The organism is Sporosarcina sp. P19, from assembly GCF_002743165.1.
In the GTDB taxonomy this organism is placed as follows: domain Bacteria; phylum Bacillota; class Bacilli; order Bacillales_A; family Planococcaceae; genus Sporosarcina; species Sporosarcina ureae.
Genome location: NZ_PDYR01000001.1, coordinates 115,343 through 173,013, shown reverse-complemented (window position 1 = coordinate 173,013; position 57,671 = coordinate 115,343). Strand labels below are relative to the sequence as shown.

Below are 57,671 nucleotides of genomic sequence, written 5' to 3'. Positions count from 1 at the left end.
TGAAGCGGTACAAAAAGGAAACTTGTTCTATCAACGAGCGCGAGAATCTGAAAAAAGATTAGCTGAACGAACTCTCACTAACTGGCGACAACATCCCGCTCACTATGCACTATGGTACTTCAATCCATATGCACCCTGCCCCCCTACTTGGTATGGTCAGCCATTTACCGGGCAATATAAAAACCACTGTTTCTATGAACCGCAACCCGGAACGTGCGATAGTGTGTATATGGGTTGAAATACAAAAAGCACTCGATTCCTCATATGACAGGAGATCGAGTGCTTTTATTGATTTCACTAGGTATTATACAGCTAGCCTCATACATTTTTATACATCAAACACTACACTATGCATAGGCTTCGCCGTTTTCATTTACTTCAAAAAACTTACCGAAAATTCTGTCGAAGATTAGTGTATTATGATAATCTTATAGATGTGTACTATACGCACCCATTATACTGTAGGAGGAATTTTTATGATATTCGGTACGCTGAAAGATCGAAAAGTTGGAGAGTATAGAGTAATTGCTACACCGCTAGAAGTCGGTACAATAAAAGCCGATGGTCACAAGGTATTGGTTGAACGGGATGCAGGAATCATGGCTGGATTCAGTAATGAGGAATATGTAAAGCAAGGTGCTGAAATTGTTGAAACAGCAGAAGAAATCTATGAAAGATCTGATGTGTTAGCAAAAGTTAAAGAAATAGAAGAGTCAGAGTATGACTTATTGAGAGAGAATCAAATCATTTATACATGCATCCATCCCGCAGCACACGAGCAACAAGTGCAAGCTATTTTAGACAGTAAGTGTATTGCGTTTACCGCAGAAGATTCACATCGTTACGGATCCGTTAACTGTGAAGCAGCGGGCAAACAAGGTGCTTTAATGGGTTTGCAGTCTATGATGACTATCAACGGCGGAAAAGGCAAATTCGTTAGTGGACTTGCAGGTGCTCCTGGTATGAAGGTTTTAATTCTCGGAGGAGGACTAGTTGGTAAATCTGCTTTACAAGTTCTTCATTCATTAGGTGCATGGTGTACAGTTATGGATATAAATTTCAAAACATTGCGTGAAATTGGTCAATTGTATAATGAAACCGTAAATACTCAACTCTCTACTAAGCAAAACATCGCCAATTTACTTCCTGAAATCGATATGGTGATTAACTGTGTCAAATGGCCAAAAGGAAATACAGATTATTTAATTGACCGCGAAATGCTTCACTTAATGGAGAAAGGTTCAGTCATCGTCGATATTAGTAACGATACAGATGGTGCAATCGAATCTTTCCGTGAAACGACTCATGAAGATCCTACGTATATCGAAAGTGGTATCGTACACTACTGCGTCAGCAATATACCAGGAGCTATCGCAAGTTCTACTTCCACGGCTTATGCAGCTTCAGTATTAGGTCATTTACGATCCATTTTAAATTCAGGCGTTCAAGAAGCTTGTATCAAAGACGGCTACTTAAGACGTAGTCTCACAGCTTATAAAGGTTTCCTAACACATGAGGAAACAAGCGCGGTGCAAAATCGCCCATGGATTAAACCTGAAGTCGTTTTACATATTGAAAGTGAAAAACTCGATCCCGCACCTCCTGCTACTTCATCCAGATCAACTAACTTTATTAAAATTTAATAGAAAATGGGGTATGCATAGATGACGCTCTACACATTATTAGTTGACTTAACATTTGCCAGTATACTTATATTCATAAGTATGTTTTTACGTTCTAGAGTGAAGTTTTTGCAGCGTAATTTCATTCCCGCAAGTTTATTAGCAGGATTTTTAGGTCTAGCACTTGGACCAGGATTTCTAAATCTCTTGCCTTTCTCAGGTGATATTGGATCATATGCAGGCGTCATTATTATATTTGTCTTTGCCTCAATAGGAATCAACGGGTTTTCTTTCTCGACAGGCAATATGAAGAAAGATTTAAATCGAATGGGTGCTTATGCGTCATATAAAATCCTAGTCATGTGTATTCTGATTGCGGTTCCTGTCATATTCTCCATATTATTCATCTCCAGCTGGATGCCTGATATCAATTACGGTTTCGGACTGTTGCTAGCTGCAGGATTCTACGGCGGCCATGGTACAGCAGCTGCTGTAGGGACTACATTTGAAAATTTAGGTTTTGCCGCAGCTACAGATTTAGGAATGACAGCGGCTACAATTGGAATCTTAGCAGGAATTTTCGGCGGATTGCTTTTCATTAAAATTGCTACAAAAAAAGGATATACTCATTATGTAAAGGACTTTTCAAAGATTTCAGAAGATATGAGATCAGGTTTAGTGAAGTCTACTAACCGAACTTCAATGGGTGACGACACCATTTCACCTGTCGCATTGGATCCGTTAGCATTTCATCTTGCTTTGATCCTCATTCCATCCGGCTTAGGCTATTTACTAAATGATTTTATTGCTCGCACTTGGGGACTCGACTTCCCTACCTTTACCATCGCATTTATTGTAGCGTTGATTATGTATATAGTATTAGGTAGAGGTAAAAAAGGAGTTTATAAATACGTAGATGAAAGAGTGATAGGTCGACTAGGTAGCTCAGCGACCGATTATCTTGTATTTTTCGGAGTTGCATCGATCAAACTACCTGTTATCGTGGAGTACGCCTTACCACTCGGTCTCTTAATGGTCTCAGGTATCCTGATTGTCACATTGTTACTATGGTTAGCCGGACCTGCAATGAACTATGAAAGTTGGTTCGAACGTTCCATATTTATTTATGGCTATGCGACAGGTGTTTTTGCAATTGGCTTAACTTTATTGCGCATTATCGACCCTGAAAATAAATCGAAGACATTAACAGATACAGCGATTGTCGGTCCACTCAACACGCCAATTGAGCTATTCGCCTGGTCTGCAGGGCCTGCTATGCTTTTGGGTGGACAGCATTGGACCTTCGCAGGTATTTATATCGCAATTTCGATCGTCTGTATAATCGTATCGTTCAAATTTAAATGGTGGTATTGGAAAGTGCCACTTAATACACGACCAGAAGCTTCTACACATGTTAACGAGTAAATTAAATGCGTACGTTTCGGAATAACAGCTCAATATGAAGATTCACTACTCCTTTTTAACTGTAATATCCGACTAAGCACGCCCTCATATTCATTTGAATTTTCTGTATAAAAATGATACACTTTACCTATCAGAACTATTACACACAAAGAGTAACTACCTACACTTAATCCAAGCTGAGGTGGTTACTTTTTTCTATTACATATATTATGGGATAAAACTGGAGGTACGATAAGTGCAAATTATTACATCTCACGTCAATACCGACTTTGACGCACTTGCTTCGATGATCGCAGCCAAAAAACTGTATCCAGACGCACAGCTAATTATTTCAGATAAGCTGGAAAGCCGCGTACAACGTTTTTTAAATATTTATCGAGACGTCTTCGACTTTGTTCCGAGCGCTCATGTGGACTGGGAACAAGTCACGGAAATGATTATCGTCGACGTTGCATCTTTATCTAGAATAGGCAAACTTCCTGACGATTTCGATGCATCTAAGCGAAAAATTATCGTCTATGATCATCACCAAAAAAGTGAAAACGATGTGCAGTATGATGAAGGCCTCGTGGAATTAACTGGCGCTGCAGTTACGCTACTTATTGAGGAAATACGTAAACAGAATATAGCTATCTCCAGTTTTGAAGCGTCATTATTTGGACTTGGTCTGTATACAGACACAGGGAATTTTACATATGCAAATACGACCGTGCGGGATATGAAGGCAGCTGCCTATTTACTTGAACAGGGAATGAGCCTAGAAATGGTCGGTAGTTTCGCGGAGGAGACGTTAACATCCGAACAGCAAGATTTATTGGATCAGCTGCTTACACATACAGAAATTCATGAAGTCGACGGTCTGGAAATTGCGATAAGTACGCATGAGTTGGATCATTTTGTGAACGGCCTTGCCTTGATTACAACAAAGGTCTTAGGGGTTAAAGGAACGGATGCGGTGATAACCGTCGTGAAAATGAAGAATTCCGTGTTCATAGTGGGTCGGGCAAACTCAGAACGCATCACATTGCAACCCATTCTAAAAAAACTTGGTGGTGGCGGTCATCAACACGCCGGTTCCGCTACGGTGAAAAAAGGAGATAAAGAAGCGATTCTTGAAGACATCAATAGCAGTTTGGAAACAATACTGCGGCCAGCGATTACCGCAAAAGAGTTGATGACCTCTCCCGTTAAAACACTGACACCCGATACAACGATCGAAGAAGCGGGGCGTCGCATGTATCGCTACGGACACTCGGGCTACCCGGTTGTCGAAAATAAAAAACTAGTCGGCATTATTACTAGACGAGATCTCGATAAAGGGAATCATCATGGACTCGGACATGCGCCTGTAAAAGCGTATATGACGACTAAAATGTATACCATTGAGCCTGATACATCACTCGAAGAAATCCAAGAGCTTGTCATTAAACACAATATCGGTCGCTTGCCTGTCATCGAAGACGGAGAAATCGTTGGCATTGTGACTCGATCGAATATTATCCAAGTTCTCTATAGCGATATGATGGGGGATAAAAAAACAGAAGACACTCCACCTTCCAATGAGATCATTAATAAAATGCAAAAGCAACTGCCAGGAGAAGCTCTCCAGTTGTTGAAAGAAATTGGAGAAACAGCCAGCCGCATCGACATGCCTGTCTATTTAATTGGCGGGATTGTCCGGGATATTTTATTGGACAAGCCGAATTTTGACATCGATATTGTGGCAGAAGGTAATGGAATCGAATTGGCGAATAGCTTGATGGAAACACATGGTGGCGACGTCTTGGAGCATGAAAGCTTTGGCACAGCGACATGGAATACGCCATCCGGTCTGTCGATCGATCTCGTGTCGTCTCGACTCGAATATTACGAACAGCCGGCCGCTTTACCCGAGATTGAGACATCCGTTCTTGAGGATGATTTGCAGCGACGTGATTTCACGATCAACGCCATGGCCATCCGTCTCAATGCCGAAGCGTTCGGTGAATTGATTGATCCGTTTGGTGGACAGAATGATCTACGCGAGAAGAAAATCAAAATACTTCATAATATTAGTTTTGTCGAAGACCCTACTCGGATCTTCCGAGCGGTACGCTTTGAACAACGTTTCTTATTTTCGATGGATGAACAGACGGAAAAATTGGCACTCGAGTCTATCGATAAAGTGATCCATTTATCTCCACAACGCATAAACGAAGAGATGATTCGTTTGTTTACGGAAGGCAGTCCGCAAGAAGTCATCCGACGCCTGTTCGAACTGAATGTTTGGCAACAGTTCGGTGTACATGAAAAAGAGTTGAATGCATCGGTTGCTACGGCTGAACATCTAGAACAGATTTACAACGAACAGGTGCGTAAGATTACGAATTTACAAATCGCTGAAAAACCTAGCTGGTTCAATTACTTTTTACTACCCTTCTATTGTAATTATAGCTTGTATGCCGCAGAAAAATTTACGTTGCGAAAAAACAGAAAAAAGTTATTGGAAGAAATCATGGCGTTGCAACGACATGAACAGTGGAATGAATTCACACAAATTGGCGACTATCATCTATTTTTACACGACTACTCCGATGAAGCTATTTTGTTTATCCTAGTGGCTGATCAAGTGCCACATCAGGAATCCGTTATGGAGTATTTATATCATCGCAACAAACTACAAAACTATTTGAATGGCGGCGATTTAGTCAAAGCGGGACTCAAGCCAGGTCCAACTTTCTCTAAAATCTTGCTACACTTGGAAGTGAGTCAACTTAATGGAGATGTTTCTTCAAAAGAGGAAGCCGATCAGTGGTTGGAAAAACATTTGTGTAATCTATAACTATTCAACTATGGAAAAAGCATTCTTGCGCTCCAGAGAGCAAGAATGCTTTTTAAATACAAGGATATACTATCAGAAAGGTTTCTAGTTCTACATAAGATTAATCACCTAGTTTTTGTTGTTTACCAGGTGCAATATGGAGATCTGAACATTTACCAGCTTTCAGAATAAAGCTGTTAGAATAGCTCGGAAAGTTTGTTTCTAATGTTCGTGCTTCAGTTATGATAGCATCCAAATCTAGATTCGTATGGATTCCCATTTCTTCAAAGCCGTGAACTATATCTTCCGTTGCAATATTCCCACTTGCATTTGGTGCATAAGGACATCCACCTAACCCAGCTAATGCACTGTCAAAATCGACAATTCCTTCTTGGTAACCGGCTACCGCATTCGCAAATGCCATACCTCTTGTATTGTGTAAATGAAGTGAAAATTTGAAGTGTGGAAATTTCTCCTTTAAGCCATGGATGATACGTTTAATACTTTCAGGATTCGCCATACCTGTTGTATCTGCCAATGAAATTTCAGTAATACCATATTGTTCATATCGATCGCATATTTCAATATGACGGTCAATCGGAACATCCCCTTCATAAGGACATCCAAATGCTACTGATATTGAACCACTCACATGTACAGTCGTTCCTTGCGACCTGTCAACGAGCAGATGAAAGTCTCGCATTGCATCAAACGTTTTCGCATTGGCATTATGCAAGCTGTGTGCGTCTGTCGCGGAAAGCATAAGTTTTGCCTTATCCACTTTTGCTTCAATTGCTCTATCCAATCCTCTCAGATTAGGCACTAATGCACGCAATAATACACCTTCAGGACGATCGATTCCACGCAATACTTCATCTGCATCTTTCATTTGTGGTACGGCTTTTGGATGTACAAATGATGTTACCTCTACTTGTGGAAATCCTAAATTAATAATGCGATTAAGAATTTTTATTTTTTCTTCTGTAGGTATGAATTGAGAAATGCTTTGGAAACCATCTCGCGGACTAACTTCAGTAATCCTTACTTCTTTAATGTCGCCCATTAATAGATCGCTCCTTAAATAATCTTTTTGTTCTTCAAATCCTCAATTTCTTCTTCCGTTAAACCTATGATTTCTATTAGTACTTCTTCATTGTTCGCGCCCAAGTCAGGACCAATATTTCGAATAGAACCTGGTGTTTCAGAAAACTTCGGAACAATACCTGGCATTTTCATTTTCCCTAGCCTCGGGTGCTCCACTTCTACAATGTTTTCTCTAGCCTTAAATTGTTGGTCGTTAAAAATATCTTCAATACTATTGATAGGACTAATTGGAACACCAAAATCATCCAAGTGCTTTTGCAGTTCGTCTCGATTTTTCGTCTTTACCCAATCCGCCACAATCCCATTCGTTAGTTCAAAATGCTGTAGACGAACGGCATTTGTATGAAAACGCTCATCTGTTAGCATATCTTTTCGATCCATTGCTTCTGCAAGACGGTCAAATGTACGGTCAGAACTAGTTACTAGAACAACCCAATGACCATCTTTCGTTTGAAAAGTGCCGGCTGGACTTGAATGTCCACTTAGACCTGGGGAACGTTCTTTTATGATACCGTTTTGGTCATAATCCGTTACTAGGAATTCCATCATTCTAAAAACAGTCTCATATAAGCCCATATCTACATACTGTCCAACCCCATCCTCTGTCGCATCACGGTGATATAGCGCCGTAGTAGTAGCAAACGCTACATGAATACCTGTGATGTAATCAACCAATGAAAATGAAGGACTAATCGGCGGACGATCAGTAAAACCATGTAAATATGTAAACCCACTAAATGCAGTAGCAGGAGTACCAAAACCAGCTTTATGTGAGTAAGGTCCTGTTTGTCCATAACCTGTAACACGAATCATAATTAAGTTATCATTCACTTTTTTCAGGTCTTCATATCCTACATTCCAGTTTTCAAGTGTTCCTGGTCGGAAATTTTCTATGACAACATCAGATTTAGCAACCAACTGCTTCAAAATGTTCTGACCTGCTTCATCGTGCAAATCTAAAGTTAATGACTTTTTATTTCTTGCCATCGTTGGCCAACGTAAAGGTTCATCACCCTTAAACGGTCCCATCCCTCGAAGCGTATCACCTTTACCCGGCATTTCAATTTTTATCACTTCCGCACCAAAGTCACCTAGCAATGTTGCTCCATAAGGCGCTGCAATCATTGTGGAAAGATCCAATATACGAATACCATCCAATGGACCCTTTTTTTCTGTTTGATTCTTCATTGCACATACCTCCATTTTTATACTTCTTTCTTTCTCCAGTCCAATCGATCCAACTCAAATAGACTTGTTGTTTCGGTATACCACTTGCCACCCAGACGCCCTACAGCTTGCAAATCCTTCATAGAGATTCTGTCATCATCAATCAATTCGTCCTCCACTGTAATATATTCTACTTTTCCTATTACTAAGCTATGTGGAGATGATCCGATTTCAATTACTTGGTCCAGCGTGCACTCTAAATGAATGGGAGACTCTTTGATAGATGGAGGCTTAACAAAATGAGATCGAATAGGTGTTAACTTAGCACTTTGCATTTCATCGATTTCAGGCTCGTAATCTGGTGAAGTTTCATTCATTTGCTTAACAGTCTTTTCAGTTACTAAATTAATCACAAATTCCTTTGTGTTTTCAATATTGACGATTGTATCTTTCTTCTCGCCTTTTCTTCTTTCAACTGCAAAAATTACTAAAGGAGGCTCTATCGAGACACCAGTGAAAAAGCTGAATGGAGCCGCGTTTACAATTCCTTGGGTGTCTATAGTAGTTACCCATGCAATAGGTCTAGGTACGATACAGCTTGTTAATAGGCGGTATTTGTCACTTTCATTTAACTTACTCATCTCATATAGCATGGACAAACTCCCCCCGTCTGCATAGTTCCTACATTTTTTATTTGTTAAAATTATGTTAGATATAAAGATAATTTAGTAGGTCGTCCATATTGTCTTTATTTTCTATATCAGTAATCCAGTCAATAATTTCATCCTGTCTGGGAGACGAGATGAACGGGCTTGTATTACTTTTAAATTTATCAATAATATCCTGTCTAGTCATCTGGCTTCCTGGCGCGCCATTTGCATTGTCAAGTCGTTGTCTTAACGATTCTCCAGAGTGCAAAGTTACCAATATTTCAACTGGCATAATTGAAGGATAATCCCTGTCAAATTCGTCTGATTGAACTACTTGTATCTTTTTAGCTGTTTCTTTAATTGCTAGTTCATCTAGAATATTTTCATTAAAAACTGTTTGATCAGTCTTTTTTTTATGCAGCCATATTGATAATGCATAGGGGATACTGAATTTTGCGGACAAAGTGTTACCACATTCCCTACTATCAAGAGTAGAAGCTCTCGTGTAGGTAGTGACAGTAACGCTTTTTATATCTGATGGTTGTATATCATGTTCTTTTACAATCATTTTAAAAGCATCCAATGGTGCATGTACATAACGACAAAATGCATGCGTTTTAAAATAATTACGATTGATATCCCAATCAGAATTACTAGAACTATTAAAAGAGGCAAGGTCGAAATCTCTACCAATAACTTGACTGAACACATATTCCATATTATGCTTTGGCGCATAATAGCCTGCTTTCAATAGTGAAGCGACTTTTATACCAGATTCAATTGATTGCCCAACGTAGACATTACGGATGAATGCTCCCTCAATTGCAGCATTCCACATGGTCGGCATTGCAAATGAAGCACTGATATTTAAACCATCCAACATTTCTCTTACCGAAACGTCATCCATAAATAAAATACTCGCTGCAGATCCGGCAACCCCCCAAGTCCCATGTGCATGCGCGTCTGACAATAACGTGGTTGCTCTGCCAAAGCGCGAACATACTTCATAGGATCTTATGAGATTATAGACAAAATCCCTTCCTGAGTATTCCTTTTTTGTTTGTACATACGTAAGCATTGCTGGAACGATATGAGCTGCTGGATGACCTTTACTAAACTGATTACCTTCATCAAGCTCCACAGCGACCGTCGCTACACCATGAATGAAAGCAGCCGAATTTAAATTAACTGTCTTTTTCGTACCAATAATTTGATATGTACCTGGATTCATTGGTTCAACTTCGTCCAGAAGCCGCTCTGTACTTGAATCGTAGACACCTATAATCATTGCACCTATTGTATCGATTAGTACTTTTTTTGCGGATTCCATTGTTGTCTGATCTATATCTTCAAAAGAGTAGTCAGTCACCCTTTGGATAAACATTTCCATAGAATCTCTCCTGAAAAATTATTTAGAGTATGAATAGCCTAGATTTTTAGATATATCTTTTGCAGAATTTATCAGTAAGTTAATGAGGAAACTTTCGCGCTCTTCGGATAAACGCTGGATAGGTCCTGCTAATGTAATGCTACCGATAGTCTCGCCATATACATCAAACAAAGGAGCGGCTATAGCAAAACTCCCTGGTACCCTTTCACCTTTTGTAAAAGTATAACCATGTTCCCGAATTCGTATGAGGTCCTCCCTTAACTTCTTCTGTGGTTTTCCCAGTTCCTTTTCAATTCGAAGTACTTTCTCTTCCATCTCATTATCGGGAAGATTCGCCAAAAGGATTTTTCCTGAAGCACCTAAATGAATAGGATGTCGATCCCCAACTCTGACAAAGTTTCGTACAGCTAACGTACTGTCGATTTTTTCTATACACACTCTACTTAAATCATCAATAATATTTAGCTCAATTGTTTCAGACGATTCTTTCGCCAACTCTTTCATGAAAGGCAATGCAACTGAACGAAAATCTAATTGGCAATTAAAGATACTTCCAAGTCGAAAGAATTCAGCACCTAATGAATAACGGTGATTCTCTGGGTTTTTAGTGATAAATCCACCATTTTCTAACGTATTCAAGATTCTAAAAATCGTACTTTTAGGAATATTGAGGGCTTCTTCTATTTCACTTATAGCTAAACTGGTCCGTTCCATCGTAAACAAGGAAAGGATTTCAAACATTTTATGAAAAGATTTAATCACAGTCACTTTGCCTCCTTACTATTTAATACAGGAAATATATTTACTTAGTAATCCCTAAATAGGATGCCTTCAAGTTCTCATCATTTAATAGATCATTCGCATTTCCTTCTATAACAATCTCACCATTCTCAATCACGTATCCACGATCAGCAAGTCGTAGCGCTTGATTAACATTTTGCTCGACCAACAATATAGTAACGCCGTTTTCTTTTACTTCAGAAATAATATCAAATACTTGTTTTGTGAGCAATGGGGATAACCCTATGGAAGGTTCATCTAAGATCAACAACTTTGGTTCAGCCATTAATGCTCTACCTATGGCTACCATTTGCTGCTGACCACCACTCATTGTACCCACGACTTGTGACTTACGATCTTTTAAGATAGGAAACAATTCATAACAATAATCCAAATTTCTCGTAAGATGTTTTCGCGCATTTGGAATGAATGCACCTAATTCCAAATTTTCTTGCACTGTCATGTCTGTAAATAGTTTTCGGTCTTCAGGTACTTGCACAAGACCACTTTTTACAATTTGTTCAGGTGTCGAATTATGGATAGGTTTCCCGTCAAAGTATATTTCTCCTGACCAAATTGGAAGTATTCCTGAAATAGCCCGCAGGGTAGTTGTTTTCCCAGCGCCATTGGTACCAAGTATACTTACAACTTCACCTTTTTTTACTTCGAAAGAGATGTCACGTAAAATTTTTATATTTCCATAACCCGCCTGTAGGTTTTTTACTTCTATCATACGATTTCCTCCCCAAGGTAAGCTTCTATTACTTTTGGATCCTTCGTCACTTCTTCAGGTTTTCCCTCGGCAATTTTCTCTCCGAGATGCATAACCACTACACGATCTGATAATGCCATAACCGCTGACATCAAGTGTTCAATAAAGAATACTGTAATTCCTTGATTACGAATATCTTTTATTAACTCAATAAATTCATTCACTTCAGATGGATTGAGTCCTGACATAACCTCGTCTAAGAACAGCAACTTTGGCTTTGTCGCAAGTGCCCGTGCCACTTCTACCTTCTTCTGTTCAGCAAAAGTTAAATCTTTCATGACCGTATCTGCTTTATGGGCCATTCCCATATATTCGAGCTGCTTCATAGCTATTTTTTCAGCATCATCGTATTTATGCACTGTATTGAAAGCACCAACGATTACATTTTCTAGTAATGTTAGGTTCCCAAAAGGTTGTACAACCTGGAACGTACGAGCTATCCCTTGTTTACATATATACTCGGGTTTCATTCCGCAAATATCGCCTGTTTCAAACTCAATAATCCCATCTTCAGGTCTATGAAATCCGCAGATTGAGTGAAACAAAGTCGTTTTCCCAGCACCATTTGGACCTATCAAACCAAGTATCTCACCTTCATTCAATGTAAGATCAATATTATTTACTGCAACAAGACCCGAGAATTTTTTGGTTACTTTCTCTAGTTTTAAAAGGACCATATTACGTACCTCTTTTCACTTTTCTTTTTTTGACGCGATCTTGGTACCATCCAACAATTCCTCCTGGCAAGTAGAGAATGACTACAACTAAAATAACTCCATAAGCCATCAAATGAGCTCCTGCAAACCCCCCAAAGAAATGCGCTGTCAATTCTCCCAATGGCACTATAACCAAAGCTCCAATGAAAGGACCGAACACGGTTCCCATTCCACCAATAATTGCGGGTAATAAAATATCTACGGAGACATCATTCCCAAACGTTGTAGATGGTTCGATATATAAGAAATACTGTGCATAAAACGTGCCACCAATAGCTGTAATCGCAGAACTCAAAGCAATTGCTGTCATTTTATTTTTGAATGTATTCACGCCTAATGACTGGGCTGCTTCTTCATTTTCCCTAATAGCGACCAAGTTATAACCCAGTCTGGATTTGCTTATCAAATATACAATTAAGGTAGCTAATATGGTGAATACTAAAATTGTATAGTAGTAACCTGTTCTTGAAGCAAATTGGAACATAAGTGGATCTGGATTGATTGTGATCAAGACACCTAAAGTTTTATTAAAAAACTCTGTGTTTTGAACAAAAATACGTAACATTTCCGCAAAAGCTAATGTTCCTAAAGCAAAATAAGCTCCACGCAGTTTGTATCGGAAAGATAAGAAACCGATGAATAATCCTATAATACAAGCAATAGCTGCTCCTATTAGCATACCAATCCAAGGTGTTATTGCATATTTTGTTAATAAAATTGATGAGGTATAAGCACCTGTTCCAAAAAACGCCGCATGTCCAAATGAGAATTGACCTGAATATCCGCTTAGTATATTCCACGCCTGACTTACAAGTGAATAGTACAAAATAAGTATAGCAATATGCATAATATACTGACTTTCTATAAATAAAGGAAAAACAAGTAATAGGATGAGCGCGGATGCTATAATAATCATGGACTTTTTCATTTAGATTTCCCCCCAAATATCCCATTTGGCCTAAATAGCAATACTAGAATGAAAATCAAATACGTCATTAATTCTTTTAGACTTCCTGGTAAAACAGCTCCGCCAAGCGATTCGGCTACTCCAATTACGAGTCCTCCTATCAATGCACCCAATACATTACCAAGTCCACCTAAAACAACTACAACAAAAGCTTTGAGTATGAAGGCGCTTCCTACATCAGGTGATGTATAGAAAAATGGAGTCATCAATGTACCGGCAATTGCAGCTAAAGCTGATCCTAAGCCAAACGCTATATAATTAATTCTCTTTGTATTAATCCCAATGAGTGCAGCGCCTTGTCTGTTAATAGATGTTGCTCGGATTGCTTTACCTAAAAATGTATGTTTCAAGAACCAAAATAGTAAAGCTGTCAAACCTATTGCAAATAAGAAAGCAATTAGTTTCCCTGTTCCAATATTAATAGATAATAATGAGATTGTCTTTGGCATTCCTTCAACAGTTACACTTCTAAAATCCGGTTTAAATAGAATCAATGCGAAGTTTTCGATAAATAACATAATACCTAATGTAACTAACAACTGGTTATGTTCAGGTGCATCCATCATTTTAGAAAGAATAGTTTTTTGTATAGCTACTCCAACTACAAATAATACAATTGCACTTATTGGAATTGATAAATATGGGTTAAGCCCAGCTATTGCATATAACCAGTATGTAACATACATTCCTAACATCATTAATGCACCTTGTGCAAAGTTAATTATTTTCATTACTCCAAATATAATGGTAAGTCCGATTGCAACTAGACTATAAATACCACCCATCAGTAAGCCATCAATTAGTGACTGAATAAACAATCCACCTGACATTTGTTTTCCTCCTCTTCAAGAAATGTGGAACAAGAGTAGACTCTACTCTTGTTCCTCCATTATCAATTTGCAGGATATACGACTTCTTGTTCTGCAAACTCTTCCGGATATACTACTTTTGATTCATGACCATCTATTTGATTCAATACAGCACGTGCACCAATATTTTGGCCCTTTTCATCAAACTGGATAGCTTCTTGAGGAAGTATATGCTCTTCATAATTTGTTTCTTTTAACGCTTCCATTACTTTTTCACGATCATTTGTACCCGCGCGCTCAATTGCGTCTATTAGAACTTTTGCTGCCATGTAAGAATAAGCTGCATTTGGTCCTAAGTTTTTATTGTATTTTTCTTTGTAAGCTTCTTTTACTTTAGCTGCAGTTTCACTTTTAGGATTAATTGTATAGTTTACGTCCATAATATTCTGGTTTTCAGCTTTCTCATCTGTAATAAAACCAGCGTTACTAAATGCGCCATTTGCTACTCCAATAATTGCTTTTGGAACAAATTTTGTACTTTGTATTCCTTCTACGAGCATTGCACCATCCCTAAGATATGTCGTAGTAATAACTACATCAGGCTTAAGAGAGCTAATCTTATTAATGGTAGAAGAAAGATCTGCACTAGAAGCCGAGTGCGGTAAATCTCCAAGGATTTTCAACCCATAATCGTCTGCGTTTTCTTTGATTGCTTTGGAAATACTTGAACCGAAAACACTATCCTCGTAAACTAGAACAGCTGTTTCAAGAGGTTTATCAGTTTTTTTATTTAAATCCTCGAAGTATTTCAAAAAGTCCTTCGAGAAAGATGTTGCAGCCGGTTGTAACCGGAATGTGTATTTAAAACCGCGCTCTGTAATATCATCTGCTGAACCGATATCCACTATAAACGGAATACCATTACGTTCTGCTTCTTGAGTAGCAGGAAGTGCAACACCACTTGAATATGTTCCAATAATTCCAGCTACTTTTGCTGTGTTGAGTTTCTGTACTTCTGATACTCCTTTTTCAGGCAAACCTTCGTGATCACTTTCCACTAGCTCGATTTTCGCACCATCCATCGATTCGATACCACCAGCTTCATTTGCTTCTTCTACTGCTAGTTTGACTCCATCTAACATTTCCTGACCTTCTAATGCTAAACCACCACTTAATGGATGAAGTGAACCGATTTTCACAACATTTTTCCCTTCATTCCCGCCACCTGCAGTACCACTTTCTTCTCCACAAGCTGCAACAAAAACTAATGATACTGCCATACTTAAAGCTAATAATGTCTTCTTCATTTTGCATCCCCCCTATTTTAACTACATGTTGTTAAATTGATCTTCTAACGTACTTTCCTCTACCACTTTCCATTGTAGGGACACCATCTTTGACGATGACTTCCCCACGACTGATTGTGTATACAGGCCATCCTATTAAATCCATTCCTTCATAGACATTGTAATCGGATAAGGAATGTAATTGATCCATTGTTACAGTTTTACGTTTCTTTAGATCTACAATAGCAAAATCTGCATCTGCACCAACTTCAATTCTGCCTTTATACTCCAAGTTATATGACTCAGCCAGCTGCAACGAAGTAATATCCGCGATGCGCTCCAATGGAATATCACGCTTCTCATATCCTTCTGTCAACATGACCTGAAGAAGTGTGCCCATACTCGGGAACCCAAATTGCGTTTCCCAAACGCCACCTTTGTCACCTAATTTATCTTTTAAATAGTTCGGCACATGGTCTGTTCCTATGGCGTTAATAGTCCCATTGCGAATACCTTCCCATAAACGATTCGAGTCATTTTCCGTATGCACAGGTGGTCCTACTTTAGCTTTCATTCCTATTTCATGATCTTCATTAAATACCAGATAATGCGGACAAGTTTCTACTTTCACTCCCTTCTCATGTAACCATGGTGTCTTTTCGAGAACTTCCATACTTTCAGCAGAACTCAAATGAACTATAAATAGATTTCCGCCCACTACATGATTAATATAGAGAGTACTCAAAAGTGATTCTGCTTCAGCATATCCTGGACTCGTTTTTGACCAAGTTACTAGTCCATCATCTTCACCCGAATCTTTTAATTCTTGGGTCAGCTTTCGATTGACATCCATATTTTCACAGTGTACTGAAAGCATTAGTTTAGAAGAGATTGACTTGAACTTTTCCAAAATTCTTTTTAAATCATAGCTGGATAGATTAATTCCATCTTCAATACTAAATTTACCGTTTAATTGACGCTCATAATTGCGGAAGAACTTAAAAGACGTTAACCCATACGTTTCTACTAATTCTTCTAGCTCATCTAGATGTTGCTCTTTCAAAATCCCAAGACTGTAAGTGAAATCAATATAACTATTTTTCTCGCCGATTTCTTTTACTTTCGGGAAATACTCTAAATAGCTCACTGGCTGTCGGTCATAATTCACTACCGTCGTAACACCACCAACTGCATGTTGTTTAGTATCTTTAAAATCAAATTCAGTTGAGTTATAGATACCTAAATGTTGATGAGCATCAATTAACCCTGGGAAGATATGTAATCCTTGTACATCTATATTTTCTCTTGCTTCCATTGATTGACGTAATTCATATATTCCCACTATTTTCCCGTCGCGAATCCCGATATTTACTTCTTTCAAACCTTGTCTCGGAACAACTGCAGTTCCGTTCTTAATTAACAAATCCAGCATATATATCCTCCTTTACACTTGATAATTAGAGCGATTTCATATAATCCATAATTTTATCTACTTTCTCTACATCACAATACTTCATCCATAAATCTAAGAGACCGGCTTTATGCGATAATTCTATTCTGTCAAATACTGCATCTTCTACAACTGCTACATTAAAGTTATGTGTCACTGCATCAACTGCAGTCGCTCTTACACAGCCACTTGTTGAACCACCTACAATGATTAATGTATCCACGTCCATCTTTATAAGATAGCTGATCAACGGCGTACCAAAGAAAGCGCTTGCATAACTCTTATCTACAACCAAGTCATCCTCGTCTGGCGCTATTTCCATCACAATATCTGATGCTGGATTACCATCTAAATATTTTGTATTATCTCTTTTTGTTTTTGTAGCAAATGAGTCAAATTTAGTTGTTTTCTTTTGGACGTTCCTTGTATATAGAACCGGGATTCCATTTTCTTTTGCAACTTCTTTTAGCTTCTTAATTTTTCGAATCCCTTCCCATGCCAAGCTACCACCACCACTTGGCCATTCTGTCAATTGATCTTGAATAGGCAAATCTGCACCAATATAATTGTGCTGTGCGTCAATAATTACTAATAGTGGCTTCTTTCCTAATCCTCTACTTTTTCCGTATCCACCTTTTTTAATTACTATTCTATCTGTTTCAGTAAGTGCATCTTCCCAAATTCGTGTCATGTTTACTCCATCCCTTTCTTTTGTATCATATGTACTGCATGGTCTCCTGCAATTCTTCCGAATCCGAGTGCCGCAAGAAGTCCGTTTCCTGACATATAGCCGTATGCATGTCTTCCTGAAACTCCTACCGCTGTTCCACCACCAGCATATAGATTTTCTATGACATTGCCTTGCACATTCACTACTTGTGCATGTTCATTAACATTCAGACCGCCTTGAGTATGGAATAGCGCCGGACTTACTTTAATCCCAAATAACTTACCTTTTAATTGTTTAGGAAAGTCTGTTCTTCCAAATTGATCTGGGCTACCTTGCTCGTTTTCTTGAAAAGCATTACATGTTTGTTTTAAGCCTTTTACATTAATACCTAACTTAACTGCCAAATCTTCAATACTATCTGATGACTTGAATGCATCTATTTCATCTAGTTTTTTAAAGTCTTCAATTGTTAAGAGATTCTGATAGATATATTGGTCAATGATGATGTAGCCACTTTGTACTTCTTGTTTTACTACTTCTAAAGCAAATTCGGAATAACCTTGCGCTTCATTTCCAAACCGTTCACCGTCTTGATTGACCATAAAGCCGCCAGACATGATCGTTCCCCATGTTACTAATAAGCCGGTAGCCTCATTTACAGCCGCATGCCCTTGATAGGCAGTCATATTGGAAATGCCTGCTCCAATCTCCAGCGCCATTTCAATTCCTTCCCCGGTATTAGCTTCATAACCAAAATATAATGCATCCGAAATTTCAGGTATAAACTTCTTAACCATTGAAGTATTGCCGCCGAATCCATTAGTTGCCAAAATAACCTTTTTCGCTTTGATACGTTGAATACCATCTGTAGTTTGTACATCTATACCAATCACTTCACCTTTATCACCAAGTATTAACTTTTCCACTTGAGATTTCAGCATTAAATAAATATTATCTTTATCATTTGCCGCTTTTTTTAGTTTTTTCATCAGTTCCAAACCTGACCTAGTTGGTGGTGCATGCATCCTTAAATTTCGTTGACCCGGATATTTAAATTCTGTTACAAGGCTGAACTGCATATCCAGGTTATCGTTCATCCACTCTACCAATGGTCCAGACACTTTACTTAGCGCCAGTGTCAATTCTGGATTGCTTTCCTGATGATTCTTTTTTAATATATCGTCCGCCATTTCCTCTGGCGTTTCTTGAATCCCTATCTCTCTTTGAAATCTTGTACCAGCAGCCGGAATCATTCCTGCGCTGGCGGCTGTATTTCCTAGAATAAAGTCTGTCTTTTCAAAAACCGCTACCTGAAGACCTCTTTCTGCTACTGTCAATGCAGCTACTAGTCCGCATCCTCCAGCTCCCGCAATAGCAACATCAACTTCTGCATCCCACATAATCTTAACCTCATTTCTCATCCTGAAGTAGTTCGGTGAAATAGTTTTATAAACGCATTAAAATCATTAATTTTTTCCAAACTATAGATAGAATCAATAATTTGTTGCGTACGTTCAATTCCTAATAGAGGTAAGACATTTCTTTTGAATTTTTCCAACACTTTCCGTTCAAGATTTTCTTCATCGGGATCTCCAGTTGCTCTTTTCAGAACAATACTTCTCGATTCTTGATCCCAAAACTCTATGTTCATCGCAGTATATCTTTCAGTAGGAAGTAATGCTGTTAGGTCTTCATCCTCCACTACATATACTTTCCGCATTAGATCTTTGATTTGTAGTTTCTTACTGGTTTCATCTATTAAAGGGTTCTGTTTAATTGATAGCTCACTTGCTACAGAGAAAGGAATGGAAAACTTACCTTCAAAATCGTATTGCACTTCTTGTGCTTTTAGCTTAGCTGCCGACTTATAGGTTTTGATGTCGATACGTTTAATATCATCCAATGACGTATTTCCTACTAAACTGAGTGCCGCGTCTATTGAAGAATGACAGAATCTACAATATGGATAAAACTTAAAATAGGTTTTCTCTAAGTAATAGAAGTTTCCCAAATCCTTATCAAGGAAAGCACTTACAAAACCGTCAGCGAGAACTTCTTCAAACAATATCTTAGGTGTAAGATTAGTAGCGCTGAAACCAGCTGTGACCAAGCCCGGCAATAAAACCGTATGTAAATTATTTAGACCGACAATCACATTACGAACTTGGTGCCCTTCCGAAACCGACTGCCATAAGGTTGGCATACTAAGACTAGTACTTAACATAGCCGCTCGAATATACTCTTCGGTATTTTTCCATCCTAATAACTTTCCAACACTGAAACCGTTTGCAAAAATGCCCCAATTACCGTGTGGATGAATGGACTCTTTCTGTTTTACAGCCGCACCCATCCTCGCGCCTATTTCATAATTTACTATAAAAGATTCTAAAAACTCTTTACCAGACCTGTTGTTTTGAGAAGTCAGCGCAAGTAAACCTGAAAAAAAATGACAAGCTGGATGGCCTTTAGCGAATTGATTACCTTCGTCCAACTCTTCAGCTACCAATGCAATACCGTTCAACAGGGCTGCAGTTTTATAGTCTGTAACCTTATCGGTTCCAATCACATATCCTTTTTCAGCGGAAATCGGTGACTGAAAACTTGCAAATGTATTTGAAGCTTTTGACGGTTCAGACTCTCGCGCATTGTTATTACCGGCTACAATCACACCAAGTGAATCTAGGATGATCAGCTTTGCTTTCAAGTTCACATCTTTAGGAATATCATCGAGAGAAAATGAAAAGGCATACTTAGCTACTGTCTGTAAATATTTTAATTCAAACACCTCCTAATTCACAATGTGGAACGCGTTTTAAATATAGTGACATCTTAGCATCTTTTATTTTATAAAGTCAATACAAAGTTCTGACAATTATAAAAATGGTAAAACTATCATATATAAAAATATTTAATCATCTTTTCCAAGTGCTTAATAAATTCTAGTACACATACATAGACTTATAAATTTATTGTTTTTTTAAAAAACATGGGATTTAAATGGGTGTACTTAAAAGTTTAGTGGCAGTTAGCTTACACATATCTAATATAAGATTTATTCACGTTATTCTTTGGTCATTCTCGCTCTTATAAGAAATATATTTCTAAAGATAATTTAATATCTTATTATCAATAAAAATTATTTGACAATTCATACTCCTTTTTATTAGTATATATGTATAAACGAGTTTTTAGAACACGTTCCACAATGTGGAACGAATGAAAGGCGATACATTTTTTAATGTTAAAGTATTAAATTATGATAATACTTACTACTAGAAGGGCGAGGGATTAATTATGGGGAAAACTATTATTCAAAAAATCATTTCCAATCATTCTAAGCAAGAACCAATTGTAGGGGATATAGCTATCGTCGATGTCGATCTAGTGATGGCTACTGACACTACAGGTCCACTAACGATTAAGGCATTTGAAAATATGGGTGGAACCAAAGTATGGGATAATGAAAAGATGGTACTGGTTATCGATCATGCATCCCCTGCTCCAAATGAAGGAATTGCTGTTCTACATGACCTGATTCGCGATTTCGCAGAAAAACAGAACGTGAAACTTTATGATGTCGGTGATGGGATTTGTCATCAGCTGATTATTGATAATCACCACGTAAAGCCAGGACATCTTGTTTTAGGCGCGGATTCACACACATGCACATATGGAGCTGTCGGTGCATTTGCTACCGGCGTTGGTTCTACTGATTTAGCTGGTGCGATGCTGACAGGGCAGACATGGCTTAAAGTTCCAGAAACAATCAAAATTATTCTAAATGGAAAATTACCGGATGGTGTAGTTGCAAAGGATTTAATCCTACATATTGTAGGTAAAATCGGAATTCAAGGTGCAACATATCAAGCGATTGAATTTACAGGCGAAGCAATTGAAATGATGAGCCTAGACAGCCGATTAACAATGTCCAATATGGTCATTGAAATGGGAGCAAAAGCAGGATTTGTCGACTTGAAAGGATTAGAACTTCCATACGAATTTGAAGCAGTCACCCCAGACGTAGATGCGGTGTACTCTCAAGTTTTAGAATTTGATGTTTCACAACTGGAACCACAAATTGCAGTGCCACATTCACCGGATAACGTTAAAGGAATTTCTGAGTTATTGGATATACCGATTCAACAAGCATTTATTGGAAGCTGTACAAATGGAAGACTAGAAGACTTACAGGCAGCCGCTGAAATTTTGAAAGACAAAAAAGTACATCCAAAAGTTCGATTAATCATTGCACCCGCTTCAAGACAAGTGTTCCAAGAAGCACTCGCAGACGGTACAGTAGAAACACTTTCTGCAGCAGGGGCAACATTCCTACCTTCAGGATGCGGACCATGCGTAGGTACGCACCAGGGAATTCCGGGAAATGCTGAAAATGTAGCTTCTTCTACAAACCGTAACTTCCAAGGTAGAATGGGGAATAGGAATTCAAATGTTTATTTAGGATCTCCTGCCTTCGTCGCAATGGCAGCTTTAAATGGAAAAATCGTAAATCCTGCAGCAACTAACTAAGGAGGTATTCATTATTATGAATTTAAAAGGAATAGCACATGTATACGGTGATAATATTGATACAGATCGAATCATTCCTGGCAAATATACGAAAACATTAGATATGCAAAAACTCGCTGATCATGTATTAGAGGATGTAGATCCTGAATTCCACAAAATTGTTCAAGAAGGAGATATTCTAGTTGCCGGAGAAAATTTTGGATGTGGCTCATCTCGCGAACAAGCACCATTGGCCTTGAAGACGGCTGGTATTTCCGTCGTAATTGCTGAATCTTTCGCAAGAATCTTCTTCCGGAACGCTATAAATATCGGCCTGCCTTTAGTTGAACTAAAAGATTTCCAAATTAATAAAGGGGATATGATTGAAGTCAATGTTCAAGAAGGCACCGTGAAAAATCATGCGAATAATAAATCTTATCAGGGTGCAAAAATGCCAGAAGTAATGGTAAATATTCTTAATGAGTCAAGTCTCGTGGAATATTTAAAGAAACATAAATCTTATTCTTAAATGAGATGACCTTTAGAGGGGGAACGTTGTAATTGATTACAGAACGAGATATGCAATTTATCAATGAAGCAGAAAAAGTTGCTGTACATGCTACTTGTAATCTTCTTCACGTTGGCTGTGTCATTGTGAAAGACGGCGCTATTATTTCTTCAGGCTGGAATGCGACGATTCCAGAGTATAAACCTTGTAGCGAGGCTGGGCACATCATGTCTGAGGATGGCCGTTGTATGAGGCAAATTCACGCTGAGACGAATGCAGTATTGAATGTTTCTAATAAGGATGATTTAAAAGGTGCTATTGCTTATGTGACATTGGAACCTTGTGATAACTGCACTAAGATCTTTAATCAATCAGGAATATCGAAAGTATTATTTAAAAGTCGTTTCAAAAATCCTTTTAATACGTATTTTATAAAACCTATGGAATGGATTTGTTTAGAAGACTTAGAAAGCTGATTTGATTGACTAAAAACGATATCTTGATAAGTTCCCCCAAGAACTTGGGGATATCTTTATATCTATTATTACACTCGACACCAACTGTCTTTACTTCTCTTTTCTCTACGTCATCAACACAACAAGATCGCCACTACATACTTACTAAGTATTATGCCGTCATCTCCATGTAAAAGTATTGCAGAAATACACAACCGAAACATATTAAATCTACCGATTGTATAGTCCTGTTTATTCTTCAACTACGCCTTTGAAACTAGCTCTATACAGATTCATAAATTAAGGGGGAATATATACTCCCTCTTAATTTAATACGAAACAAATGCAAACAGCAAAATGGTAAGAATGATACACAATCCATCGTCTATGAACATCATCTCACTATTCACAATAGAAAATATAATTCTTTCAGACTGCATAATCCCCAATAAAAAACACCTAGAAAGTTAAAGGGTCACTTTAACCTTCTAGATGTTCCCCATTTAATATCGGATTGCTTTACTTCGAATCCGCTCTAAATCCTGCTTTATCATAACCGTATTTATCATAACCATTTCTATTGTAGCCTAACTTATTAAAGCCTTTTCGGTCATAGCGGTCTTCATCATAGCCCGACTTATCATACCCTTCATCATCTTGGTTCGTTCCATTTCGGTGGATACCTTGAGGAGTAAAGCCATTGCAGTCGAACCCTTTTGTATCATACTTCGTACCATTCGCATGCTTGCCATCCCGATTAAAACCATATCGATCATAGCCGAATCGGTTGTAGCCTTCTTTATTAAAACCATTTTTATCATAACCTTGCAAATTAAAACCTTTTTTATCATAACCTTGGCGATTTCGGCCATTCTTTCCGAAACCTTCTCGATCGACCCCTGCTTTATTAAAACCATCGCGATTATAGCCTTCACGATCCAAGCCATGTTTATTAAAACCTTGTGCATCATAGCCTTCCGAATCATAGCCAAGCGAATTTAAGCCTGATGCATCGTATCCTGCTCGGTCAAAGCCATCTCGATTGTAACCGTGCTGATCATAACCCGCTGCATCATACGTCTTCTCGCTAATATGTGCACCATCGCGTGTAAAGCCTTCACGATTGTATCCTCTTTTATTGAAACCTTGTGCATCAAAGCCTGCTTGATCAAAGCCGTGATCATCGAACGGACTGTTATTTAGATGAACGCCTTGAAAATCAAAGCCTTTTCCATCATACATCGTGCCGTTCATATGCTTGCGATCACGATTGAATCCTCTTTCGTCATAGCCGAATTTATTATAGCCCTGGCGATTAAAACCATTCTTATCGTAACCTAGCTTATTAAATCCATCCGTTCCATAACCTTGGGCACTCACACCGTATTTATTAAAACCATACTTGTCATAACCTTGCTTGTTGAAACCCGCACGGTTAAAACCATGGATATCATAACCGTCTCTGTTATAGCCATTCTTGTGAAAGCCCTGTCGATTGAAACCATCCGCTTTATAACCTTCTCTGTCATAGCCTTGGACGTTATAACCGCTTTTATTATACCCGTCTGCGTCATAACCATAACGATCATAACCCGTTCGATCAAAGCCGGCTTTATTATAGCCCGTGGCCCTAAATCCTTCTTTGTCATACCCTTGATTATTATAGCCATTTTTGTCAAAGCCCTGTGCATCAAAGCCATACTTATCAAAACCACTGGCATTAAATCCTTGTTCATTAAACCCATGACGGTCATAACCAAACTTATTAAAGCCTCGTCTGTCAAAACCTTCGCTATTATAAATCGTCGTATCTCGTTCTACGTTTTTATCTCTTAACGGATCACCATAGTTCATGTCGTACCTCCGCACAATATGTTATCGAATTCACTCTCTCTATGCATCATACTACAAAAAGAGGGTAAACTCACCAAGTTTTGCAAGGGCTGCAGATGAAGTATGATGAATTGAACGAAACTGGAGCACTTCTATCCGATCACGGACTGAATATTTGGCGTGACGGTAGGTTTACTCTTTAAACATATGCTTCTTATGCCATTTCAAATACGGCTTGTTCTTCTCCGTTCGATTCACTCTCATCTTGCTGTGCAATCCATACTTCTCGTAATCCCCTTCAGGAATTCTATATGAAATATGTATCTTGCCTGTTCCGTCAAACGCAATGAAGCCGTTATGATAGAGCGCATCATGATTGCGACAGAGAAGTATGCCGTTGTTTGGATCGATGCGTTCGTTGTTCGTGCAATCTTTCCATGGTTTAGCGTAGCTAGCTTGCAATAATTCCGGTAACTCGATATCGCATAGCGCGCACTGATCATTCCATAGTTGCATGAGCTCGTTGCGGAAACGCTGATGGCCCATTCGCACTTTTGTTTTCGTTTCCGATTCGGTTTCAGCAAGTACTGGAATGAGGAAATCATGCTCCGTCTTCTGAACAGTGCCCATAACAAACTCCAATTGTTCCTCATCGATTTCGTAAATATTCAAATCCGCAATCAACTCTACTAATTTAATAGTTAGTTCTTCATTGCACGGGAAGAGATAGCCTTGATTTCCATTACCGTTCTCTTGAAACGCAGAATACTTAATCGGCAATAATGGTAGTAGTTCATCTAAACAATCCACAATCGTTAACGGTTGATCGAGTTCGTGATACTCCACTTCCACTAAGTACCCTTTGGCATTCTCACTGTCTGACAACGGAATTATCGATGGCTTTCGTTCCTCACGGTAACTTGACTTCGCCACACTAATTGCGACAATGTCCCCTTTTACATAATGAAAGATGCGATCACCTTCGCATACTTCTTTCATCCGTTCCCAAAAATGATGAACATTGCCTATACTGTCTTGCTGTAATGACCAAAGCACACCCAATTCTTTCTCTTCATCGTATGTACGTCCTTGCATCACGATATAACTTTGCATCGTGCTTCACTCCTTTGCGAACTTACACGCTTCTTCTCTCTTGATTATACCGAAACTAACTATCTTTCAACAGTCGATTGATAAATTGCATGTCGTTATCTTTACTTCACGTTAAGACAGTGACTAACAGACTACACAATTCTAAGACTTTCACGCTAGGAAAACTTGTACTCAGTGCAGTTCGTTCATAACGCCTTACATCCCTTACTCCTATGACAGGCAACTTAATGGAACAGCAATAGCTGTTTATGCAACTAAGCCCCCTCTACATGCAGGTCACTACAAAAGCCATTGTTCGATTTCCAACCCCATGATACGATTCAGCCATGAACAATGAATAGAGGTGATGACCATACGGCTGAAAATTGAAGAATCCAATGAATTTCAGGAAATTGAAATCACCATTAGATGTCCTGAAGTGGATGAGCGCTTATCCCGTCTCATACGTCAGATCAATCAGATGATGTATAGCTTTACAGTTACAAAAGATGACGCTGTGTATTCTATACAATCCAGTGATGTTCTATATATCGAGACAGTAGACAATGCATCCTTTTTATACACACAGGATAACGTCTATGAAAGCGAACTGCGGCTTTATGAATTTGAGAATCAATTGAAAGATACGCGATTTCTGCGGATCAGTAAACATATGATGGTGAATACATCCAAAATTGTAAGTGTTCGTGCGTTATTGAATGGGCGATTTGAAGCAATTTTAGAAAATGGTGAAATGGTAATCGTGAATCGTCATTACGCAAAAATATTTCGAAAGCATTTCCTAGGATGAGGTGAAGCAGTTGAAAAATCTTTTACTCTATATAAGCGGGGCTTGCTTCGCATTTACATTCAGCACGATCGTCTATTCTCTATTCCGGTTTCTTGGAATCTATCCTCCACTGACAGAACACATGACTCTTTCCATGCTAGTCATTTCTATCATTATTACGATTCTTATTTTTCTTTCACATCAATTACCAATAGAGAATCCGATATGGGTGTATGTGCTTGAAGCTAGCTGTGTCATGACTGTGATGATCGTAGCTGGTGCGTTTTTCGACTTATATCCTTTCGGGCTGTATAACGTAGTGACGGCTGTACTGGTGGGGTTTATTGCGTATGGATCTGTTATTGTACTGATTTATTTACACAATAAAGCAGACGAGTTAAAAATAAATCACACGATCTTGCAGAGGAGGAATCAAGATGCAAACGATTATTGAAGTGGAGAATGTGAGTAAATCGTTCGGTCATGTGAATGCTGTTGACGATATGAGTTTCTATGTAACGAAAGGAAGTCTATTTTCATTTCTTGGAACAAACGGCGCCGGTAAATCGACAGTGATATCTATTATTTTAACCGCACTCCAACCAGACAGCGGCTCCGTCACGGTCAACGGATTTACGGTTGGTAAAGAGGATGAAGTAATTCGGAAAGAGATCGGAGTCGTATTCCAAGAAAGCTTGCTAGACCCGCTGTTGTCTGTGCAAGAGAACTTGGAAATACGTGCACAATTATATGGAATGACAACGCAGGAACGGCTAGCAGCCATACAGCGCTGCGCTGAAATTGTAGATATTCATTCCATCTTAAAGCGACGATACGGCAAATTATCTGGCGGCCAGAAGCGAAGAGTCGATATCGCTCGTGCCCTTCTCCATCAACCCAAGATTTTGCTGCTCGATGAACCGACAACAGGACTCGATCCACAAAGTCGTCAGCAAATCTGGAAAATGATCGGACACTTACAAAAAGAGCATGGCATGACCGTTTTTCTGACGACACATTATATAGAAGAGGCCGCCAATTCGGATTTCGTTATCGTCATAAAAGAAGGCCGGATCATTGCCAAAGGAACTCCAGTAGAGTTAAAACAGCAATACTCTGCAGACCGCTTATTTATTACGACGACCGATCACACTGCATTGCGCACACATTTTCAACATGATCAAGTGGAGTTTCAAGAAGAAACGGGTGGATACACAATCGACTTACCGAGTACGATAGCAGCCATTCCTATACTTACTAAATACCAATCGTTTATTTCGTCTTTTGAAGTACGAAAATCTAGCTTGGATGATGTCTTTATCCGTATTCATGATCGAAAGGACGTGTAAATCATGCTGACTTTTGCCAAAAGAAATTTACTGCTCTATTTTCGAGATAAGTCTGCAGTGTTTTTCTCATTGCTAGCTGTCTTCATCTTGATTGCACTCTATGTATTCTTTCTTGGCGATTTGATCGCGGATGGGGTGCCGGACTTTCCAGCGAAGCATTGGCTCCTGTTGTCTTGGATTATCGCGGGTGTAGTCACGGTGACGAGCGTGACTACAACATTAGGAGCATTCAGTGTCATGGTAAATGATCAAGCAACCAATGCCTATAAAGATTTCCGTGTTACGCCCACCAAACAATCCCAACTACTAGGTGGCTATATAATCAGTTCACTCTCCATAGGATTTCTCATGTGCATCATGACCCTTCTCGTAGCAAACGCAATGCTTTTCGCCACTGGTGAGCCTTTACTTTCATTCACACAACTCATTCAATCGGTAGGCGTACTATTTCTAGCGGTTTTGACTGCTGGTTCAATGATTTCTCTACTCGTCATTTTCTTTAAAACCTCTAATGCATTTGCCGCTGCTAGTACATTAATTGGCACATTAATCGGTTTCCTTACCGGCATCTACATTCCAATCGGCACTTTACCTGCCTATTTACAAAGCATGATACAAATTTTCCCGATCTCTCATATCGCCGCTTTGCTTCGCCAAATTCTCATGGACGCTCCAATGACTGAGGCATTCGCTCAAGCACCCGTCGAAATGAAAGAAAGCTTTCAGTTGAACATGGGAGTAGTTTTCAAAGTAAATGGTTGGCAAATCTCTCCTTTAATCAGTGTGATGTATCTACTACTTACCACTATCATTTTCTTTATGCTTTCAGCTAGTGTAATGAAATACGCTAGAAGATAGTGTTCAACTAGTAAAAGAGACGAGGTACAAAAACAATTCGAAATATTTATGCTATGATATGCATAACCAATACCACTCTACTAAAAGAGGTGATTGAATGGATTTCATTGCTTGGACAATTATTGCTTGTGAACTAGGCTTTTGGGTCGTCATTCTTGCCGGTCTCATTACACGATATGTTTTCAACAAAAAACGGCTCGGCTTATTTTTCCTAGCATTAACACCAGTCATCGATTTACTATTGCTAGTCGTCACGGCTACCGATCTTTATAACGGAGCTGTTGCCACACAAGTTCATGCCATTGCGGCGATTTATCTCGGTGTATCCATCGCATTCGGAAAAAGTATGATTCGCTGGGCGGACGAACGCTTCCTTTACTACATCAAGAAGCAAGGCACAAAACCTGCGAAGAAAACTGGATATGTGCATGCGCGCCATTCCGTGAAAGGTGCGCTGCAACATGTACTAGCATTTATCATCGGTGGCGGATTCTTGTTTGCTATGATTTACCTAATTGGAGATGCCAATAAAACAGAAGCGCTATCACAAATGCTGAAGTTATGGGCGCTCATCGTTGGCCTTGATATGGTCGTTTCACTCTCCTACTTCATTTGGCCAAGGGCTGAAAAAGTGAATCGGCATAGGTAACATGCTGTTCTTATGGAGATACGGGTTCGGTAGATGGAATGGATTTTAAAAATGCATGGCATCTGGGGACGCAATTCGTACATGAGTGGATGTCCCTATTTTGTTTTTGAATTAACGCTAAAGAAAACTATCAATAGTTGTCTTTAAATGGTTAGGCAAATAATCAACAACGCATAGATTTATTTCCCCCTGCTAATTACGTTATTAAATGTTTGTTCCTTGATGAATGGAATGGTTCATAGAATAGAGTTTTGAAATAATAAAAAACGTCGATGTGAAAAGGAGTTTTATGCTAAAGTAAATTATAAGAGGTTGGCTTATTAAGCAAACGGACCATTTAACAGAACAATACCGTTTAAGAAAATTGACTCGCTAAGTTAAAGTTTGCTAGTGAAACTTATCACTTAAAGTAACGTAAGTAGGTTTGCTTAATTTAAATTGCTCATTACAGGTAATAACAAAAAAACAGACAGAAAAATATCTGTCTGTTTTTATTTTAAAATGAGTATGATTCACCGTCATCTGGCACTAAAACATTAGATGGGATCCCTTTTTCATTAATAAAGCTTTTTAATTCTTCTCTTGATAATGTCCAATGATTGACAGCTTCCATATGAACCGAAATAATTCTTGCGTCCGGAGCAGCCTTATAGACTTCATAGACATCATCTTTCCCCATTACTAAAGAACCGCCTATTAAGAATTGATTATCTCCAGCATTTACGACAATAATTTCAGGCTTATGTGTGTTAATTACTTCCTGAACGGCATCATACCAAACCGTATCTCCAGCAAGATATAATGTTTTCTCCGATGAGTGTTTAAAAACAACTCCACATACGTAACCAGCAGCTTTTAAGATTTCGCCTCTTCCGTGTTCGCCTTTTGTTTTAGTCAATTGGACATCCTCAAAAACGGTATCCTCTTGCAAAACCTCGACATTATAGAAACCAGCATTGCGTATTTCTGTTGCATCTTCTTCATTTTGGGAGAATAATTTAATGTCCTTTGGCAATGCTTCTACAGCTGCTATATCCCAGTGGTCAGGATGCAGATGAGTGACGATCACTGCGTCAATATCTTGGATAATAGTCTCAACGGATGTTGGCAAGCTTACCAAAGGATTCTTCTGATCTTGTCTTGGTGCATCAGGTAAGCCTACCTCAGGTCCAAAAGCAGGCAAAGTTCCTTTTTCCGCTAACATTGGGTCTATTAAGAACTTTTTACCTGCGTACTGAACAACGAGTGTAGCATTGCGAATAAGTTGTATATTCATATTTAATTAACTCCTTTTTTGAGATTTTCTTTGAACAATCTATAGTCTATACTAGACCCATAGACGGATACATGGATAAAATAAAGTCTTTTGGCCGATTCACTTTATTAATGAAAGGAGTTAAATAAATGTTAGATAATACGGATATAAAAATCCTAGAAGAACTCTCCAAGAACAGTCGAATTACAATGAAAGAATTGGGTGAGAGAGTACATTTGACTGGACCAGCTACTTCAGCTAGGGTGGCAAGATTAGAGGATTTGGGAGTTATTGAGGCTTATACAATTAAAGTTAACCAAGTCAAATTAGGTTTTAATATACATGCATTTATCACGATTATTACAGAGAGCATTTTTCATCAACCTTATCTGTCATTTCTAAAAACGCAAGAGAAATATTTAATAAATAATTATAAAATCAGTGGAGATGGTTGTTACATTCTTGAATGTAAATTTCCATCCACAGAATTAATGAGTCAATTTCTGAAAGAATTAAATAACTATGCAAACTATAAATTATCCATTGTTATAGATAAATAGCAATCCTATAACACAGGATGCAACTTATTATACTTACTACATTAACAGGGCGCGATTGTTTAACATCTTTTATTTGCACTCGCTTAGTTGATCTTCGTTACAGCCCGCGACTCCGAGAGGATCAGCGAGAGCCGTAACGAAGAACGGCTTTTGCGAGTGAAGCGTAGCGGGAGGAGCACGTCTTTGCATTGACAGGTGAAACACCTAGCGAGCGAAGCGAGGAGTATGGTTCACCGCCCGCCCATAGGACACGCGTCCGGCTGAAGCGCAGGTCAACGGGTCGTGACCACTATCGTACCCTTTTATTATCAACACACTAAATTTAATGTCATTGCATAAACAGAGGTGGAGTAAATGAAGTTTCTAAGAAAACTTATGATCGCCATACTTTCCGCCATCGTATTTTCTTTATCGTTAGCTTTTTACGAATACACCCCCTCAGCGCAACAACAAGCTGACGTTGGGTATTTCCCTTATGACGCACTATTCGTACTATATTTCCTTTATTCCATACCCACTTATATAATTGGAGGAATAACGTATTCGCATTATGTAGATATATATTTCGAAAAAATCAAGTTTCGTAATGAAGTTCAGAAATATATAATATACTTCCTGATCTATATAGCCGGAGGATTATTAATTGTAGGGATCCTGTTATTCATTTCGTTACTAATTGATGGAGAAGTCTCGAGCTTACTAATATCCAATGTTTTCATACTTGGTGTTTGTGCCTCTTTATTATTTTTCCATATTTCGTTACTTTTCAATAAAGTGTTAAAAATAATGGCGAGATGAAAGGGATTGTTGTTTTGTATAATCGATGGACGTTACCCAACTCCTAGCAAACAACGCAACAATTCCAAAAATCTCTCCATCTCTTCATCTGACGGTTCATTCATTGTCGCCACTTGCAACCAATTACGCTCTTGTAAGTAACTACTTTCATAATGTGTGCGGTAGCCATTCAGAAGTAAATCGTCACCGAGACGCTTAGAGCTTTTCTCTTCCGGTAGTACGAACGTCAGAATACCTGGATTTGCACACTCTTTCGGCGCCAACACCTCTACCCCCAACTCTTCAACGCCTTCACGCAAGCGATCTTCGCAATAGCGAATACGCTGATAACGTTGTTGCGGATCCAACAATATATTTTCAAGTGACTGATGTAACGCAACTACTATATTAGACGACTGTGTATACGGAATTCCTTCATATTTCTCATATTGACCGAGATCCAAATAGCGCGGAATCGTTTCATCCGGCTCTATCGCATCTTGATGGAATACTAGACCAAGCCCGGCGTACGAAGCCAGTCCTTTACCGCTAACAGAAGAAGCGAAATCGACGTCATGGAAATTCACTGGCACCGTTCCGACTGAACTCGCACAGTCCACTGCAATTCGGACAGCACGTGCGCGACAAAGTGCTGTAATCTCTTCTAAATCATGTAAGACACCAGTCGACGTTTCACAATGAACCATCCACAGCCAACTATATTCTTGAGAATCCAATTGCTCTGCCAATTGATCGATGGATAACGCTTCTCCCCATTCTTGCTCCAAGCAATCAAAAGCTAAACCAAAACGCTTCGCATGATCACATAACCGCTGACTAAATTCTCCATTGACTATAATGAGTCCACGTCCCCCTATTCTAGATAGCTGAGCCGCCACCGCATCATTCGCAAGCGTCCCTGTTCCTTGTAACAACTGTACGTAGTTTGCTCCGGTTAAGTCGAGCAATTGACGTTTTACAGTGGCAAATAATCTTGCATATTCAGCCGAACGATGAGAAAACGCTTCATTAGCAAAAGCCGCTTTTACACTTTCAGCAATTTTCGGTGGACCAGGCAGAAAGTTCACGGTCGGTGCAACAAGACGTTTCGCTGCACTTTTTTCATACGTGGCGAACGACGATATCATTGGCACATATTTCGCTTCCTCCGTACCGACCGGATCGGCAAATGGCTGAAAGCCCATATGATCATAAAGCTTCAGCTCACGCACCGTACCCGAAATCACAGCTGCATCATATCCTGCATGCTTGCACCAATTCACTAGCCCCTGCATTAAACCAAAAAACGCACGACCACGACGATGCGCTCGATCCACTACAAGCAATCTGATTTCCACAGGATGTTGTGGCTTTTGTTCAAGCCACTCCTCAATCGGACCGATCTTTTTATCCAATGAAAACGGACGAGCCGAACGCAATGCCAACATCCCGACTATTTCATTTTCTTTCAAACAAACGATATATGTATTCTCCTCATGAAACGGATCGACCAACAAACGCTGTTCATTGGATGCATGCTGCGGAATATCTTCCACAAACGCCCGATAATTCAACTGATGAATTCGCTCCGTATCTTGCGGAAGTATTGCAAGTCGATAATAATATGTCATATTGATTGCCTCCCTTGCTGGTTAATGAAATAACTACGATGTGTATAGACGATTAGCGCAAACAAACAGACAGCCACGATCCCCGCCCATTCACCGTAACCTATCAATATAGCTGGAACAATTGCTGACAGCCCAAGCACAGCGGCTTTCGTTTTATTACGAATCCACGAGTACAACAGACCCGTAAAAATAAGAATTAACAGCAAGACAAGTGGCTGAAAGACCATCATGCCACCGAGTAAAGAAGCCGCCCCTTTTCCTCCACGAAAGCGATGAAACAGTGGAAAACAATGCCCAAGCATGACCGCAAAAAGCATCAACAAGACGATAGCCGGACTGAATCCAAGTGCACGCGAGACAATGATCGGCAATGCCCCTTTGATCGTATCAAGGAGTAACACAACAAAGAACATCGACTTCCCAAGCACTCTTCCCGCATTACGCGCTCCCGGATTACCACTGCCTTCTACACGCAAATCTAGTCCTAACCTTTTTCCTATATATAGCGCAGGCAATATGCCACCGACTAGGTACCAAAAGATGAAGAAACTTATGAGCTGTATCAAACTTCGGCCTCCAACCATAATTTTTATGCATCCAAGACTTGCCTAGTTAATTTAATTATCTAGCTTGATTATATAGTAAAATATAACATCATCATATATTTTCTCCAATTGATATAAAAAGAGAGCCAAAACAAACGGCTCTCCTCGCATACTCAACTTCAGCTATTCTTCTGATAGTACTTCCGTTGCAACTCTCGCACTTGCTTTGCATATTCTTCTACCGGCCCAACGACTTCGATAGCAGGAACCATTTCTTGAATCGGATAACTTTTCACAGGGGCAGGCGTCGTAACACCCATTTCTCTCTTCCACTGCGTTAACTGTTTCGATGAACTAGCATAAACAATCCGTCCCAAACCGACTAAACCATGAGCTGCTGCACACATCGGGCAATGTTCACCTGACGTGAACACGGTCGCCTTCGCTCTGTCATCTGCTTCCATATGATCTGCAGCCCAGCGCGCTAAAGCGAATTCAGGGTGCTGCGTCGGATCGCCACTACTTGTACGATTATGATCTTCAGCTAGCACTTCACCACTCGCTGAAACCAACACCGAACCAAATGGCTGATCTCCTTTATGTAACGCAATTTCTGCTAAATCGACAGATCGTTGTAAATGTTTCATTTCACTTTCTTGTAACATGAAAAAATCCCTCCTTGTTCTTCACTTCCCTTTATAACACTTCGTATAACATACATACACCATTATGTTTCTATTTCTTTCTATCTACTTCTCCACTAGGAACTACTAATCATATTCTCACTTATCTAGTTTACATAGAAGATAGGCGGGTACCAAATAAGCACAACGCTAAAAGGATGTGATGGTATGAAAGCAGTAACATTTCAAGGAAAGAAATCAATGGTCACGAAAGAAGTGAAAGCTCCAAGTATCCAAGAAAATAGTGATGTAATCGTACGCATTACGACAAGCGGTATTTGTGGATCGGATTTGCATCTGTACCACGGCGGGATTGTGCCCGAACAAGATTATGTAGTCGGACATGAGCCGATGGGAATTGTCGAAGAAGTAGGTTCTGAAGTAAAAACATTAAAGAAAGGCGACCGAGTCGTCATTCCGTTTAATATAGGGTGCGGTGAATGCTTCTTCTGTCAACATGAAATGGAAAGTCAATGTGATGAATCCAATCCGCACGGAGAAGTTGGAGGACTGTTCGGATTTGCTGAGCCGAACGGAAACTTCCCAGGTGGCCAAGCCGAGTATTTACGTGTTCCATACGCAGACTTCACTTCATTTAAAGTTCCAGAAAACAGTGAGCTAGATGACGAGCATCTCGCCTTACTATCTGATGTCATTCCTACAGCTTATTGGAGTATCATTCATAGCGGGTTGAAAAAAGGCGATACCGCAATTATTCTCGGCTCCGGCCCTATTGGATTAATGGCACAAAAATTTGCTTGGATGCAAGGTGCTAAACGAGTCATTGCAGTAGACCATGTCGATTATCGTTTGAAGCATGCGGAAAAGACGAATAAAGTAGAAACGTATAATTTTAAAGAACATGATGAGATTGGAAAATTATTGCATGAAGAAACGAAAGGCGGCGCAGACGTCGTCATTGATTGTGTAGGTATGGATGGAACCGTGCAACCAGGGGAAACATTTGGTTCTAGTGGAGATAATCAATTCGGAACGATCAGCCCGATCGTCACAGCTTCACAAGTCGTACGGAAGTTTGGTACAGTTCAATTAACAGGCGTTTATGCGACAGATGCAAACAACTTCCCACTTGGCGATTTCTTCACACGCAACGTTTCCTTGAGTATGGGCCAAGCACCTGTCATTCACTTAATGCCTGAGCTATTTAAAAAGATCGAAGCAAAAGAATTCAATCCGACAGATATTATTACACACAAAGTAAAATTGGAAGACGCAGCAGATGCTTATTCCATTTTTGATAAGAAAGAAGACGGTTGTATCAAAGTATTGATTCAGCCTTAATATAAAAAACGCGATGAGTTGTTCATCGCGTTTTTTTGTACCCTAATATGCTGATCCATCCTACTCGCCTGCTTTGTTTCATAGTCCCATATTCTTCGCGATAATCACTTTCATAATTTCATTCGTTCCGGCGTAAATCGAATTGACTGCCACATCGCGATACCTTCTAGCGATTTCGTATTCTTCCATATAGCCATAGCCACCATGAAATTGCATACACTGAATCGCCACATCTTGCGCCAAATCACTAGTCCACCATTTCGCCATCGATACTTCATCTACGACGTTTTTCCCTTGCATATGCTCGATAATTAATCGATCAACGAATGTTTGACCAATGGTTGCCTTCGTTTGCATCTCAGCCATGTTAAACTGCGTGTTTTGGAAATCACCGATCCGCTTGCCGAAAGCCTGACGCTCTTTCACATACGCTAACGTTATATCGATCATTTTCTGCACAGAAGCTACACTTTGAATGGAGCACATCAAGCGTTCTTGCTGCAGTTTCTCCATCAAATAGTAGAACCCTTTCCCTTCCTCGCCCAGAAGGTTTTCTGCAGGAACCGATACATCTTCAAAAATCAATTCACTCGTATCATTCGCATGCTGTCCTACTTTATTGAGCTTCTTCCCTCTTGTAAACCCTGGCATTCCTTCTTCCATTACGAGCAAGCTAATGCCTTTATGAGCAGGTGATGCGGTAGGATCCGTTTTACAGACCACAATGACGAAGTCGGCAGAAAAGCCATTCGTGATGAACGTCTTTTCCCCATTAATAATGTAACGGTCTCCTTTCTTTATTGCAGTCGTCCGCACTGCAGCGAGATCGGAACCTGTGCCTGGCTCCGTCATCGCAATGGCACTTATCATATCTCCAGTTACAGCTTTCGTAAGCCAACGTTCTTTCTGTTCGTTCGAACCAAAGGATTGTATATAAGGAATGACAATATCATTATGAAGTCCAATTCCACCGATACCGCTTGCCACTTTTTCAAACTCTTCACTAATAACGACAGCATAGCCGAAATCAGCACCTATACCGCCATACTTTTCTTCAACTGACGGTGCGATTAATCCTTGGGCGGCAGCTTTCTTCCAGAATGATCGAGGCACTTGCTGTTCTTTCTCCCACTCATCTATATACGGTATGGCTTCCTTCTGTAAAAACTTCTGCACTGATTTCCGGAGCTGTTCATGCTCATCCGTCATAAATGGTCTCTTCATGCATCTGTCACTCCTTTACTCCCCATTAAGAAAGCTTCTATTTTTATACGTGAGGATTAACAGGTCGATTAGAAACCAGTGCTTCCCGAATACGATATTTCAACACTTTTCCTGACGCGTTCCTAGGTATTTCTTGTTCCTCGATAAATTCAACTGGTACTTTATAATCCGCTAAATGGCCTTTGCAGAATGCTTTCAACTCTGCATAGTCGAGCTTTTCATTTTTCTTCGCTACCACAATCGCGACTACTTTCTCTCCCCACACTGGATCCGGCAAGCCAACTACCGTCGAGTCTAGCAATTGAGGGTGTCTATACAGCGCCTGTTCTACTTCTGTCGAATAAATATTCTCTCCTCCAGAAACGATCATATCTTTCATTCTGTCTACTAATGTAACGAATCCGTCTTCATCGATTGTCGCCAAATCCCCGGTATAAAGCCAGCCGTTTCGGATCGCTTTCGCAGTTTCCTCTGGCTTATTATAATACCCCTTCATAACCATCTCGCTTTGGATAATAAATTCCCCCACTTCACCAGGGAGTATATCCTCACCATGATCATCCACAACGCGTATTTCCGTATTCAGTGAAGCTTTCCCGCCAGTACCGATCTTTTCTTTATGATCTGCTGGTAGAAGAAAAGCACCGCCACCTGGTCCACCTTCTGTCTGACCACACATATTGTAAAACTGATCTGTGCTGAAAAGCTTCATAGTTTGTTCTAACAAAGCGACAGGCATCGGTGCTGCGCCATACCCACATCGTGTAACAGATGAAAGATCGTATTGCTCTTTGTCTGGAACTTGTAGCAAGAAATTATACATTGTCGGTACACCAAAGAAGAAGCTAATTTTATACCGATCGATAGCTTGTAATACTTTTTGAGGTTCGAAGTTTTGATGGACGACTTGTGTGCAGCCTAAATAAATTCCTGGTACAAGAAATAAATTTAATTGTGCAGAATGAAACAGCGGTGCGGCATGAAGCAATATGTCATCGGGATTAATTCTGAGGATTAAAGAGGTGTTAAAAGCTACGTGAAGTACGCGGTGATGATCAAATAACGCGCCTTTAGGATAGCCAGTAGTACCGGATGTATATAATATTTCTGCATCATCCGCTTCATCGACAGAGATTTCGGGATCATCTGTACGGTCTTGTAATACATCTTGATAAGGGACTTGGCCACTTATTGCTGTAGCACCCGTTGTGACTTTCAAATCGATCTTGTGATTCTTCGTTGTTGCTTGATCAATTAATGAAGCATACTCTTCATCAAACAACACAACACTTGCATCACTGTCATCCAAAATATATGACACTTCAGTAGCGGTTAAGCGAAAATTCACAGGTACCGTAATAGCTCCTGCTTTCAAAATGGCATAGTAGACGATAATAAATACATCTGAGTTCTTCATCATGAGCGCTACTTTGTCACCTTTTTTCACGCCATGTTGAATGAGTCCATGTGATAGTTTATTCACCTCTTGATTCAGCTCGCGATACGTAAAACTTCGATCCTCATAAATAATTGCTGTTTTCTCAGGTATTCTGCGTGCATTACGGGAAAGTGATAGGCCGATATCCATTATAATTGTCCCCTTTCTCTCACTAGACTCATTGACATACAGTTTCTATTTTCGTGACACGAAATATTTCCCCTTCAATACCAATGGCAACATTATACGAATCGAGTTCTTATTACTACTCACCGAGTACCGCAGCTGTATGCTCACCTAGCGAAGGAGCTGGACTTTGAATTTTGCCCGGCGTTCTCGACAACTTAATAGGCGTTGCGATATGCGTCACGGGTCCAATTTCTGAATCCTCTACTTCCTGGATCATCCCACGGGCCTTCACTTGCGGATCCTCTAGTACGTCATCGAACGACAGAACCGGTGTTACACAGGCCGCGACCTGATCGAATATTTCCATCCATTGTGCGCTCGTCTTCTGCAATAAAATCGCAGTAATCTCTTCTTTCATCTGCAACTGGACGTCTACCGGATCATGCAATTTCCCTGCGAATTCTTCTTTTCCTATGACTTTGCAAAACGCACGCCAAAATTTCAATTCAAATGCGCCAACAGCCAACCATTTATGGTCTTTCGTTTCATACACAGCATAAGATGCACGCTTGCCACTTAAATCCAGTTCACCCCTTTGCGGCTGTTGTCCTGTCGCAAGAAACCCAGGGAAGAATGTGGGCATCCAGGAGAGCACACCATCCATCATCGATATATCGACCATTTGTCCTTTACCGGTCTTCTGCTTTTCAAACAATGCCAGCATGATTCCCATTGCTGCCGGATACGCACCTCCTCCTATATCTGCAATTTGCGTGGCAGGAATTTGTGGCGCACCATGTCGTTCCCCCATCACATCGAGTAGCCCCGCATAACCAATGTAATTCAAATCATGACCGGGTTGAGTAGCATATGGACCGTCTTGTCCGTAACCCGTGATCGCACAATACACAAGCCCTGGATTGATTTCGCTCAATATTTCATAATCCAACCCGAGCCGTTTCATGACGCCCGGCCGGAATGATTCAATCACAACATCCGCACCTTTCACAAGCTGCTTAAAACGCTCTTTGTCTCCCACATCTTTTAAATTAAGACAAATACTCTTTTTACCACGGTTCAATGAATGAAAAAGCGCACTCACTTCCCCTACCTTAGGCAATTCCGCCCGCGCATAGTCTCCTATGCTAGGCTCTTCCACTTTGATCACCTCTGCACCAAAATCTGCGAGAAGCATCGAACAGTATGGACCCGGTAACAAGCGGGATAAATCCAGTACCCGTATAGAATCTAGTGGCATTGAAATCTCTCCTCATATCTTCATTCATTATTAGTAATTAATCTAATCGTTCCAATATCGTCGCATTCGCCATGCCGTGCCCTTCACACATCGTCTGCAGTCCGTAACGGCCGCCCGTTCTTTCAAGTTCACTCATCATTGTGATCATCAAGCGACCGCCACTTGCGCCAAGCGGATGACCTAGAGCGATTGCCCCGCCATTTGGATTTAGCTTCTTTAGATCGGCACCTGTTTCTTTCAACCAGGCAATCGTCACAACAGAAAAGGCTTCATTGACTTCAAATATATCAATATCATCGAGTGTTAGTTCCGACTTTTCTAAAGCCTTTTGGGTAGCCGGTATAGGTCCCGTCAGCATGAGTGTCGGATCGGAGCCTACCACTACCCGAGTAAGTACTTTAAACTTTGGCTTCAATCCGAGTTCTTCTGCCTTTTCGCGGGACATTAACAGAATCGCATTTGCCCCGTCGCTAATTTGACTGGAGTTTCCAGCCGTCACATCACCGTTTTTCCTAAAGGGAGTTTTTAACGAACTCAGCTTCTCCATCGTCGTATCTTCTCTCGGCCCCTCATCATCCTTCACAATCATGTTCGTGCCGTCAGGAAGTGTTACCTCAATCGGCATGATCTCTTTATCAAACCGACCTTCCTTTCGTGCAATGACAGCTTTCTCATTGCTTTCGAGTGAGTAGCGGTCCATTTCTTCTCTTGAGATCTCCCATTTCTCAGCAATTCTTTCCGCTGACTCGCCTTGGTGAACCATTTCGTATTTTGACGTGATTTCTTCACTAAACTTGACATCTAGTCGACTACTCCCCATTGGCACCCGAGACATGCTTTCGACGCCCCCTGCCACCACCACATCCATATCACCGCTAATAATAGCTTGCGCTGCGAAATGTACAGCTTGCTGGCTTGACCCACATTGTCTGTCCACTGTCGTTCCGGGTACTTCAACTGGATATCCCGCCTGCAAAGCGGCAACCCGAGCGATATCAATAGATTGTTCCCCTACTTGCGATACACACCCGAAGATGACATCCTCTACTAGCCCCGCATCAATTCCCGCTCGTTTGATCACTTCCGCCAGCGGCTTGGCTGCTAAATCTTCCGCCCGCACCGTACTCAATACACCATTTCTTTTTCCTACTGGTGTTCTAACCCATTCCACAATTACTGCTTCTCTCATATTAAACCCCTCTTTCCTACATTCATTTGTAAACCCTTACATTTCATTGAATACGTTTTTTATTCTCTATACACATTTATTACTTAGGCTGCATACGGACTGCTCCATCTAGGCGTATAACTTCCCCGTTCAGCATCGTATTTTCGCAAATACTTTTCACCAATTGTGCGTATTCTTTCGGATAGCCGAGCCGTGAAGGAAAAGGTACCATCGCTCCGAGAGATTCCTTAGCTTTCTCAGGCAATGAAGCGAACATCGGTGTTTCAAACAAGCCCGGTGCGATTGTCATCACGCGAATACCTTCAGAAGCCAAATCTCTCGCAAGGGGCAACGTCATACTCACGATCCCGCCTTTAGATGCCGCATACGCCACTTGACCAATCTGTCCGTCAAACGCGGCAACAGACGCCGTATTCACAATGAATCCTTTTTCGCCTTGATTATTTGGTTCATTTTTCGTCATATGCTCGACAGCGAGACGAATCGTATTAAACGTCCCGATTAAATTAATTTGAATGACCTTACTGAAGTTTTCCAGATCATGCGCACCTTTTCTGCCGCTATATGTTTTCTCCGCCACAGCGATGCCTGCACAATTCACGACTGCATTGATTTTGCCAAAAGTACTCACCGCATGCTCCAACGCCGCTTGAACACTTTCCGCGCTGGTGACATCCGTCTTGACGTATAATACGCAATCTCCGAGCTCCTTTACCAATTCATTCCCACGGTCTTCTTGTAAATCCAAAATCGTTACGTTTCCTCCTGCCGCAATAATCTCTCTTGCTGTAGCTTCCCCAAGTCCCGAAGCGCCTCCTGTAATAACCGCTGACACGTGATCCATGTTCATATTTACTTCGCTCCCTTTCTACCCACATTGATATATAGTCCTACACTAGGATTTTCAATAAATAATTAGCAATAGAATTAGCCAATTCGTCTATACTTTTACTACCTTCCGGAGAATACCAGATCACCGCATTATTCATGGCTCCTAGAATTATATGATTCACAATCTTCATATCTACTTGTACAAAACTTCCGTCCTCTATCCCTTGTTGAATAAGTCTGTTCATACAATCACTGTATTTATTTGTAAGGTGGAGGATCTCTTGTAAATACTCTCCTTCAAACACTTGATCCGGTTTAACTCCTATAAAGAAATCCGTTCTTTCTGTCATGACATTTTCCATGTGAACGACCATAGCCTTCCGCAACTTCTCTACAGACGTGAGTTCTTCTGCCAATACATCTTGGAGTTGCTCCATACTTTCTTCCAAAAGTAGTTTATGACTCTCATACACCAGTGATTCTTTATCTTTGAAATAATAGTAAACGGAACCCTTGGTCATGAGTAACTTCGCTGCAATATCTTCCATCGTCGTGGCATGATATCCCTTTTCCGCAATAACACTCATAGCAGATTTCCGGATCTCTTCTTTTTTCTTTTCTACTTTCTTCTCTCGTAACGACACGACATTCTCACTTCCTTCACACTGCCAGTTTCCAACTTACACATATTATGAATTTTCTGAATTTGAATGTCAAGTCAAATTTTAACGTTGGAGTATACTTGGAGGTGCCAGGTCCCGAAACAATTCTGAATTGTTTCTAAGTTGTGTCGGGACCTGGTACCTCAAGAAAGTTGCTTTCTCTAAGATTCTACAAGTCTCTATTCAGTCATACAATTGGAGTGTTATTATTATCAGATTAATCACTCAAAAGAGGATTTTACTAGAATATTTGTGATAAGATGATTAGTACTAGTACTACAAAAAGGAGCGTGCAAGATGAATAAATATCAGAAACGCACTGTTTATATTTCAATTATCGCACTTGCTTTCTTCTTAGTATTATCTCTACTCACACAGCAATGGGGTTTCTTTTTGTGGAGTTTATTACCTGTTTTTATCGTGTTGATGACGACGTTTTCCACAAATATCGACAGAAGAAACAAAAGGTGATGAAAGATTTTTGTCCAAAGGTGCGTTTTATAAAAAATGCCGTTATTAGCCAAATTGGAGATTATTCAAATGAAAAATGTCAGATGCTTTAGCTAATTAAAAATCATGCGGAAATCTGGCAATACCTAGTAAGCTGTTTATACCTAATCACATACTCATGAATTTCTCTTGATTTGTTTTGAGATCCCTTTTCGACTAAAAGGATCCTGCCCTTCATTTAAAGGCAGTGTACATTCCCTCAGTCTAAAAAGGAGTTGATTTCATGAATAAATATAAATATGGTCAGTTAAAAAGTTACAATCAAGTTCTCCTAATTTCCGCAGTCCTACTCGTTGCATGTAATTTACGTGCCGCCATCACATCTGTAGGACCTATTATCGGTCTACTACGCGAAAGTCTGTCTCTATCTAATGGGAGCATAGGTATTTTAACGAGCTTACCGTTAATTGCCTTTGCGGTCATGTCCCCTATCGTCCCCAAGATTAGTACTAAATTCACCAATGAAACTACACTCATTGCGGGGATGTGTATTCTCACTATTGGGATCGTCATTCGGTCCATCCCATTCATTTCATTACTTTTTATTGGCACGATTTTAATCGGCGTGGGAATTGCTATTTCAAACGTGTTACTTCCCGGTATCATTAAAGAACGTTTTCCAAATCAAGTGCCACTGATGACGAGTGTATACACGACGACAATGAGTTTATTTGCTGCTTTAGCTTCCGGAGTTAGTATTCCTTTAGCTGTCGGTGCTGGGCTAGGGTGGGAATTTGCATTAGGTATCTGGATTGTACCTGCGCTTGTAGGTATTGGAATTTGGGTGTATTTCGTTAAACAACGAAAATCCGCCGACGAAGTGAACATGTATTATGTGAAGGCTGATGATAGTAAAATGTGGCGGTCGCCGCTCGCATGGCAAGTAGCTACCTTTCTTGGATTACAAGCTTTTTCATATAACGCGCTAATGACATGGCTACCGGAAATTTTAATCGATTACGGTGTAACGAGTGGGTCTGCTGGTTGGATGCTGTCATTTAACCAATTAATCGGACTACCTGCCAGTCTACTGGTACCGATCATTGCAGGTAAATTCACATCACAACGAGGCATTATTTTAATCCTATGTACGTTGGCATTCGGTGGGTATATCGGGCTTCTATTCGGTGAGAGTTATGATGTCATGATTTGGAGTGTTGGATTGATAGGAGTTGCCTATGGTGGATTATTCCCTCTTTCCTTAGCTTTTCTAGCTATGCGTACAACTACCGCAATGCAAGCAGCAAAGTTATCGGGAATGGCGCAAGCAATCGGCTATTCACTTGCTGCAATAGGGCCCGTTTTATTAGGATCACTCGTTGACAAGACGGGTACTTGGGCATTTTCTTTATCCATATTATTATTTGTTACGGTATTAACTCTGATTGTTGGATTTGGCGCTGGTAGAAATCGAGTTATATAAGTGGCAGGTCGCGACACGATTCCACATAAGTGCCAGGTCCCGAAACAATTCTGAATTGCTCTTGAATTGTGTGGGGACCTGGTACCTCAGTAAAGTTGTGTAGGGTCCTGGTACCTCAATAAAACGCTTCAGGCACTACTTGCAAATCAATCCCCCAAAGTAGAGGTAATAGGAAGTAGGCAGCTAATATAATCAGTATGAGCACAAACACATTAATGATAAATCCGACCCGTACCATCTCTCCTAAACGGAGCTTATTCGTTCCGAAAATGATGGCGTTAGGAGGTGTGCCGACTGGTAACATGAAAGCACAGTTTGCAGCCATTGCAGCTGGTACCATTAAAGCATATGGATGTATATGCATAGACAATGCAAGTGCTGCCAATACAGGAAGAATCATTGTTGCTGTTGCCGTATTGGATGTGAACTCCGTCAATGCGAGGACGAGTAAAGAGGAGGCAGCAATAATGACGATCATATGCAACCCTTCCAAAGCCGTCAATTGTGATCCAATCCATTCAGAAAGTCCCGTCTCTCGAAAACCTGCCGCAATGGCAAGTCCTCCTCCAAATAATAGCAATACTCCCCATGGAATTTCTTTTGAATCTTCCCATGCTAGAATGCGTTTGCCAAATTTCTTGGAAGTTGGTATAGCAAACAGCAATGCCGCTGCTACTACCGCAATCATGCCGTCTTTTAATCCTGGGAGAATGTTAATCCAAAGAAATTCACGCGTGATCCACATAAACGCTGCAAAAGCGAAGACAGCACTCACCGCTTTTTCTTCGAACGACGTTTTCCCTAATACTTTTCGTTCTTCGGTAATAACTTCTTTTCCACCGGGAAGACCTTTGATATTCATCTTAAACGCAAAACGTCCAAGATACATCCACGTTGAAAACAAGAGCACAATGACAATCGGTACAGCAACAAGCATCCAGCCTGCAAAGGAAATTTCGACATCGAATAACTCCTTAACTTGTGCCGCTAGAATAATATTGGGCGGTGTACCTATAAGTGTACCGAGTCCACCAATCGTTCCTGCATAACCAATTCCGAAAATAAGTGCCTTTTCAAACTTCGGCAATTCCTCTTCTTCCGGAGTGCCTTTTAACGCAGCAGCTACCTGGGCTGTAATCGCCAATCCCATAGGAATCATCATCATGACCGCAGCTGTATTCGATACCCACATTGATAAGAATGCTGTAGCAGTCATGAAGCCAAGCAAGATTCTTTGAGTTCCTGTACCGATGAAAGCGATGATGGCCAATGCCAGTCGTTTATGCAAGTTCCATTTCTCCATTGCTGTAGCAATGAAAAACCCACCTAAAAACAAGTATATAATATCATTGCCGTAGGAAGATGTTACCGCATCAGCTTCCATAGCACCTGTCACTGGTAAAAGAAAAATTGGAAGCAGCGATGTAACCGGGATTGGAATTGCTTCTGTAATCCACCATGTCGCTACCCATAGCGTGACAGCCAGTACCGATTTGGCTTCCGCATTCATCCCTTCAGGAGATAAAAAGAACATCATGATGATAAATAATAGCGGGCCCAGAATAAGACCTACTAATTGTACAGTAGAATAGGACAGACTTTTATCCGAATCCTGATTAGGGGGTTCGGGTGAAAACTGTTTTTCTTCTGAAGTTACATGATGATTGGCTGTCGTTAGTTTTTTCTTATGTGAAAAGAAATTGAGTAAATCTTTCGCCTGGTAATGTGAACGCCATAATTTCTGCCAGGTATTTGATGCTATTTCCTTCATTGTCATCCCTCCGAAAACGCTTTCATAATAGTTCAACTATAAGAGCGAATATACAGAAAATATATATTATGTAATCAAACAAATACTTTTGTAACTAAAATAAGCAACGCAAGCAGCTGCGAATGTATGTCGCCAAACTGCCTGGAAGCTTATTAGTACAACTTGTATATTAATTAATTAGCAACGACTGAAGGATATCTGCTTGATCAGGCAACAGTTGGTAATTTGTTAGCGGACGACCTGTTCCCTGATAAACTATATTGCTATCAATTAGTTTATGTTCAACTAGATAATGTAAATACTTTCGTGTAGATACGCTTGAAACTCCGACGGTTTCTGCGAGTTCTGCTGTAGAAAATGAAGTTCCTTGCCATCTGATGATCTGCTCCGCAATACGTGTGAATGTTGTTTTCGTCAAACCTTTTGGCAATTCAAATGTTTTAGTATTTTTTCTATCAGCCGTATGAAGTAAATTATCAATTTCATCCTGGCTAATCTCTTCATGCTGATTCATCAAATGAAATTGCTTTTTAAATTGCAGCAAAGCATTTTGAAAGCGTTCAAAAGTAAATGGCTTTATTAGGTAATCAACAGCTCCATACCGAAGAGCTTGTTGCACAGACTCTTTATCATTGGCAGCTGTAATTAGAATAACATCTAGCGAGTCGCCCTCATTTCGAAGCTCCTTTAACAGATCAAGTCCGGTCGCTCCTTTCATATAGACATCGAGCAAAATAAGGTCCACTTTTGACAATTCAAGAAATTTTCGACCTTCTGTTACATTTTTTGCAAAACCAGCAACCGAGAAACCTTGAATACTTTCCAAATAAATTCCGTTGAATTTCGCTACCATTGGATCATCTTCAATGATTAATACTTGAATCATAATTCCTCACCTTTGTATGGAACACTTACAATAAATTGTGTCCCTTTTCCTTTCGTAGAAGATACAGACCAAATGCCACCTAATTCTTCCAGTGCGACTTTAGCCAGGTACAACCCATACCCGCGGCCTTTACCTTTTGAGGACATCCCCTGCGCAAATACTTCTTCAAAATTCTCTACAAGGATTCCAGGTCCATTATCGTGTACGCTAAATTCTAATCGAGACTCTTCATAATTAAGTGTCAATTCAATCCCTCCATCGACTCGATCACTCACCGCATCGCACGCATTGTCTAGTAAGTTCCCTAGTATCGTGATGATCTTATCCATATGCTCTACCTTTTTTAATGGAGGTAGCGGATGATCTCCATTTAACTTAAGTTGTATCCCCGAGTCGCGTAAATCGCTTAACTTACCCATTAAATAGCCCGCAATGACGGGATCTTTAACTAATCTTGAAACGATGCCTGTTTCCGTTTGGTAAGCATCTGAAATATAGGCCGTATATTCTTTTAACTCATCATAGGATTTCGTATGAACCATCGCCATAATAATATGCAGTTTATTCATAAATTCATGCGTTTGATGTCTCAATGTTTCGGCGTACACCCTAGCTCCAGATAGCTGTTCCACCAGCGAGGTTAATTCGGATTTATCGCGAAATATAGCAAGTGCTCCGACTAAGCGATCGTTTGAAATGACAGGTACTTGGGTGACTACGACATCCAGTCCATTTAATTTCAGCTCTTGGTCATACTGAGGCTTTTTATGCTCGAGCATCTGCTGAAGCGGTAGCGAAGGAACAAAGGACTGAATAAGCTTTCCAACAGGGTTACCTTCCACGCCTGCTTTATGAAAAAGCGTGATCGCCGCTTGATTCACTAAGACAATTTCCGCCTTGTCATTAATGGCAACAATGCCATCGCTGACCGCTTCAAGCATCGACTCTCTCTCGCGAAGTTGTTGAGCGATTTCTCTCGGTTCAAGTCCAAATAGAGTACGCTTCACTTTTCTTGCTAATAAAACAGCTCCTAATAAGCCGATCAGTAAACCAAATCCAATCCCGATAAAACTTGCATTAATGCTAGCTAAAACACTAGTACGGACATTATCCATCATAATACCAACAGCAACTACACCAATAATTTGACCTTCAGCCTTAATCGGTACAAACGCTCTCATCGACTTACCCAATGTTCCTGTAGCCATAGACGTGTACCGCTTTCCCTCAAACGCCTCGTCTTCGTCAGCGCCTACAAAGTACTCCCCGATGCGTTCAGCTACTGGATGGGACTGGCGGATACGTTCATTATTCATTACTACGATGTATTCAACTTGCGTGTCGTTTTGTACAGATTTAGTAAACGTCTGGATATCTTCAATTGGTCCCTTTCCCGTCAAGCCATCAATCACCGGCTGTGCATGGCTGATAGTAATGGCTATATTCATCGCCTTTTCCGATTGAGACTCCCTTGCTTGATCAGCTGCATTGCTACCTATTAAAGAACCGGCTACTGAAAGAGAAACTAGAACAACCATACACACCAGAGCCGTCAACCATACTTGCATACTAACCGGCTTTTTATTTTGTCTTTTCATTTTTTCACCTATGTATTGTTTAAATTAAGTTCCACTATAGTAATCATATAGCAAAAAGAGAAGCGTGTGTAGCGCTTCTCTTGTAATAGGTGCCAGGTCCCAAAACAATTCTGAATTGTTCTTGAATTGATTGGGGACCTGGTACCCAATCAAGCCGTGTCCATACCCAACCCCTAAAACTCCCGCCCCCACAAAGGCATAAACCACTTAACCCCCCGTCGATTAACAGGAAGCACCTTCATATCCGCAAGCAAATGGCTAATATACCCAGCAAGCCCTGCAGCAACTAGACCGTCAATCGGCCACTGCGCATACACATGCTTCAAAATATACGCATAGAACACAATACCGAGTATAGAATGCGTATAGGACCTATGCGGCAAGAACGACGCAATAATAATATAACTACCAGCAAGTAAAATACCGAGCGACTGATCAAGGACAAAGCCGAGAAGCATGACAAGAATACCTGTGATGGTGAGCATCCGTCGTTGTGTGATGATACGCGACACAATAAGCAGTAGAAGTCCGATACCGCCATACACATAAATATCTTGGCTCAGTCCCTCTGTAAATACTTGATAGATGAGTGTCAGCAAGATCACGATGCCGGCAGTCTCCATAAGCCATTTGCTTACTTTCTTACTAAGTGTAATGCTATTGCTCGCGAGCCCATTCGTGTCAAGATCCGGAACAACGCCGGATATTCCGCCGACCGTCGCGCCAATTAACGCAGTCTTGATATCCGGCTGCACAGCGTATCCCGCAATAGCACCGACCGCTGTACCGATAAATAGATGTGAAGTGCCTTTCATATGTAAACCTCTCTAGCTGTATAGTGTACGGTCGAATCAAGAACATATATTCGTTCCGTCATTTCTAGTATAACGATTGCCGAATGAAATAGGAAACATTCCGTTACGATAAAAAACGACTGAGTATGATCCCAGTCGTTTCAAATTCACTTAGAAGAAATATAATCCGATACTAATAATAATCCCACTCACTACAAGTACGAAAATACAAAAGCCCATAATATCCTTCGCACGAAGTCCTGCGATCGCAAGTGCCGGCAACGCCCAGAACGGCTGAATCATGTTCGTCCATGCATCGCCCCATGCAATCGCCATAGCGGTTTTCGAATAGCTAACGCCGAGTGTTTGCGCAGCATCCAACATAATAGGAGCTTGCACTGCCCACTGGCCGCCACCGGATGGCACGAAAAAGTTCACCAGACCTGCTGCAAAGAACGTGAACAATGGAAACGTACTTTCCGTCGAAATGGAAACAAACCATTCGGACATCACACCAGCCAATCCTGAAGCAACCATCATGCCCATAATACCCGCATAGAACGGGAATTGAATGATGATGCCCCCAGCTGTTTTAACCGCCGTCGTAACAGCGGCAAGAAAACGTTTCGGCGTACCATGGAAAATCACGCCTAGAATGAGGAAAATAAAATTCACAATGTTTAAGTTTAAATCGAACCCTTTGGTAATGAAATGCTGAATGAGATAAATGAGACCAAGTGCGCCAATCAGCATAGAAATAATCACACTGTTTTCAAGTTTGCTAGCCGGCGTGTGATCTGTATCTTTCTCCACTTCGATATGTTCTTCTAAAAGCTTCGGATCCACCGTAACGGTATCTTCTGGCTTAGGCATCATGAAGCGATTCAACATCGGAATGGCAATGAGTAGCGCCACGACAATGATCATATTATACGTTGAGAAAATCGTTTCAGATGTATGAACGACACCCATAATGTCAGCGAATGGATGATCTTCAGTCGCGATTGACAGTGGAATCGATCCACCAAGACCTCCATGCCAAATAATCATACCGGAATAAGCACTTGCAATTAATAGGCGGTAATCAACATTTGGTACTTTCTTTGCGATTTCCTTCGCAAAAAGAGCACCAATAACCAGACCGAAGCCCCAGTTAATCCAACAAGCAATCAATGCTACAACAGAAACGAGTATAATTGCGGAACCAGGTGACTTTGCCACACCTGCAAGCGTGCTTAGCAACTTCTTGAATACTGGGCTAATCGCCAAAACATAACCTGCAACTAGAACAATGACCATTTGCATTGTAAATGATAAAAGCCCCCAGAAGCCATCTCCCCAATGCACGACCATGTCGAGCGGACCCGAATCTGTGAATCCAAGACCGAGCCCGAATACAACCAATGTCAAAATAGCAACGAAAATATACGGGTCCGGTAAATATCGCTCCATTAACGTGTTGGACCATCTAGTTAACAGTTTCATACTACATCCCCCCTGTGTTTTCTCGTACAGACTATTTGGTAGATTGATTAGATAAAGTCTTTGCCATTAGCGTATCTTTTCACCATTGACAACTAAAAGTGGATAGTAATATGTTATAAAATGAATTTTTACTATAGTCAGGATGTTTCGCCTAGAGAAGCTTTAAGACGATTTAATTTGTATGAGCACCTGGTACGTTAACTCCATACTTCTAATTCTCCTTACAATGAAGGGCTGCGATATGACCAAATGTCATCCCAGGTCCAATTGTTGCGCCAGGTCCCGGGTACGATTCGCCCATGACGGCAGCCGAGCAATTGCCACATGCGTACAGTCCTTCAATTGGCATTCCGTCCTGTTTCAGTACGCGGGCGTGAGTGTCGATGACGACGCCACCTTTCGTTCCAATATCACCCGGATAGATCTTCAATGCGTAGTAAGGTCCTTTGTTGAGCGCATCGAGGTTCGGGTTTTTCAATGTGGGATCGCCGTAGTACTGATCGTGCTTCGTTTCGCCCCGATGGAAATCAAGATCCTTTCCTGTCTCCGCAAATCCATTGAACCGCTCCACCGTCTTCACTAGATTTCCTTTTGGTATCGCCAATTGCTCTTCCAATCCTGCAATCGTTTCGCTTTTTAGAACCACATTATTTTCATAGTATTCTTTAGGGAAATCTTGTCCTGGGAACAATCCCGCGAAGAGATGACGTTTCTTTGCTTTATGATCTAGGATGATCCACGAATGGATTGCCTTACCGCCTGTTTTTTCATGGTGCGCATACATAGTATCCACAAATTCATGGTATGGCGTGGGCTCATTAATATAGCGGTTGCCATCTTGGTCTGTGATAATCATAGACGGGATGGCCCGGTCCGCCACTAAGAAGAACGGCTTGCCTGTATGATCAATGATCGACGGTGCGCCCCAAACCTTATCCATGAAGCCAAGTTTCGCGCCAAGCATCTGGGCGGGATCCAATAAATCCCCCGTTTGCCCTTGCGGAGAGGATGTCCATGTTTTATCCGTCGGTGCTGGAAGATACTTCTCACGAAACGACTGTTTCTGGGAGAATCCGCCTGACGCAAAAATGACGCCTTTCGATGCTTTCACACGTGTTTCTTTGCCATCTTTCATAATCTTAATACCGGTAATTGAATCGTCTTCGATAATAAAATCGATGAACGGGCTATCTAGCCAAAGCTCGCCGCCAAGCTCTTTGTATGTTATCGCAAGTCTACCGATCAGCGCTTGGCCCAAAGCTGAATAATTGGCTTTCAAAACCAAGTGCTTAACCAAACGCCAGCCGAGCGTCAAGCTTCTCTTCTTTCCTTTCCATGTTCTAGTAATCATATTGATATGACGGAAATCCTGTCCTGTCATGACAAACCCTTTCGTATCCATCGCGGGTTTCTTCATCTGCCCTCGCCAACCGCCCAGCTTGTTTAGATTAAAGACTGTAGGCTCGATGGAACGCCCCCCACCTTTACCACCTTCTAAGTGAGGATAATAGTCTGAGTAGTCTTTGGCGTACGTAAACCGCATATGTTCGGACGTGTCATGGAGATAATCCATCATGTCGACGCCTTTCTTCAAATAGGTCTCTTTCATCTCATCCGACGTTTTGTCACCGACCGTTGCATCCAAATACATCTTCGCTTCCTGAAAACTGTCCTGTACTCCACCTTCTACCAAATATCGGTTATTCGGAATCCAAACCCCACCTCCCGAAAGTGCCGACGCCCCTCCAAATACTTTCTCCTTTTCAATTAGGACCGTCTTCAAGCCTTCTTTCTTTCCCGTGATCGCGGCCGAAAATCCCGACGCTCCTGAACCAACGACAATTACATCATATTCATAATCCCACTCCATAAAAATCCCCCTTTTTATAATTACCAATGCTTATATATAGGCAACCTGCCGTTCTACTAGTCTAGTCGAAGCTGGCTGCCCTTCAGCCTGCATTTAAATTGTATGCATGGATAGGACGTATTATTTTGTATTTATTGTTAAAAATATACTATCCCCTCCATGTCGCGGATGAAACGCAATAATGATTATAGTAAAAGATGTACATATAAACTTCTCAAAGAGGAAATTAAAACAATTACCTCTTCTTTATACATTCCTGAATTGTTTTTAAATTGTGTGGGGACCTGGTACCTCCCTACCCCTTACAGTTGATTTCCCCACCATTTGAGCGTATGTTGTTCAATAGAAAACGCAGAACTCAACCTCTTCAATTGAATGGGCAGTCGTAATATGTATATAACCTAAAAAGTACATTGACAAAAAAGGAGTGTTTTTCATGGTAGGAATTATGGAAGGTAAAGCAGGATTAGTAACAGGATCGGGTTCAGGCATCGGTAGAGCCACTGCTATTGCATTAGCAAAAGCGGGTGCTAAGGTGATGATCTCTGACGTAAGTGAAGAGGCAGGGCAAGAAACCGTACAACTGATCCAAGATCTTGGCGGGGAAGCAGCCTTTTTTAAATGTGATGTAAGTGACGAAGAGCAAGTGATCGGACTTGTCAATAAAACAGTTGAAACATTCGGCAAGCTAGACTTTGCACATAACAACGCAGGCATTAACAAAGGGTTAAAGCCTATTGGAGAAATGGATTCGAAGGACTGGGATATTACGCTACAAGTAAATCTGTATGGCACGTTTTACTGCATTAAGCATGAAGTAAACGCTATGCTAAAAACGGGTGGCGGTGCAATCGTCAATACAGCATCCGGTGCGGGCATTGAAGGCTCACCGAACATGGCGCCATACACTGCATCTAAACACGCCATTGCGGGTCTTACAAAATCAGTAGCATTGGAATATGGCCAACAAGGCATCACGATTAATTCTATTGCACCAGGCGCAACGATTACACCGGCAATTGAAAGCTGGTCCAAAACTTCGCCAGAACAATACCAAGGCGTACTGGCTTCCCTTCCAGCCGGAAGAATGTCTACCGCAGAAGAACAAGCAAACGCTGTGGTATTCCTATGCTCAGACCTTGCGAGATCAATTAGCGGTGTGACACTTGCGGTGGATGGCGGGTATACTGCGGGTAAAATGCAACAATGATGTATGTGGATTATAAAAAGAGTGGATCAGGTATCAAGCCTGATCCACTCTTTTTATTGTCTTAAAGAATGTACATATTGACTTCTCAAGCAGGAAACTAAAACTATCGCCTACCTACTCTCCATACAGTCATGAATTGTACCCAAATTGTGTGGGGACCTGGTACCCATCTTATGAAAGCGACTTCCGATGAACTAAACTCCATGACTCCGCATCGTTCAACTCATTTATATTCATTTCGAGATTCCCGCCTAAATAAACCGTCTCCCCCTGGATCGCCACAACCATCGCCTGAAGAACTGGATCTTTTGTGTTGCATTGGTACACGTCGCCGATTTTAGGTTGATGCGCTTGAGGTACACTGACCTTCGACTTTTCTTCTACTTGTGCCTTATTATATTGAGCATCTGGAATTTCCATATCAATAATATTCGCACCGTCTTCAAGCCCCGGCATCATCACCCAATACTCGTTATGTTTAATACCATTGGATTTATTACTAATGACGCCATGACGTTCAATGGAAGATACCATTTCAATTGCATGTAGATGGTGATGATCTAAAGAATCCGGCTGAGGATTAATGATTAAAATATAATCGCCTACTTTTGCCTTCTCATCTTTGTGCAATGTATACCGTTTATGATTCACGACAAAACTGTCCAGATGTTTGGGTTTATACAAATTAATTTCTTTAGCCGTAGCCAGCTGTTGTTCAAAGTCTTCGAGTCGGATCAAGTGAACGGACTGCTTAAAAAAAGCTTTTACAGAATAGACTTTATGCAGCTTATTTTGATAATAAACGAATTGGCCTTTTCTAACATTTAAGAGATTCAATATCATTCACACCTTGTTAAGTATTTTCCGCAGTCTACTGACTTTTCATGCAGAATATACCTTAATCATATCAACAATTATTGGTTTACGATATTAAATTGAATTATCTATGAAAAGATTTCGTTAAAGGATACGATGACGAAATACAAAAAACTCCCCACAATACATGCTGAGAGTTTTCCAAGGGTTATTAGGAGAATCAAGTATTAGTTGCCACTTATTCATCCGCTTGTTTTTTCTTCTTTTCCAAATATGCCGTACGTATTTTTTCGAGTTGCTGCTTTTTATCAAATTGGGCCGGCTTGTTTTTTTCATGATACTTTGCCACGGATGCCTTACCTTTACTATCCAATTGATACTTCCCCATTGTATTCACCTACTATTCCTGTCGTCTCGGAAGATTTTCTTGCTTTATTAGTATACCCTAAAACTTGCGTATAGTAGTGAATTATATGTGGACCTGGCACCTATTTCACCACCGGCTCCATCACCGTCAATGTACGATTCACCGTATTCATATTCACACGCGACCCAATAGGTATGGTGGCTTTATAGCGGCCATGTGCGGTCGCTAGGTTGGTCATTAAAGGTTTGCCTAGCGGAACTAGAAATTCATTGATCAAATCCACATAACTTTTTCCGTAGGCAGAATCACAGTTCGTACATTGTCCCATGATGATGCCTGCACAATCGTCAAATTTCCCTGCCATCTCTAAGTGTTTTACGTATCGATACACCGTATTAATCGGTTCATGTGTTTCTTCCAAAACAAGAATTCTACCTTCTGTATTGATTTCATAGGATGTGCCTAACGTGCCTACGAATGACGTGAGATTTCCGCCTACAATCGGTCCTGTGACGTTTCCTGGAACCAATCCGATCAGTGGAACTTCAGGCGGGTTCATAATTTGCCAAGGTGCCGTGACGTTTGAAGTCGCCGTAAAGAATTGATTGAAATTATATGGAGGGGTTCCTGAAGTAAAGTCTAGCAATAACAAACTTTGAAAACTGATAAGGTCCGCATATTCAAACAACACATTTAATAAAATCGTGATGTCGCTGTATCCCGAGACAATTTTAGGGTTTTGTTTAATGACGTTAAAATCAAGGAACGGTAAAATACCTGCTACCCCGACTCCCCCACGAGTAGGTAAAATCCATTTCACTTCCGGATTGGTAAACATCATCATTAAATCCGAAGCTCTTTGCTGAGGAGTAGCCGCAAGAAAGCCATTAGCGCCATACACATGTTCACCCACCACAACTTTATATCCCATCGTTTGCAACATCCGAATCCCTTCCGTAATGCGATTAGCTGCGAGCGGACTCCCAAGCGTTACAATCCCTACTGTGTCACCCATTTTTAATTGCTGCGGTTTTGTAGCCATGAACTAGTAGCTCCTTTCCCCTTGTAAGTAGCACCAACATATTCTCTTGTATTAGCATATGTTGGGGGGGCTTTTTTGGGCACTGACAGACGAACGGCACGAACGGTACCAGGTCCCCACACAATTCCGGCACAATTCAGAATAGTTTCCGATTTGTGTGGGGACCTGGTACCGCAAAAAAAGCACAAAAAACTCCGCCAGTTTACATAAACCTGCGGAGTTTTTTAGAGTTTATAGATGAATAGTTTTGCACACAAGTATCTGAAAATCAGTTACCTACGATATCTAAACACCACGTGAAATTTTCCCAAGCCGAATTCCAGCCGCTGAAAAGCTCGTGTGAATCATCCCAACGAACCTCAAATTTCTTATGACCGTCTACCTCTATCAAATACAACGCCAACGTAGCGTCTTTCTTAGCTATCGCTAACATCATACCATTTTGAAGTTCTTCTTCAGTAAACGGTACATCTGAAACCGATCTCAACTGTGCTTGCTCGAATACTTGCTTGTTACCGATTCTATAATTCATACAGACCCTCCACTAAAACTTTTATTCTTTATATTCCTTCATACCTCTTCCGTAATGTTATAGAAGTACAGATGTACATTTTATACTTATTTACTAGTGAAATCAAAGATGAAGTGTATTGGATTAATTCAATATACTTCAGAAACGGTACCAGGTCCGCACACAACTCTAATTCAATTCAGAATTGTTTCTGATTTGTGTTGGGACCTGGTACCGTTTCTGATTTCAAAAGAAA

53 protein-coding genes (1 of these 53 cut by a window edge) are annotated in these 57,671 nt (G+C 40.5%); 17 read left to right on the top strand and 36 right to left on the bottom strand.

What is annotated here, in order from left to right; translation table 11 throughout:
- The 4 genes from CSV74_RS00845 to CSV74_RS00830 form a co-directional block, all read left to right on the top strand.
- A protein-coding gene (locus CSV74_RS00845; RefSeq protein WP_099690261.1) for a cell wall hydrolase crosses the window boundary here: on the top strand, positions 1-238 show its 3' portion. 203 nt of this gene lie to the left of the window's left edge; 238 of the gene's 441 nt are visible here — the last part of the coding sequence; the start codon falls outside the window, past its left edge; the stop codon is at positions 236-238.
- 238 nt (positions 239-476) lie between these two features.
- Positions 477-1,643, top strand: coding sequence for an alanine dehydrogenase (locus CSV74_RS00840; protein WP_099690260.1), 1,167 nt, complete (start codon positions 477-479; stop codon positions 1,641-1,643).
- A gap of 21 nt (positions 1,644-1,664) precedes the next feature.
- Positions 1,665-3,047 (top strand): sodium/glutamate symporter, encoded by a 1,383-nt coding sequence (locus tag CSV74_RS00835; RefSeq protein WP_099690259.1) that lies wholly within the window; start codon positions 1,665-1,667, stop codon positions 3,045-3,047.
- A 235-nt stretch (positions 3,048-3,282) separates the two neighbouring features.
- Positions 3,283-5,868 carry a CBS domain-containing protein gene (locus tag CSV74_RS00830; RefSeq protein ID WP_099690258.1) on the top strand — a complete coding sequence of 862 codons (2,586 nt, stop codon included), beginning with the start codon at positions 3,283-3,285 and terminating at the stop codon, positions 5,866-5,868.
- Between the two features lie 100 nt (positions 5,869-5,968).
- On the opposite strand, the gene CSV74_RS00825 is transcribed toward CSV74_RS00830, so the two are convergent.
- The 14 genes from CSV74_RS00825 to CSV74_RS00760 form a co-directional block, all read right to left on the bottom strand.
- Entirely contained in the window at positions 5,969-6,910 is a 942-nt protein-coding gene (locus CSV74_RS00825) for a hydroxymethylglutaryl-CoA lyase (RefSeq protein ID WP_099690257.1), read from the bottom strand.
- Between the two features lie 14 nt (positions 6,911-6,924).
- Positions 6,925-8,139 carry a CaiB/BaiF CoA transferase family protein gene (locus CSV74_RS00820; protein ID WP_099690256.1) on the bottom strand — a complete coding sequence of 405 codons (1,215 nt, stop codon included), beginning with the start codon at positions 8,137-8,139 and terminating at the stop codon, positions 6,925-6,927.
- A gap of 17 nt (positions 8,140-8,156) precedes the next feature.
- Positions 8,157-8,771 carry a flavin reductase family protein gene (locus CSV74_RS00815; RefSeq protein ID WP_099690255.1) on the bottom strand — a complete coding sequence of 205 codons (615 nt, stop codon included), beginning with the start codon at positions 8,769-8,771 and terminating at the stop codon, positions 8,157-8,159.
- 55 nt (positions 8,772-8,826) lie between these two features.
- The gene (locus CSV74_RS00810; RefSeq protein WP_099690254.1) at positions 8,827-10,158 is read right to left on the bottom strand and encodes an MmgE/PrpD family protein; all 1,332 of its coding nucleotides are present in this window, start codon (positions 10,156-10,158) and stop codon (positions 8,827-8,829) included.
- A gap of 18 nt (positions 10,159-10,176) precedes the next feature.
- The gene (locus CSV74_RS00805; RefSeq protein ID WP_099690253.1) at positions 10,177-10,920 is read right to left on the bottom strand and encodes an IclR family transcriptional regulator; all 744 of its coding nucleotides are present in this window, start codon (positions 10,918-10,920) and stop codon (positions 10,177-10,179) included.
- 40 nt (positions 10,921-10,960) lie between these two features.
- Positions 10,961-11,671 (bottom strand): ABC transporter ATP-binding protein, encoded by a 711-nt coding sequence (locus CSV74_RS00800; protein WP_099690252.1) that lies wholly within the window; start codon positions 11,669-11,671, stop codon positions 10,961-10,963.
- The gene (locus CSV74_RS00795; RefSeq protein ID WP_099690251.1) at positions 11,668-12,387 is read right to left on the bottom strand and encodes an ABC transporter ATP-binding protein; all 720 of its coding nucleotides are present in this window, start codon (positions 12,385-12,387) and stop codon (positions 11,668-11,670) included. Before CSV74_RS00795 ends, CSV74_RS00800 begins: the two co-directional genes overlap by 4 nt.
- 1 nt (position 12,388) lies before the next feature.
- Entirely contained in the window at positions 12,389-13,354 is a 966-nt protein-coding gene (locus tag CSV74_RS00790; RefSeq protein WP_099690250.1) for a branched-chain amino acid ABC transporter permease, read from the bottom strand.
- Positions 13,351-14,223: a branched-chain amino acid ABC transporter permease gene (locus CSV74_RS00785; protein WP_099690249.1), complete on the bottom strand. Its 873-nt coding sequence runs from the start codon at positions 14,221-14,223 to the stop codon at positions 13,351-13,353. The genes CSV74_RS00790 and CSV74_RS00785 overlap by 4 nt, the downstream gene beginning before the upstream one ends.
- Before the next feature lie 62 nt (positions 14,224-14,285).
- A complete protein-coding gene (locus tag CSV74_RS00780) occupies positions 14,286-15,509 on the bottom strand; it encodes an ABC transporter substrate-binding protein (RefSeq protein ID WP_099690248.1) in 1,224 nt (407 codons plus the stop codon).
- A 31-nt stretch (positions 15,510-15,540) separates the two neighbouring features.
- On the bottom strand, positions 15,541-16,920 hold the full coding sequence (locus tag CSV74_RS00775; RefSeq protein WP_099690247.1) for a dihydroorotase: 1,380 nt from the start codon (positions 16,918-16,920) through the stop codon (positions 15,541-15,543).
- Positions 16,921-16,945: 25 nt separating this feature from the next.
- Complete coding sequence (locus CSV74_RS00770; protein WP_099690246.1) at positions 16,946-17,629, bottom strand: isochorismatase family protein; 684 nt, start codon at positions 17,627-17,629, stop codon at positions 16,946-16,948.
- Positions 17,630-17,631: 2 nt separating this feature from the next.
- Positions 17,632-19,008, bottom strand: a complete 1,377-nt coding sequence (locus CSV74_RS00765) for an FAD-dependent oxidoreductase (protein WP_158231722.1) — start codon at positions 19,006-19,008, stop codon at positions 17,632-17,634.
- Positions 19,009-19,025: 17 nt separating this feature from the next.
- Complete coding sequence (locus tag CSV74_RS00760) at positions 19,026-20,393, bottom strand: MmgE/PrpD family protein (RefSeq protein WP_099690244.1); 1,368 nt, start codon at positions 20,391-20,393, stop codon at positions 19,026-19,028.
- A 509-nt stretch (positions 20,394-20,902) separates the two neighbouring features.
- Between CSV74_RS00760 and CSV74_RS00755 the strand changes: the two genes are divergently transcribed.
- Genes CSV74_RS00755 through CSV74_RS00745 form a run of 3 tightly spaced genes read left to right on the top strand, consistent with a single transcriptional unit; the run spans position 20,903 to position 23,098 of the window.
- Positions 20,903-22,135: a 3-isopropylmalate dehydratase large subunit gene (locus CSV74_RS00755; RefSeq protein ID WP_099690243.1), complete on the top strand. Its 1,233-nt coding sequence runs from the start codon at positions 20,903-20,905 to the stop codon at positions 22,133-22,135.
- 16 nt (positions 22,136-22,151) lie between these two features.
- The gene (locus tag CSV74_RS00750) at positions 22,152-22,643 is read left to right on the top strand and encodes a 3-isopropylmalate dehydratase small subunit (RefSeq protein ID WP_099690242.1); all 492 of its coding nucleotides are present in this window, start codon (positions 22,152-22,154) and stop codon (positions 22,641-22,643) included.
- 32 nt (positions 22,644-22,675) lie between these two features.
- Positions 22,676-23,098 carry a deoxycytidylate deaminase gene (locus tag CSV74_RS00745; RefSeq protein ID WP_099690241.1) on the top strand — a complete coding sequence of 141 codons (423 nt, stop codon included), beginning with the start codon at positions 22,676-22,678 and terminating at the stop codon, positions 23,096-23,098.
- 498 nt (positions 23,099-23,596) lie between these two features.
- Here the strand turns inward: CSV74_RS00745 and CSV74_RS16745 are convergent, their stop codons facing one another.
- Positions 23,597-24,931, bottom strand: a complete 1,335-nt coding sequence (locus tag CSV74_RS16745) for a hypothetical protein (protein ID WP_029054481.1) — start codon at positions 24,929-24,931, stop codon at positions 23,597-23,599.
- 171 nt (positions 24,932-25,102) lie between these two features.
- Entirely contained in the window at positions 25,103-26,023 is a 921-nt protein-coding gene (locus tag CSV74_RS00730; protein ID WP_099690240.1) for an HNH endonuclease, read from the bottom strand.
- 346 nt (positions 26,024-26,369) lie between these two features.
- Between CSV74_RS00730 and CSV74_RS00725 the strand changes: the two genes are divergently transcribed.
- The 5 genes from CSV74_RS00725 (at position 26,370) to CSV74_RS00705 (ending at position 29,648) form a co-directional block, all read left to right on the top strand.
- Positions 26,370-26,813, top strand: coding sequence for a LytTR family DNA-binding domain-containing protein (locus tag CSV74_RS00725; protein WP_099690239.1), 444 nt, complete (start codon positions 26,370-26,372; stop codon positions 26,811-26,813).
- Positions 26,814-26,823: 10 nt separating this feature from the next.
- On the top strand, positions 26,824-27,246 hold the full coding sequence (locus CSV74_RS00720; protein WP_099690238.1) for a DUF3021 family protein: 423 nt from the start codon (positions 26,824-26,826) through the stop codon (positions 27,244-27,246).
- Positions 27,230-28,141: an ABC transporter ATP-binding protein gene (locus CSV74_RS00715; protein ID WP_099690237.1), complete on the top strand. Its 912-nt coding sequence runs from the start codon at positions 27,230-27,232 to the stop codon at positions 28,139-28,141. Before CSV74_RS00720 ends, CSV74_RS00715 begins: the two co-directional genes overlap by 17 nt.
- A gap of 3 nt (positions 28,142-28,144) precedes the next feature.
- Entirely contained in the window at positions 28,145-28,999 is an 855-nt protein-coding gene (locus tag CSV74_RS00710; RefSeq protein ID WP_099690236.1) for an ABC transporter permease, read from the top strand.
- Positions 29,000-29,096: 97 nt separating this feature from the next.
- Entirely contained in the window at positions 29,097-29,648 is a 552-nt protein-coding gene (locus CSV74_RS00705) for a hypothetical protein (protein ID WP_099690235.1), read from the top strand.
- A 496-nt stretch (positions 29,649-30,144) separates the two neighbouring features.
- Here the strand turns inward: CSV74_RS00705 and CSV74_RS00700 are convergent, their stop codons facing one another.
- A complete protein-coding gene (locus tag CSV74_RS00700) occupies positions 30,145-30,924 on the bottom strand; it encodes an MBL fold metallo-hydrolase (protein ID WP_099690234.1) in 780 nt (259 codons plus the stop codon).
- Between the two features lie 128 nt (positions 30,925-31,052).
- Between CSV74_RS00700 and CSV74_RS00695 the strand changes: the two genes are divergently transcribed.
- Positions 31,053-31,463 (top strand): Lrp/AsnC family transcriptional regulator, encoded by a 411-nt coding sequence (locus CSV74_RS00695; RefSeq protein ID WP_099690233.1) that lies wholly within the window; start codon positions 31,053-31,055, stop codon positions 31,461-31,463.
- A gap of 830 nt (positions 31,464-32,293) precedes the next feature.
- Here CSV74_RS00695 and CSV74_RS00685 read toward each other — a convergent pair.
- The 3 genes from CSV74_RS00685 to CSV74_RS00675 form a co-directional block, all read right to left on the bottom strand.
- Entirely contained in the window at positions 32,294-33,871 is a 1,578-nt protein-coding gene (locus CSV74_RS00685; protein ID WP_099690231.1) for an aminotransferase class V-fold PLP-dependent enzyme, read from the bottom strand.
- Complete coding sequence (locus CSV74_RS00680) at positions 33,868-34,437, bottom strand: glycerol-3-phosphate acyltransferase (RefSeq protein WP_158231721.1); 570 nt, start codon at positions 34,435-34,437, stop codon at positions 33,868-33,870. Before CSV74_RS00680 ends, CSV74_RS00685 begins: the two co-directional genes overlap by 4 nt.
- 158 nt (positions 34,438-34,595) lie before the next feature.
- Complete coding sequence (locus CSV74_RS00675; protein ID WP_099690229.1) at positions 34,596-35,081, bottom strand: nucleoside deaminase; 486 nt, start codon at positions 35,079-35,081, stop codon at positions 34,596-34,598.
- 186 nt (positions 35,082-35,267) lie between these two features.
- Between CSV74_RS00675 and CSV74_RS00670 the strand changes: the two genes are divergently transcribed.
- Positions 35,268-36,401 (top strand): alcohol dehydrogenase catalytic domain-containing protein, encoded by a 1,134-nt coding sequence (locus CSV74_RS00670; protein WP_099690228.1) that lies wholly within the window; start codon positions 35,268-35,270, stop codon positions 36,399-36,401.
- Between the two features lie 78 nt (positions 36,402-36,479).
- Here CSV74_RS00670 and CSV74_RS00665 read toward each other — a convergent pair whose 3' ends face one another.
- The 6 genes from CSV74_RS00665 to CSV74_RS00640 all read right to left on the bottom strand — a co-directional run bounded on the left by CSV74_RS00665 (position 36,480) and on the right by CSV74_RS00640 (position 43,114).
- Positions 36,480-37,625, bottom strand: coding sequence for an acyl-CoA dehydrogenase family protein (locus CSV74_RS00665; protein ID WP_099690227.1), 1,146 nt, complete (start codon positions 37,623-37,625; stop codon positions 36,480-36,482).
- Between the two features lie 43 nt (positions 37,626-37,668).
- On the bottom strand, positions 37,669-39,213 hold the full coding sequence (locus tag CSV74_RS00660) for a class I adenylate-forming enzyme family protein (RefSeq protein WP_099690226.1): 1,545 nt from the start codon (positions 39,211-39,213) through the stop codon (positions 37,669-37,671).
- A 115-nt stretch (positions 39,214-39,328) separates the two neighbouring features.
- The gene (locus tag CSV74_RS00655) at positions 39,329-40,450 is read right to left on the bottom strand and encodes a CaiB/BaiF CoA transferase family protein (protein ID WP_099690225.1); all 1,122 of its coding nucleotides are present in this window, start codon (positions 40,448-40,450) and stop codon (positions 39,329-39,331) included.
- A 37-nt stretch (positions 40,451-40,487) separates the two neighbouring features.
- Complete coding sequence (locus CSV74_RS00650) at positions 40,488-41,639, bottom strand: thiolase family protein (protein ID WP_099690224.1); 1,152 nt, start codon at positions 41,637-41,639, stop codon at positions 40,488-40,490.
- Positions 41,640-41,718: 79 nt separating this feature from the next.
- A complete protein-coding gene (locus CSV74_RS00645) occupies positions 41,719-42,489 on the bottom strand; it encodes a 3-hydroxyacyl-CoA dehydrogenase (RefSeq protein ID WP_099690223.1) in 771 nt (256 codons plus the stop codon).
- A gap of 40 nt (positions 42,490-42,529) precedes the next feature.
- A complete protein-coding gene (locus CSV74_RS00640) occupies positions 42,530-43,114 on the bottom strand; it encodes a TetR/AcrR family transcriptional regulator (protein ID WP_099690222.1) in 585 nt (194 codons plus the stop codon).
- A 315-nt stretch (positions 43,115-43,429) separates the two neighbouring features.
- Between CSV74_RS00640 and CSV74_RS16740 the strand changes: the two genes are divergently transcribed.
- Positions 43,430-43,603: a hypothetical protein gene (locus CSV74_RS16740; RefSeq protein WP_199170296.1), complete on the top strand. Its 174-nt coding sequence runs from the start codon at positions 43,430-43,432 to the stop codon at positions 43,601-43,603.
- A 262-nt stretch (positions 43,604-43,865) separates the two neighbouring features.
- On the top strand, positions 43,866-45,065 hold the full coding sequence (locus CSV74_RS00635) for a CynX/NimT family MFS transporter (protein WP_099690221.1): 1,200 nt from the start codon (positions 43,866-43,868) through the stop codon (positions 45,063-45,065).
- Between the two features lie 115 nt (positions 45,066-45,180).
- Here CSV74_RS00635 and CSV74_RS00630 read toward each other — a convergent pair whose 3' ends face one another.
- The 6 genes from CSV74_RS00630 to CSV74_RS00605 form a co-directional block, all read right to left on the bottom strand.
- On the bottom strand, positions 45,181-46,836 hold the full coding sequence (locus CSV74_RS00630; protein WP_099690220.1) for an SLC13 family permease: 1,656 nt from the start codon (positions 46,834-46,836) through the stop codon (positions 45,181-45,183).
- 169 nt (positions 46,837-47,005) lie between these two features.
- Positions 47,006-47,722, bottom strand: coding sequence for a response regulator (locus tag CSV74_RS00625; RefSeq protein ID WP_099690219.1), 717 nt, complete (start codon positions 47,720-47,722; stop codon positions 47,006-47,008).
- On the bottom strand, positions 47,719-49,320 hold the full coding sequence (dcuS, locus tag CSV74_RS00620) for a DcuS/MalK family sensor histidine kinase (RefSeq protein ID WP_099690218.1): 1,602 nt from the start codon (positions 49,318-49,320) through the stop codon (positions 47,719-47,721). The genes CSV74_RS00625 and dcuS overlap by 4 nt, the downstream gene beginning before the upstream one ends.
- A 173-nt stretch (positions 49,321-49,493) precedes the next feature.
- Positions 49,494-50,135 carry a metal-dependent hydrolase gene (locus CSV74_RS00615; RefSeq protein WP_099690217.1) on the bottom strand — a complete coding sequence of 214 codons (642 nt, stop codon included), beginning with the start codon at positions 50,133-50,135 and terminating at the stop codon, positions 49,494-49,496.
- 150 nt (positions 50,136-50,285) lie between these two features.
- Entirely contained in the window at positions 50,286-51,599 is a 1,314-nt protein-coding gene (locus CSV74_RS00610; RefSeq protein WP_099690216.1) for a short-chain fatty acid transporter, read from the bottom strand.
- Positions 51,600-51,810: 211 nt separating this feature from the next.
- A complete protein-coding gene (locus CSV74_RS00605; protein WP_099690215.1) occupies positions 51,811-53,469 on the bottom strand; it encodes an FAD-dependent oxidoreductase in 1,659 nt (552 codons plus the stop codon).
- 436 nt (positions 53,470-53,905) lie between these two features.
- On the opposite strand from CSV74_RS00605, the gene CSV74_RS00600 reads away from it, so the two are divergent.
- Positions 53,906-54,679: an SDR family NAD(P)-dependent oxidoreductase gene (locus CSV74_RS00600; RefSeq protein ID WP_099690214.1), complete on the top strand. Its 774-nt coding sequence runs from the start codon at positions 53,906-53,908 to the stop codon at positions 54,677-54,679.
- Positions 54,680-54,850: 171 nt separating this feature from the next.
- Here CSV74_RS00600 and CSV74_RS00595 read toward each other — a convergent pair whose 3' ends face one another.
- The 4 genes from CSV74_RS00595 to CSV74_RS00580 form a co-directional block, all read right to left on the bottom strand.
- Positions 54,851-55,522, bottom strand: coding sequence for a hypothetical protein (locus CSV74_RS00595; RefSeq protein WP_369823673.1), 672 nt, complete (start codon positions 55,520-55,522; stop codon positions 54,851-54,853).
- Positions 55,523-55,733: 211 nt separating this feature from the next.
- Positions 55,734-55,883 (bottom strand): hypothetical protein, encoded by a 150-nt coding sequence (locus tag CSV74_RS16735; RefSeq protein ID WP_099690212.1) that lies wholly within the window; start codon positions 55,881-55,883, stop codon positions 55,734-55,736.
- A gap of 100 nt (positions 55,884-55,983) precedes the next feature.
- Positions 55,984-56,904, bottom strand: a complete 921-nt coding sequence (locus tag CSV74_RS00585; RefSeq protein WP_099690211.1) for a S66 peptidase family protein — start codon at positions 56,902-56,904, stop codon at positions 55,984-55,986.
- Positions 56,905-57,172: 268 nt separating this feature from the next.
- Entirely contained in the window at positions 57,173-57,436 is a 264-nt protein-coding gene (locus tag CSV74_RS00580) for a hypothetical protein (protein WP_099690210.1), read from the bottom strand.
- Positions 57,437-57,671 lie beyond the last annotated feature (235 nt).

Bases quoted from the DNA above. Each gene is read 5' to 3' on its own strand.
- CSV74_RS00840 (WP_099690260.1), top strand. From the start codon at position 477: ATGATATTCGGTACGCTGAAAGATCGAAAAGTTGGAGAGTATAGAGTA.
- CSV74_RS00835 (WP_099690259.1), top strand. From the start codon at position 1,665: ATGACGCTCTACACATTATTAGTTGACTTAACATTTGCCAGTATACTT.
- CSV74_RS00825 (WP_099690257.1), bottom strand. From the start codon at position 6,910: ATGGGCGACATTAAAGAAGTAAGGATTACTGAAGTTAGTCCGCGAGAT.
- CSV74_RS00820 (WP_099690256.1), bottom strand. From the start codon at position 8,139: ATGAAGAATCAAACAGAAAAAAAGGGTCCATTGGATGGTATTCGTATA.
- CSV74_RS00815 (WP_099690255.1), bottom strand. From the start codon at position 8,771: ATGCTATATGAGATGAGTAAGTTAAATGAAAGTGACAAATACCGCCTA.
- CSV74_RS00810 (WP_099690254.1), bottom strand. From the start codon at position 10,158: ATGGAAATGTTTATCCAAAGGGTGACTGACTACTCTTTTGAAGATATA.
- CSV74_RS00800 (WP_099690252.1), bottom strand. From the start codon at position 11,671: ATGATAGAAGTAAAAAACCTACAGGCGGGTTATGGAAATATAAAAATT.
- CSV74_RS00795 (WP_099690251.1), bottom strand. From the start codon at position 12,387: ATGGTCCTTTTAAAACTAGAGAAAGTAACCAAAAAATTCTCGGGTCTT.
- CSV74_RS00790 (WP_099690250.1), bottom strand. From the start codon at position 13,354: ATGAAAAAGTCCATGATTATTATAGCATCCGCGCTCATCCTATTACTT.
- CSV74_RS00785 (WP_099690249.1), bottom strand. From the start codon at position 14,223: ATGTCAGGTGGATTGTTTATTCAGTCACTAATTGATGGCTTACTGATG.
- CSV74_RS00780 (WP_099690248.1), bottom strand. From the start codon at position 15,509: ATGAAGAAGACATTATTAGCTTTAAGTATGGCAGTATCATTAGTTTTT.
- CSV74_RS00775 (WP_099690247.1), bottom strand. From the start codon at position 16,920: ATGCTGGATTTGTTAATTAAGAACGGAACTGCAGTTGTTCCGAGACAA.
- CSV74_RS00770 (WP_099690246.1), bottom strand. From the start codon at position 17,629: ATGACACGAATTTGGGAAGATGCACTTACTGAAACAGATAGAATAGTA.
- CSV74_RS00765 (WP_158231722.1), bottom strand. From the start codon at position 19,008: ATGTGGGATGCAGAAGTTGATGTTGCTATTGCGGGAGCTGGAGGATGC.
- CSV74_RS00755 (WP_099690243.1), top strand. From the start codon at position 20,903: ATGGGGAAAACTATTATTCAAAAAATCATTTCCAATCATTCTAAGCAA.
- CSV74_RS00750 (WP_099690242.1), top strand. From the start codon at position 22,152: ATGAATTTAAAAGGAATAGCACATGTATACGGTGATAATATTGATACA.
- CSV74_RS16745 (WP_029054481.1), bottom strand. From the start codon at position 24,931: ATGAACTATGGTGATCCGTTAAGAGATAAAAACGTAGAACGAGATACG.
- CSV74_RS00730 (WP_099690240.1), bottom strand. From the start codon at position 26,023: ATGCAAAGTTATATCGTGATGCAAGGACGTACATACGATGAAGAGAAA.
- CSV74_RS00725 (WP_099690239.1), top strand. From the start codon at position 26,370: ATGACCATACGGCTGAAAATTGAAGAATCCAATGAATTTCAGGAAATT.
- CSV74_RS00715 (WP_099690237.1), top strand. From the start codon at position 27,230: ATGCAAACGATTATTGAAGTGGAGAATGTGAGTAAATCGTTCGGTCAT.
- CSV74_RS00710 (WP_099690236.1), top strand. From the start codon at position 28,145: ATGCTGACTTTTGCCAAAAGAAATTTACTGCTCTATTTTCGAGATAAG.
- CSV74_RS00705 (WP_099690235.1), top strand. From the start codon at position 29,097: ATGGATTTCATTGCTTGGACAATTATTGCTTGTGAACTAGGCTTTTGG.
- CSV74_RS00700 (WP_099690234.1), bottom strand. From the start codon at position 30,924: ATGAATATACAACTTATTCGCAATGCTACACTCGTTGTTCAGTACGCA.
- CSV74_RS00695 (WP_099690233.1), top strand. From the start codon at position 31,053: ATGTTAGATAATACGGATATAAAAATCCTAGAAGAACTCTCCAAGAAC.
- CSV74_RS00685 (WP_099690231.1), bottom strand. From the start codon at position 33,871: ATGACATATTATTATCGACTTGCAATACTTCCGCAAGATACGGAGCGA.
- CSV74_RS00675 (WP_099690229.1), bottom strand. From the start codon at position 35,081: ATGTTACAAGAAAGTGAAATGAAACATTTACAACGATCTGTCGATTTA.
- CSV74_RS00670 (WP_099690228.1), top strand. From the start codon at position 35,268: ATGAAAGCAGTAACATTTCAAGGAAAGAAATCAATGGTCACGAAAGAA.
- CSV74_RS00665 (WP_099690227.1), bottom strand. From the start codon at position 37,625: ATGAAGAGACCATTTATGACGGATGAGCATGAACAGCTCCGGAAATCA.
- CSV74_RS00660 (WP_099690226.1), bottom strand. From the start codon at position 39,213: ATGGATATCGGCCTATCACTTTCCCGTAATGCACGCAGAATACCTGAG.
- CSV74_RS00655 (WP_099690225.1), bottom strand. From the start codon at position 40,450: ATGCCACTAGATTCTATACGGGTACTGGATTTATCCCGCTTGTTACCG.
- CSV74_RS00650 (WP_099690224.1), bottom strand. From the start codon at position 41,639: ATGAGAGAAGCAGTAATTGTGGAATGGGTTAGAACACCAGTAGGAAAA.
- CSV74_RS00645 (WP_099690223.1), bottom strand. From the start codon at position 42,489: ATGAACATGGATCACGTGTCAGCGGTTATTACAGGAGGCGCTTCGGGA.
- CSV74_RS16740 (WP_199170296.1), top strand. From the start codon at position 43,430: ATGAATAAATATCAGAAACGCACTGTTTATATTTCAATTATCGCACTT.
- CSV74_RS00635 (WP_099690221.1), top strand. From the start codon at position 43,866: ATGAATAAATATAAATATGGTCAGTTAAAAAGTTACAATCAAGTTCTC.
- CSV74_RS00630 (WP_099690220.1), bottom strand. From the start codon at position 46,836: ATGAAGGAAATAGCATCAAATACCTGGCAGAAATTATGGCGTTCACAT.
- CSV74_RS00625 (WP_099690219.1), bottom strand. From the start codon at position 47,722: ATGATTCAAGTATTAATCATTGAAGATGATCCAATGGTAGCGAAATTC.
- dcuS (WP_099690218.1), bottom strand. From the start codon at position 49,320: ATGAAAAGACAAAATAAAAAGCCGGTTAGTATGCAAGTATGGTTGACG.
- CSV74_RS00615 (WP_099690217.1), bottom strand. From the start codon at position 50,135: ATGAAAGGCACTTCACATCTATTTATCGGTACAGCGGTCGGTGCTATT.
- CSV74_RS00610 (WP_099690216.1), bottom strand. From the start codon at position 51,599: ATGAAACTGTTAACTAGATGGTCCAACACGTTAATGGAGCGATATTTA.
- CSV74_RS00605 (WP_099690215.1), bottom strand. From the start codon at position 53,469: ATGGAGTGGGATTATGAATATGATGTAATTGTCGTTGGTTCAGGAGCG.
- CSV74_RS00600 (WP_099690214.1), top strand. From the start codon at position 53,906: ATGGTAGGAATTATGGAAGGTAAAGCAGGATTAGTAACAGGATCGGGT.
- CSV74_RS00595 (WP_369823673.1), bottom strand. From the start codon at position 55,522: ATGATATTGAATCTCTTAAATGTTAGAAAAGGCCAATTCGTTTATTAT.
- CSV74_RS16735 (WP_099690212.1), bottom strand. From the start codon at position 55,883: ATGGGGAAGTATCAATTGGATAGTAAAGGTAAGGCATCCGTGGCAAAG.
- CSV74_RS00585 (WP_099690211.1), bottom strand. From the start codon at position 56,904: ATGGCTACAAAACCGCAGCAATTAAAAATGGGTGACACAGTAGGGATT.
- CSV74_RS00580 (WP_099690210.1), bottom strand. From the start codon at position 57,436: ATGAATTATAGAATCGGTAACAAGCAAGTATTCGAGCAAGCACAGTTG.